This window comes from Bordetella genomosp. 10, from assembly GCF_002261225.1.
Taxonomy (GTDB): domain Bacteria; phylum Pseudomonadota; class Gammaproteobacteria; order Burkholderiales; family Burkholderiaceae_B; genus Bordetella_C.
The window spans coordinates 285,165-342,835 of record NZ_NEVM01000002.1 but is presented as its reverse complement, the minus strand read 5'-3'; the positions used below and the strand labels follow the sequence as shown (position 1 = coordinate 342,835).

The 57,671-nt window shown below is 67.8% G+C and carries 49 protein-coding genes and 1 pseudogene (1 of these 50 only partly in view); 29 read left to right on the top strand and 21 right to left on the bottom strand.

Translation table 11 applies throughout. The features are described 5' to 3' along the window. From CAL29_RS10975 to clpS, 10 genes are all read right to left on the bottom strand, one after another. Positions 1–671: the 5' portion of an ABC transporter permease gene (locus tag CAL29_RS10975; protein WP_256977372.1), read on the bottom strand. Its footprint begins 250 nt before the window's first position; only the first 671 of its 921 coding nucleotides appear in the window; the start codon lies at positions 669–671; its stop codon lies off the left edge, out of view. 14 nt (positions 672–685) lie between these two features. After that, on the bottom strand, positions 686–1,777 hold the full coding sequence (locus tag CAL29_RS10970) for an ABC transporter ATP-binding protein (protein ID WP_094853077.1): 1,092 nt from the start codon (positions 1,775–1,777) through the stop codon (positions 686–688). A 3-nt stretch (positions 1,778–1,780) separates the two neighbouring features. Continuing rightward, positions 1,781–2,629, bottom strand: a complete 849-nt coding sequence (locus CAL29_RS10965; RefSeq protein ID WP_373559731.1) for an ABC transporter permease — start codon at positions 2,627–2,629, stop codon at positions 1,781–1,783. A gap of 123 nt (positions 2,630–2,752) precedes the next feature. Further along, positions 2,753–3,487, bottom strand: coding sequence for a PqiC family protein (locus CAL29_RS10960; RefSeq protein ID WP_094853076.1), 735 nt, complete (start codon positions 3,485–3,487; stop codon positions 2,753–2,755). Positions 3,488–3,491: 4 nt separating this feature from the next. Further along, positions 3,492–5,690, bottom strand: a complete 2,199-nt coding sequence (locus tag CAL29_RS32340) for a PqiB family protein (protein WP_256977371.1) — start codon at positions 5,688–5,690, stop codon at positions 3,492–3,494. 90 nt (positions 5,691–5,780) lie between these two features. Beyond that, positions 5,781–7,100, bottom strand: a complete 1,320-nt coding sequence (locus CAL29_RS10950) for a paraquat-inducible protein A (RefSeq protein WP_094853075.1) — start codon at positions 7,098–7,100, stop codon at positions 5,781–5,783. Positions 7,101–7,127: 27 nt separating this feature from the next. Beyond that, positions 7,128–9,431: an ATP-dependent Clp protease ATP-binding subunit ClpA gene (gene clpA / locus CAL29_RS10945; protein WP_179283979.1), complete on the bottom strand. Its 2,304-nt coding sequence runs from the start codon at positions 9,429–9,431 to the stop codon at positions 7,128–7,130. 52 nt (positions 9,432–9,483) lie between these two features. After that, positions 9,484–11,730 (bottom strand): penicillin-binding protein 1C, encoded by a 2,247-nt coding sequence (pbpC, locus tag CAL29_RS10940; RefSeq protein WP_218831840.1) that lies wholly within the window; start codon positions 11,728–11,730, stop codon positions 9,484–9,486. Next, positions 11,685–16,916, bottom strand: a complete 5,232-nt coding sequence (locus tag CAL29_RS10935; protein WP_373559730.1) for an alpha-2-macroglobulin family protein — start codon at positions 16,914–16,916, stop codon at positions 11,685–11,687. The genes pbpC and CAL29_RS10935 overlap by 46 nt, the downstream gene beginning before the upstream one ends. Positions 16,917–17,047: 131 nt before the next feature. Continuing rightward, positions 17,048–17,362: an ATP-dependent Clp protease adapter ClpS gene (gene clpS / locus CAL29_RS10930; RefSeq protein ID WP_094853072.1), complete on the bottom strand. Its 315-nt coding sequence runs from the start codon at positions 17,360–17,362 to the stop codon at positions 17,048–17,050. A 222-nt stretch (positions 17,363–17,584) separates the two neighbouring features. On the opposite strand from clpS, the gene CAL29_RS10925 reads away from it, so the two are divergent. Next, positions 17,585–17,830, top strand: a complete 246-nt coding sequence (locus CAL29_RS10925) for a cold-shock protein (protein WP_003812875.1) — start codon at positions 17,585–17,587, stop codon at positions 17,828–17,830. 133 nt (positions 17,831–17,963) lie between these two features. Further along, positions 17,964–18,473: a DUF192 domain-containing protein gene (locus tag CAL29_RS10920; RefSeq protein WP_373559778.1), complete on the top strand. Its 510-nt coding sequence runs from the start codon at positions 17,964–17,966 to the stop codon at positions 18,471–18,473. A 131-nt stretch (positions 18,474–18,604) separates the two neighbouring features. On the opposite strand, the gene pcaF is transcribed toward CAL29_RS10920, so the two are convergent. From pcaF to xseA, 4 genes are all read right to left on the bottom strand, one after another. Beyond that, entirely contained in the window at positions 18,605–19,810 is a 1,206-nt protein-coding gene (gene pcaF / locus CAL29_RS10915; protein ID WP_094853070.1) for a 3-oxoadipyl-CoA thiolase, read from the bottom strand. A gap of 105 nt (positions 19,811–19,915) precedes the next feature. Further along, positions 19,916–21,301, bottom strand: coding sequence for a chloride channel protein (locus CAL29_RS10910; protein WP_094853069.1), 1,386 nt, complete (start codon positions 21,299–21,301; stop codon positions 19,916–19,918). 272 nt (positions 21,302–21,573) lie between these two features. Next, complete coding sequence (sodB, locus tag CAL29_RS10905; protein ID WP_094853068.1) at positions 21,574–22,152, bottom strand: superoxide dismutase [Fe]; 579 nt, start codon at positions 22,150–22,152, stop codon at positions 21,574–21,576. A gap of 154 nt (positions 22,153–22,306) precedes the next feature. Beyond that, positions 22,307–23,668 carry an exodeoxyribonuclease VII large subunit gene (xseA, locus tag CAL29_RS10900; RefSeq protein WP_094853067.1) on the bottom strand — a complete coding sequence of 454 codons (1,362 nt, stop codon included), beginning with the start codon at positions 23,666–23,668 and terminating at the stop codon, positions 22,307–22,309. A 423-nt stretch (positions 23,669–24,091) separates the two neighbouring features. Between xseA and CAL29_RS10895 the strand changes: the two genes are divergently transcribed. From CAL29_RS10895 to rpsT, 10 genes are all read left to right on the top strand, one after another. Beyond that, positions 24,092–24,763: a MotA/TolQ/ExbB proton channel family protein gene (locus CAL29_RS10895; RefSeq protein WP_094853066.1), complete on the top strand. Its 672-nt coding sequence runs from the start codon at positions 24,092–24,094 to the stop codon at positions 24,761–24,763. Continuing rightward, entirely contained in the window at positions 24,760–25,176 is a 417-nt protein-coding gene (locus CAL29_RS31990) for an ExbD/TolR family protein (RefSeq protein WP_256977356.1), read from the top strand. Before CAL29_RS10895 ends, CAL29_RS31990 begins: the two co-directional genes overlap by 4 nt. Further along, positions 25,173–26,237 (top strand): tetraacyldisaccharide 4'-kinase, encoded by a 1,065-nt coding sequence (gene lpxK, locus CAL29_RS10890; protein ID WP_256977355.1) that lies wholly within the window; start codon positions 25,173–25,175, stop codon positions 26,235–26,237. The genes CAL29_RS31990 and lpxK overlap by 4 nt, the downstream gene beginning before the upstream one ends. Before the next feature lie 10 nt (positions 26,238–26,247). Next, a complete protein-coding gene (locus CAL29_RS10885; RefSeq protein ID WP_094853064.1) occupies positions 26,248–26,442 on the top strand; it encodes a Trm112 family protein in 195 nt (64 codons plus the stop codon). Between the two features lie 13 nt (positions 26,443–26,455). Further along, entirely contained in the window at positions 26,456–27,220 is a 765-nt protein-coding gene (gene kdsB, locus CAL29_RS10880; protein WP_094853063.1) for a 3-deoxy-manno-octulosonate cytidylyltransferase, read from the top strand. 160 nt (positions 27,221–27,380) lie between these two features. Then, complete coding sequence (gene adk, locus CAL29_RS10875; RefSeq protein ID WP_094853062.1) at positions 27,381–28,037, top strand: adenylate kinase; 657 nt, start codon at positions 27,381–27,383, stop codon at positions 28,035–28,037. Between the two features lie 9 nt (positions 28,038–28,046). Beyond that, entirely contained in the window at positions 28,047–28,805 is a 759-nt protein-coding gene (locus CAL29_RS10870) for a 3-hydroxyacyl-CoA dehydrogenase (RefSeq protein ID WP_094853061.1), read from the top strand. Positions 28,806–28,940: 135 nt separating this feature from the next. Continuing rightward, entirely contained in the window at positions 28,941–30,506 is a 1,566-nt protein-coding gene (gene murJ / locus CAL29_RS10865; protein WP_094853060.1) for a murein biosynthesis integral membrane protein MurJ, read from the top strand. A gap of 263 nt (positions 30,507–30,769) precedes the next feature. Continuing rightward, complete coding sequence (locus tag CAL29_RS10860) at positions 30,770–31,783, top strand: FecR family protein (RefSeq protein WP_094853059.1); 1,014 nt, start codon at positions 30,770–30,772, stop codon at positions 31,781–31,783. 132 nt (positions 31,784–31,915) lie between these two features. Then, positions 31,916–32,179: a 30S ribosomal protein S20 gene (gene rpsT / locus CAL29_RS10855; protein ID WP_094853058.1), complete on the top strand. Its 264-nt coding sequence runs from the start codon at positions 31,916–31,918 to the stop codon at positions 32,177–32,179. Between the two features lie 216 nt (positions 32,180–32,395). Here the strand turns inward: rpsT and garL are convergent, their stop codons facing one another. The 4 genes from garL to CAL29_RS10835 all read right to left on the bottom strand — a co-directional run bounded on the left by garL (position 32,396) and on the right by CAL29_RS10835 (position 36,362). Continuing rightward, positions 32,396–33,160, bottom strand: coding sequence for a 2-dehydro-3-deoxyglucarate aldolase (gene garL, locus CAL29_RS10850; RefSeq protein WP_094853057.1), 765 nt, complete (start codon positions 33,158–33,160; stop codon positions 32,396–32,398). Between the two features lie 215 nt (positions 33,161–33,375). Continuing rightward, complete coding sequence (locus tag CAL29_RS10845) at positions 33,376–34,347, bottom strand: Bug family tripartite tricarboxylate transporter substrate binding protein (RefSeq protein ID WP_094853056.1); 972 nt, start codon at positions 34,345–34,347, stop codon at positions 33,376–33,378. Between the two features lie 181 nt (positions 34,348–34,528). Then, a complete protein-coding gene (locus tag CAL29_RS10840; RefSeq protein WP_256977350.1) occupies positions 34,529–35,638 on the bottom strand; it encodes an Ldh family oxidoreductase in 1,110 nt (369 codons plus the stop codon). 25 nt (positions 35,639–35,663) lie between these two features. After that, positions 35,664–36,362, bottom strand: a complete 699-nt coding sequence (locus CAL29_RS10835; RefSeq protein ID WP_256977495.1) for a FadR/GntR family transcriptional regulator — start codon at positions 36,360–36,362, stop codon at positions 35,664–35,666. A 322-nt stretch (positions 36,363–36,684) separates the two neighbouring features. Here CAL29_RS10835 and CAL29_RS10830 point away from each other — a divergent pair, with 322 nt between their 5' ends. Both CAL29_RS10830 and CAL29_RS10825 read left to right on the top strand, forming a co-directional pair. Further along, complete coding sequence (locus tag CAL29_RS10830) at positions 36,685–37,653, top strand: Bug family tripartite tricarboxylate transporter substrate binding protein (protein ID WP_256977494.1); 969 nt, start codon at positions 36,685–36,687, stop codon at positions 37,651–37,653. 76 nt (positions 37,654–37,729) lie between these two features. Then, positions 37,730–38,689 carry a 2-hydroxyacid dehydrogenase gene (locus tag CAL29_RS10825; RefSeq protein ID WP_094853052.1) on the top strand — a complete coding sequence of 320 codons (960 nt, stop codon included), beginning with the start codon at positions 37,730–37,732 and terminating at the stop codon, positions 38,687–38,689. 109 nt (positions 38,690–38,798) lie between these two features. Here CAL29_RS10825 and CAL29_RS10820 read toward each other — a convergent pair whose 3' ends face one another. Beyond that, complete coding sequence (locus CAL29_RS10820) at positions 38,799–39,143, bottom strand: DUF3579 domain-containing protein (protein ID WP_094853051.1); 345 nt, start codon at positions 39,141–39,143, stop codon at positions 38,799–38,801. Positions 39,144–39,503: 360 nt separating this feature from the next. On the opposite strand from CAL29_RS10820, the gene argF reads away from it, so the two are divergent. The 6 genes and pseudogenes from argF to CAL29_RS10790 all read left to right on the top strand — a co-directional run bounded on the left by argF (position 39,504) and on the right by CAL29_RS10790 (position 44,411). Beyond that, on the top strand, positions 39,504–40,445 hold the full coding sequence (gene argF / locus CAL29_RS10815) for an ornithine carbamoyltransferase (protein WP_094853050.1): 942 nt from the start codon (positions 39,504–39,506) through the stop codon (positions 40,443–40,445). Between the two features lie 205 nt (positions 40,446–40,650). After that, a pseudogene (locus CAL29_RS10810) lies at positions 40,651–40,782 on the top strand (integrase); the annotation flags it as partial. Positions 40,783–41,085: 303 nt separating this feature from the next. Continuing rightward, entirely contained in the window at positions 41,086–41,406 is a 321-nt protein-coding gene (locus CAL29_RS10805; protein WP_094853049.1) for a helix-turn-helix domain-containing protein, read from the top strand. 24 nt (positions 41,407–41,430) lie between these two features. Further along, positions 41,431–42,411, top strand: coding sequence for an ABC-three component system protein (locus tag CAL29_RS10800; RefSeq protein ID WP_094853048.1), 981 nt, complete (start codon positions 41,431–41,433; stop codon positions 42,409–42,411). After that, positions 42,380–42,628: an ABC-three component system middle component 8 gene (locus CAL29_RS10795; RefSeq protein WP_094853047.1), complete on the top strand. Its 249-nt coding sequence runs from the start codon at positions 42,380–42,382 to the stop codon at positions 42,626–42,628. The genes CAL29_RS10800 and CAL29_RS10795 overlap by 32 nt, the downstream gene beginning before the upstream one ends. Next, on the top strand, positions 42,615–44,411 hold the full coding sequence (locus CAL29_RS10790; protein WP_094853046.1) for a DUF2326 domain-containing protein: 1,797 nt from the start codon (positions 42,615–42,617) through the stop codon (positions 44,409–44,411). Before CAL29_RS10795 ends, CAL29_RS10790 begins: the two co-directional genes overlap by 14 nt. A 262-nt stretch (positions 44,412–44,673) precedes the next feature. Here the strand turns inward: CAL29_RS10790 and CAL29_RS10785 are convergent, their stop codons facing one another. Then, positions 44,674–45,147, bottom strand: coding sequence for a GNAT family N-acetyltransferase (locus tag CAL29_RS10785; protein WP_256977348.1), 474 nt, complete (start codon positions 45,145–45,147; stop codon positions 44,674–44,676). 255 nt (positions 45,148–45,402) lie between these two features. Here CAL29_RS10785 and CAL29_RS10780 point away from each other — a divergent pair, with 255 nt between their 5' ends. The 9 genes from CAL29_RS10780 to CAL29_RS10740 all read left to right on the top strand — a co-directional run bounded on the left by CAL29_RS10780 (position 45,403) and on the right by CAL29_RS10740 (position 56,212). After that, positions 45,403–46,422 (top strand): LysR family transcriptional regulator, encoded by a 1,020-nt coding sequence (locus tag CAL29_RS10780; protein WP_094853044.1) that lies wholly within the window; start codon positions 45,403–45,405, stop codon positions 46,420–46,422. Positions 46,423–46,433: 11 nt separating this feature from the next. Beyond that, positions 46,434–47,960: a SidA/IucD/PvdA family monooxygenase gene (locus CAL29_RS10775; protein ID WP_094853043.1), complete on the top strand. Its 1,527-nt coding sequence runs from the start codon at positions 46,434–46,436 to the stop codon at positions 47,958–47,960. Beyond that, entirely contained in the window at positions 47,957–48,928 is a 972-nt protein-coding gene (locus tag CAL29_RS10770; protein WP_094853042.1) for an ABC transporter permease, read from the top strand. The genes CAL29_RS10775 and CAL29_RS10770 overlap by 4 nt, the downstream gene beginning before the upstream one ends. Further along, positions 48,925–49,836: an ABC transporter permease gene (locus CAL29_RS10765; RefSeq protein WP_094853041.1), complete on the top strand. Its 912-nt coding sequence runs from the start codon at positions 48,925–48,927 to the stop codon at positions 49,834–49,836. Before CAL29_RS10770 ends, CAL29_RS10765 begins: the two co-directional genes overlap by 4 nt. Beyond that, complete coding sequence (locus CAL29_RS10760) at positions 49,833–50,888, top strand: ABC transporter ATP-binding protein (protein ID WP_094853040.1); 1,056 nt, start codon at positions 49,833–49,835, stop codon at positions 50,886–50,888. The genes CAL29_RS10765 and CAL29_RS10760 overlap by 4 nt, the downstream gene beginning before the upstream one ends. Next, positions 50,885–51,898, top strand: a complete 1,014-nt coding sequence (locus tag CAL29_RS10755) for an ABC transporter ATP-binding protein (RefSeq protein ID WP_094853039.1) — start codon at positions 50,885–50,887, stop codon at positions 51,896–51,898. Before CAL29_RS10760 ends, CAL29_RS10755 begins: the two co-directional genes overlap by 4 nt. A 35-nt stretch (positions 51,899–51,933) precedes the next feature. After that, entirely contained in the window at positions 51,934–53,502 is a 1,569-nt protein-coding gene (locus CAL29_RS10750) for an ABC transporter substrate-binding protein (protein WP_094853038.1), read from the top strand. A gap of 2 nt (positions 53,503–53,504) precedes the next feature. Next, entirely contained in the window at positions 53,505–54,833 is a 1,329-nt protein-coding gene (locus CAL29_RS10745) for an acyl-CoA thioesterase/BAAT N-terminal domain-containing protein (protein ID WP_094853037.1), read from the top strand. Between the two features lie 131 nt (positions 54,834–54,964). Next, positions 54,965–56,212 carry a CMD domain protein gene (locus CAL29_RS10740; RefSeq protein ID WP_094853036.1) on the top strand — a complete coding sequence of 416 codons (1,248 nt, stop codon included), beginning with the start codon at positions 54,965–54,967 and terminating at the stop codon, positions 56,210–56,212. Between the two features lie 46 nt (positions 56,213–56,258). Here CAL29_RS10740 and CAL29_RS10735 read toward each other — a convergent pair whose 3' ends face one another. Beyond that, a complete protein-coding gene (locus CAL29_RS10735) occupies positions 56,259–57,485 on the bottom strand; it encodes a GGDEF domain-containing protein (RefSeq protein WP_094853035.1) in 1,227 nt (408 codons plus the stop codon). Between the last annotated feature and the right edge of the window lie 186 nt (positions 57,486–57,671).

Genomic DNA, 57,671 nt, shown 5'->3' with positions numbered 1-57,671 from the left:
GCGATGGGCAGCACCACCCGGCGCAGCGTCGTGAAGAAATCCGCGCCCAGGTTCCGCGCCGCTTCCTCGACGGAAAAATCGATGCCCTCCAGGACGCTCTGCAAGGTCAGAATGAAGTACGGCAGGACCACGGCCGTGGTGCCGATGACCACAGCCAGTGGCGTGTAGAGCAGCTTGACGGGCTCGGCCGCCAGGCCCAGCCCCACCAGCACCGCATTGACGGCGCCGGCGTTGCCCAGGATGATCATCCACCCCGCCGCGCGCACCACGTTGCCGACCAGCAGCGGGAACACCAGCAGGATGATCAGCAGGCTCTTGTGCCGGCTCTGCGTCTTGGCCAGGAAATAGGCCACGGGGAAACCCAGCGCCAGCGCCAGCACGGTGCACAGGGCCGCCACCCATAGCGTCGTCAGGAACACGTCGCGGTAATACGGATCGCCGAAGAACTTCACGTAGTTTTCCAGGGTGAAGCCGGCCTGCGCCGTCTGCGCGGGATCGAAGTGCTCGAAACTGTAGCGGAACAGCATGAGGATGGGGACCAGCACGATGACCAGCACCACCAGCGAGGCGGGAAAGGCCATGCTGGCGCCGCGTCCGCGCGCCGCGCCGGCGGCAACGGGGGCCGCGGGACGTGAGAGCGTGGGGGATTCCGCGTGGGCCGATGTCTGCATGGGGTCGTCCCTCGTCACGCGCCGAACGCCACGCAATCGGCGGGATGGAAGCAGGCGTACACCGGCGCGCCCTGCGCCAACGCGGGCGCGGCCGCGCTTCCATGGCCAGTGGCGGCATCGGCGGCCCCGGCATGGGCGGACCCCGCATTGGCGCAGCGGCAGCTCAGCAGGTCGCCGCCGTCCAGCCGCACGCGCACGTCGATGTGCGCGCCCAGGTAGGACACCGCGTCCACCTTGCCGGCCAGGGCATTGGGCCCGTCGGCGCCGGCGCGCAGGACGACCCGCTCGGGCCGCACGCCGACGCGCGTGCTGTCCGGCGCGGCGTCGCCGACCGCCAGGCGCAGGCCGCGCGCCGTCGCGAAGACGCCGCTGTCCATGCGGCCGTCGAAGAAATTCATCTTGCCCAGGAAATCGGCGACGAAGAGATTGGCCGGCTTCTCGTACAGCGTTTCCGGCGTGCCGACCTGCTGCACGCGGCCGTCGTGCATGATGGCCATGCGATCGGCGATGGACAGGGCCTCCTCCTGGTCGTGCGTCACGAAAATCGTGGTCAGCCCCAGGCGCCGCTGCAAGGCGCGGATCTCGTCGCGCACCTCCAGCCGCAGCTTGGCGTCCAGGTTGGACAGCGGTTCGTCGAGCAGGAAGACCTTGGGCTGGATGACCAGCGCCCGCGCGATGGCCACCCGCTGCTGCTGGCCGCCGGACAACTGGCGCGGATAGCGGTCGCGCAATTCCCCCATGCGCACCATGTCCAGCGCGTCGGCGATGCGGCGCTGGCGCTCGGCCGCCGCCACCTTGCGCATTTCCAGTCCGAAGGCGACGTTCTCGGCCACCGTCATGTGGGGGAACAAGGCATAGCGCTGGAACACCATGCCGGTGTCGCGGCGATGCGCCGGCAGCGCCGTCACGTCGCTGTCGCCGATGCGTATGCTGCCCGCGGTGGGCGCGATGAAGCCGGCGATCATGCGCAGCGTGGTGGTCTTGCCGCAGCCGCTGGGGCCGAGGAAGGCGACCAGTTCGCCGTCGGCGATGTCCAGCGAGAAATCGGCCACGGCCAGCGCGCCGCCGTACTGCTTACGGAGTCCTTCGAGAGCGACATGGGCCATCTTTCACACCACCTGGCTGAGTTTGACGTAGCGGTCGGTGACCAGCATGACGATACCGAGCAAAAGGATCTGCACCGACGCCACCGCGGCGATGGTCGGATCCAGGTTGAACTCCAGGTATTGCATGATGGCGATCGGCAGCGTCGTGTGGCCGGGCCCCACGAGCGACAGCGACAATTCCAGGTTTTCGAAGGAAACGATGAAGGAGAACAGCGCGGCCGCCACGATGGCGGGCCGCAGCATGGGCAGCGTGACGCGGAAGAACGCCACCCGGCCGCTGGCGCCCAGATTGCGGGCCGCTTCCTCGATGGAGGGATCGAGCCCGCCCATGCTGGCCGAGACCAGCCGCACCGTCCAGGGGATGGTCAGGCAGACGTGCGCCAGCACCAGGCCGCCGTAGGTGCCGACGATATCCATGTCCAGCGCGTTTTCGGCGCGCAGGTAGAACAGGTAGATGGCGACGCCGGCGACGATGCCCGGCACCAGCAGGGGCGACAGCAGCAGCGTATTGACCGCCTGCGCGCCGCGGAAGCGGTGGCGGATGATGCCCAGCGCCGCCAGCACGCCCAGCGCGACGCCGCACAGGGCCGCCACCAGCGCCACCTGCAGGCTGAACAGGAAGCCGTTGGCGAAGGCCGCGTTGTCCCAGGCCTTGACGTACCAGGACAGCGTATAGCCCGACGGCGGGAAATAAAGGATGGCGTCCTTGAAGAAACTGAGCCACACCACGAACAGCAGCGGGCTCAGCATGAAGAGATAGATCAGCGCGACGAAGGCGAGATGCAGCCAGCGCAGCCAGGGCAAGGAAAGCGGCGCGCGGGCCCGGGGGGCGGACGCAACGGTAACTGCCACGACGTGATTCCCCTTGAGACGCCGGACGGCGAGCGCCGTCCGATCTGTAGTGAAACCACATCCTACGCGCCGGGTTACCTGAAGAAAATAAAGGTTAACCCGGATTTACGAAAAAGGTGCAACCTACTCCGAAATCTGGTTGCACCCCATCAGTTGCACCTGCGGCGAACCGGGTTGCGGATGGCCCGTGCCGTCCTGGATGGCGCTGGCGATGGTCAGCGCCAGGTCGCGCGTGGCGTCGCGCAGGCCGCGCACCGCCGACGGCGCGTCCGTCCCGCTGACCGACACGCGGCTGACGCTGCGGCACTGCCAGGCCTGGCCCTTCAGGTTGGCCGGCCGCACCCGCCAGGTGGCGTCCACCACGGCCTCCACGCCCGTCACGCTGTCGAAGCGCTGGACGTCGACGGTCACCCGCCACACCGGCGCGCCGGCGGGCGCGCGCATGGCCTGCACGTCCGGCGCCTGCAGCGTGCGGGTCAGCCTATCGGCAAGCGCGCCGCGCATTTCGTCGGCCAGCGGCGCCGACCAGCGCTCGGAGTACAGCGGCGTCAGGCCGCCATCCTGCTCGCGCATCATCAACTGGGGCTGATCGGCGGTCGGCGGCACGTCGACCGGCAGCACTTCCAGCATGAAGGCGGGCGCCGCCGGCGCCGGGGTGGCGCTGGGCGGCAGGGGCGCGCCGGTAAGGGTGTAGTAGTGCACGGGCGGCGAGCCCGCGCAGCCGGCCAGCAAGGCCAGGCCCAGCGCCGCCGCCGGCAGCGCCAGGGCGGCGGGACGGCGGGCGCGGCGGCCCGGGGAAGGCGCCGCTGCGTGGGCGGCGGAAAACAGCGAACGAAGCGCCGACGGACGAGAGGTCATGTTCTTATTTCCTGGTCTGGATGCGTCCGGGCACCGGATCGTCGCCACGGCCGCGCAGCAAGGCTTCCGGATTGGCCTGGAGGAAATCGGACAGCACGCGCAGCGAGCGCGCCGCGCGGGTGAGTTCCTGGATGGCCCGGTCCGAATTCGCCAGCACGCCGTTGTCCGAGGACAGCATGTTGCTGAGATCGTTGAGCGACTTGCTGGCCTGCTTGATCATGGCCTGGGCTTCCGGCGCGACCTGCTTGTCGAGCTTGTTCATCAGGCGCGACGCGCTGGCGAGCGTGTTGTTCAGCTCGTTGCCGATCTTGTCGAAGGGGATCTTCTCGATCTTGTTGACGATGTTGGTGATCTGCTGCTGCAACTGGTCCAGGTTGCCTTGCGTGGTGGGGATCTCCGCCCGCCCGATGCCGTCCCAGTGGAAGTCCACCGCCGGCTGGTTGGGGAAGACGTCCAGCGCCACGTAGAGCTGCCCGGTCAGCAGGTTGGCGGTGCGCAGTTGCGCGCGCAGGCCGTGCTTGATCATCGAGCCGAGCAGGCGTCCGCCCGGATGCGCGGGGTTCTCGCCTTCCTCGCGGATGGCGTACTCGCGCACGCGCTCATACACGGAGCCCAGGCGTTCCGGGTAGAGGTTCGCGTCGACCATCGCATAGAAGCGTTTCTTGGTGGTGTCGAAACCCATGTTGATGGCGTCGACCTGGCCCAGCACGATGCCGTTGAAATCGACCGACGCGCCCACGTTCAGGCCGCGGATGGATTGGTCGAAGCGCATGCGGATGGGGAAAGGCTCGCCGTCCGGCGTGGCCTTGGCGCCCGCCTCGCTGCCGTACAGGGTGAAGACCGAATCCGCCTTCGCGGGCCGGCTGCCGCCCTGGGGCGCGGGTTCGGAAGGCTGCGCGTTCGATCCCGGCGCCTGGATGCCTTGCGCCGTCTTCGGCGCGCCGGCGCCCGCCGGGTTCTGTCCGGGCGCATTGCCGGACGGATTTCCTGCGGTATTACCGGCCGCTGTATTACCCGCCGCCGTATTGCCGGCCGTGTTGCCTGCCTGCTTGCCGGCGCCGTCGTCCGGCTGGATGCGGGAGCCCTGCTCCCCCGTGCCGGCGGCCTGTCCCGCCCCCTGCCTGGCGCCCGCCGCGCCCTGCTGGGCGCCGCCCCGCGCATTCGGCGCCGCATTGGGCGCCGCGTTCGGCGTGGCATTCGGTGCGGCGTTCGGCGCCGCATTGCCCGCGGCGTCGCCGGAGCGGGCGGCAGCCGACGCCGCGCGCAGGGCCGCCTTGGCCGATTCCTCCGGCGACATGCCGCCCTCGCCCGGCTTGCCGGCCAGCGCCGACGGCGGCAAGCCTTGCGGCGCGTTGCTCGCGCCCGGCGCCGCGCCGCTGGCGCTGTCGGCCATGTCCTCGAAGGCGACGCCGCCCACCGCCACGGACAACAGCGATTGCGTGCGCACCTTCAGGCCGTCGGCGTTGACGGTGAAGTCCACCCCGCTGGCGTTCCAGAAATGCGTCGTCGTGGTGACGAACTTGTCGTTCGGCGCGTCGATGAACACCTGCACGTTGACGCTCTTGCCGGAGCTGTCCAACTGATAGCCGATCACCTGGCCCACGCTGATGCGGCGGTAATAGACCGGCGAGCCCACGTCCAGCGAACCGAGGGTATCGGCCTTGAGCGTGAAGCGCTTGCCGGGCCGGTCGTGCGTCACTTCGGGCGGAGTCTCCAGCCCGACGAATTCGGTTTTCTCGGCTTTCGTCACCGGCTTGCCGTCCGGGGACTTGCCGGTGGGCGCGTCCACGCCGATATAGGCGCCCGACACCAGCGTGCTCAGGCCCGAGACCCCGCTCAGGCCCAGGCGCGGCCGCACCACCCAGAAGCTGGTGCCCTCGCGGGCCAGGCTGGCGGCGTTCTTGTCGATGTCCGCCGTGACGACCACGCCGGAACGGTCCTCGTTCAGCTTGATGGTCTTGACCACGCCGACGTTGACGTCCTTGTAGCGCACCTGCGTCTTGCCGACTTCCAGGCCTTCCGCGGTCTTGAAGGTGATGGTGATGGTGGGACCGGCCTCCAGCCAGGTCTTCATCACCAGGGACAGCCCCGCCAGCGCCGCCACCACGGGCACCAGCCAGATCCAGGAAATACGCCGCTTCTTGCGCGTGACTTCCGGCACCTTGATGCGACTGGTCTCGTCGGAAGAGTTCGGGTCGGACATGCTTGCAGGTTTCCTTGTACTTGCTCGTGAGGGCGGAGGCGGCTCGCGTCGCCGGGTTCGCCCCTGCAACCTGCCCCGATCGCCCGTATTTTATTGTCCGCGGGCCTCGCCCGCGCCCGCCGGCGCATGCTCTGCCTTGGCGGGCGAGGCCGCGGAGGCAATTTGCGTGCCCGCCGCTGCCTGGTCCCAGCCGCGGCGCGGGTCGAAGCTCATCGCGGCCAGCATCGTCAATATCACCACCATGCCGAAGGCGGCGGCGCCGGGCGCCGCGCTGATTTCCATCAGGCCGTGGAAATTGGCCAGCGCCGCCAGCAGGATGACCACGAAGACGTCCAGCATCGACCATTGGCCGATGAATTCGACCATGGAATAAAGCCGGGTGCGCTGGCGCAGATTGGCGGTATTGCCGAACTGGATGAAGAGCGCCAGCGCCGCCAGCGACAACAGCTTGGTCAGGGGCACCATGACGCTGGCGACGAAAACGATGGTGGCCAGGTCCCACGACCCCATCTGCCACAACTCGATCACGCCGCCCAGGATGGTATGCGCGCTACTGCCGAACAGCGAATTGATGGACATCACCGGCAATACGTTGGCGGGAACATAGAAGAAGACCGCGGCGATCAGCAGCGCCCAGGTCCGCGCCAGGTGATCCGGCTTGCGCAGGTGCAGGACCGCGTTGCAGCGATGGCAGCGATGCAGCGCCTCCGGCTCGCCCAGCGGCACCGCCTGCACCTGGCCGCAGACGTGGCAGCCCGTCAGGATCTCGCCATGCCGCTCCTGCGGGATGAACGCCTGCACCACGCCGGTATCTTCCGCGTAGCGCCACAGGGTATGCGGCGACAGCCGGCCCAGCATGGTCAGCAGGATGGTCAGCAAGGCGAAACCGGCCAGGCCGAAGCCCGGTTGCACCGACGCCATGCCGGACAGCTTGACCACCGCCACCAGCACGCCGAGCATGAAAACGGGCACCATGCACCAGGGCCGCAACAGGCCCAGCATGCGCATGCAGAAACGGAAAGCGGGCGGCAGGCGCCCGCGCGACAAGGGATACAGCACCCACATCAGCAGGATCAGTTGCGCCATGGGCAGGGCGAAGCCCGCCGCGCCGGTCATCAGCGCGACCGCCCAATGGTCCTGCTCCCAGGTCACGGTGATCGCGTCGAGTAGCGAGGCCTGCTGCTCCATCCCCTGCACCTGCATGATCGCCACCGGATAGGCATTGGCGATCATGAAGACGATGGAGGCCGTCACCGCCAGGGCCAGCCAGGAAGCCAGCGTCAGGCCGCTGTAGCGCCACAGGGTGGTGCCGCAGCGGCCGCAACTGGCGACCTCGCCCGGATCGAGATCATGCCTGCGATAAATGCTCGCGCAGTGTTCGCAGGCAATCAAAGGCCGCAAACGGGTCATCAGTCAGGCGTCACTGGTCAGCGGTCATCAGTCGGCCAGCGCCACTTCCTGCGCGTCCGGCGTATCCGACGACGGCTTCTCGCCATAGGACAGCACGACCTTGCCCTCGGCATCCAGGTCCACCGTCACCGTCCCGCCGTCGACCAGCTTGCCGAACAGCAGTTCGTCGGCCAGCGCGCGGCGGATGGTGTCCTGGATCAGCCGCTGCATGGGACGTGCGCCCATGAGGGGATCGAAGCCTTCCTTCGCCAGATGCTCGCGCAAGGCGTCGGTGAAGACCGCCTCGACCCGGCGCTCGTGCAACTGGTCTTCCAGTTGCATGAGGAACTTGTCGACCACCCGCAGGATGATTTCGCGCGACAGCGGCGCGAACGGGATGATGGCGTCCAGGCGGTTGCGGAACTCGGGCGTGAACATGCGCTTGATTTCCGCCATCTCGTCGCCGGCCACGCGGGCATTGGCGAAGCCGATGGACGGCCGGTTCAGCGTTTCCGCGCCGGCGTTGGTCGTCATGATCAGGATGACATTGCGGAAATCGGCCTTGCGCCCGTTGTTGTCCGTCAACGTGCCGTGGTCCATCACCTGCAGCAGGATGTTGAAGACGTCCGGGTGCGCCTTTTCGATTTCATCGAGCAGCAGCACGCAATGCGGCTGCTTGTTGATGGCCTCGGTCAGCAGCCCGCCCTGGTCGAAGCCCACGTATCCCGGCGGCGCGCCGATCAGGCGCGAGACGGCATGGCGCTCCATGTACTCCGACATGTCGAAGCGCAGCAGCTCCACCCCCAGCGTGAACGCCAGTTGGCGCGCGACCTCGGTCTTGCCGACGCCGGTCGGGCCGGAGAACAGGAAGGCGCCGATGGGTTTTTCCGGCTTGCCCAGGCCCGAGCGCGCCATCTTGATGGCGGCCGCCAGGGCCTCGATGGCATTGTCCTGGCCGAACACCACCGTCTTCAGGTCGCGGTCCAGCGTCGCCAGCTTGCTGCGATCGTCGTTGGACACCGATTGCGGCGGAATGCGCGCGATCTTGGACACGATGTTCTCGATGTCCACCTTGCCGATGACCTTCTTCTGGCGCGAGCGCGGCAGCAGCCGCTGCGCGGCGCCGGCCTCGTCGATGACGTCGATGGCCTTGTCCGGCAGATGGCGGTCGTTGATGTGGCGCGCCGACAGCTCGGCCGCGGCCAGCAGGGCGGCGGACGAGTAGCGCACGTTATGGTGCTCCTCGAACCGCGTCTTCAGGCCGCGCAGGATCTGTACGGTCTGCTCCACGCTGGGCTCGCTGACGTCGATCTTCTGGAAACGGCGCGACAGCGCGTGGTCCTTCTCGAACACGCCGCGGTATTCGGTGTAGGTGGTCGCGCCGATGCACTTGAGCTGGCCCGAGGAAAGGGCCGGCTTGAGCAGGTTGGACGCGTCCAGCGTACCGCCCGACGCCGAGCCGGCGCCGATCAGGGTATGGATTTCGTCGATGAACAGGATGGCGTCGGGGTTGCCGCGCAACTGCTTCAGCACGCCCTTCAGGCGCTGTTCGAAATCGCCGCGATATTTGGTGCCCGCCAGCAAGGCGCCCATGTCCAGGGCATAGACCTGGGCCGATTGCAGGACCTCCGGCACCTCGCCGCGCGTGATGCGCCAGGCCAGGCCTTCGGCGATGGCGGTCTTGCCGACGCCGGCCTCGCCCACCAGCAAGGGATTGTTCTTGCGGCGGCGGCACAACACCTGGATCACGCGCTCGACTTCGGACTCGCGGCCGATCAGCGGATCGATGCGGCCCGCCAGCGCGGCGGCGTTCAGGTCGTTGGCGTATTGATCCAGCGGGGACTGGCGCGATTCGCCCTGTTCCTCGGGATTGGGCTGCTGTTCCTTCTGCGTCGCGGCCGATTCGACCTGCGGCTGCTTGGTGATGCCGTGCGACAGGAAATTGACCACGTCCAGGCGAGTCACGCCCTGCTGTTGCAGGTAGTAGACGGCGTGCGAATCCTTTTCACCGAAAATGGCCACCAGCACATTGGCGCCGGTGACCGGTTTCTTGCCGGTGCCGCCCGCCGAAACGTGCATGATCGCGCGCTGGATCACCCGCTGGAAACCCAGCGTGGGCTGCGTATCCACTTCCGCGCCGCTCGGGATGACGGGCGTATTTTCCGAAACGAATTGGCGCAGGTTACGGCGCAGATCGTCCAGGTTCGCCGCGCACGCGCGCAACACTTCGACAGCCGATGCGTTATCCAGCAAGGAAAGCAACAGATGTTCAACGGTAATAAATTCGTGACGAGCCGAACGGGCCTCGACAAAAGCCATATGCAGGCTGACTTCAAGCTCTTGGGAAATCACGCTTCCTCCATAACGCATCGAAGCGGACATAAACACAAGACATATTCTATGCCTATCGGGCGGTAACGCCAGCAATTTCAAAACCTACCCGATCGTAACGCCCCCGGCTGTCCATGACCGTAAGCGTATAACGACCGTCTTGCGCCAACATTACCCTGAACGGACGACCCGCCGGGCCATGCCCCAGCACGCGCCCATCGAGCATCCACCAAATATCCCCCTCGGTCCCTTGCGCATCGACGTCCACCGCCACCTGCCCGGCGCCCGGCACCGGCCGCAGCACCGAGCCGTTGGACAGGCCCGTCAAGCGCAGGGGAGCCTGCGCGCCGTCCGCATAACCGGCGAAGGTCGGCGGAACGGTATCGTTCAATGCCCAGGCCGGCCGCTGCTCGGGGCAGGTGCCGTCGAGCACGCTGCCCAGGCGCAGGCCCAGGGGCCAGCAAGTCACTACCGCCTTGACCGTATCCGGCCGCACGCGTTCCCGCTGCGGCCCGTCCGGCAAGGCCGAAACAATGTCCTGTAACAAAGGCGCGGCCACATTGGCCCCGAAATATCCGGGATTGGGCGTGCCGTCCGGCCGCCCCACCCAGACGCCTATGGTCCAGTTGTCCGTGACGCCCACCGCCCAGGCATCGCGGAATCCGAAACTGGTGCCGGTCTTCCACGCAAGCCGCTTGCCCGGCGCGCCGGACTGGGCCTGGTAGAAAGGCCGGTCGGGGTGTCCCCCGCCTTCCAGGATGTCCCGCACGATCCACGCCGCGCCGGCGCTCATCATACGGGACTCGACGCGCGGCTCGTCCGGCCGCAGGCGCGGCTTGCCGGACAAGCCGCCCCGCGCCAGCGCGCGGTAGGCGCCCACCAGTTCTTCCAAGGTGGTGCCGCCTCCGCCCAAAATCAAGCTCAGATTGGGGACGGCGCCGGCCGGCATGCGCAAACGGACGCCGCCGCCTAGCATAACCGATGCGAAATGGGCCGGCCCGACCCGGTCCAGCAGGTCCACCGCCGGCACGTTCAGGGAACGCTGCAAGGCCTGCGACACGCTGACCGGACCGGAAAACGAGGCCTGGAAATTGCCTGGCGCGTAGCCGCCGAAGGACATGGGCACGTCCATCAGCAGGCTTTCCGAGTGGATCAGGCCGTCGTCCAGCGCCAGGCCGTACAGGAAAGGCTTGAGCGTGGAGCCCGGCGAGCGGATCGCCGTCACCATGTCCACGTGGGCGTAGCGGCTATCGTCCGAAAAGTCGGCCGAACCGGCATAGGCCTTCACCGCCAGGCTGTCGTTGTCCATGACCAGCACGGCCATCGAGACCTTGGGCGGCAGGCTGTCGACGCGGTCCAGCAGCATCTGTTCGACCCGGTCCTGGATTTCGACGTCCAGGTTGCTGGCCAGCACCGGCGGGCGCTTGTCGCGGCGGCCGCCCGGCGGCCGGGCCTCGCGCAGCAGGCGCTGCGCCGCCAGGGGCGCCAGCCAGCGCGAGCGCAGCGGCGGCGCGGCCACGGTTTCTATCTTGGCGTCGGCGACCTCGGCGCGGCTCCAGCGGCCCAGTTCGACCATGCGGTCCAGCACCTTGTCGCGGGCCTGGCGGGCGGCCTCGGGATGGCGGTCCGGGCGCAGGCGGGTGGGCGCCTGCGGCAGCGCCGTCAGCAGCGCGGCCTCGGCGGCGCTGAGGTTGCGCGCCGACTTGCCCAGCCACAGGCGCGAGGCCATCTCCACGCCCTGCACGATGCCGCCCATGGGCGCCCGGCTCAGGTACATGGAAAGGATCTCGTCCTTGCTGTAGTGCATCTCCAACTGGACGGCGCGCCAGACCTGGCGCAGCTTGGCGCCGATGGAGCGCGAGGGCTTGCCGTTGAGTTGCGGGTCGATCAGGCGCGCCACCTGCATGGTCAGCGTCGAGCCGCCGGAGACGATGTGGCCGTGCACCGCCCACTGCCAGCCCGCGCGCGCCATGGCCACCGGGTTGATGCCCAGGTGCCAGCGGAACCAGCGGTCCTCGTAGGTCAGCAGGGACTGCAGATACAGCGGCGAGACCTGGTCGCGCGTGACGGGATAGCGCCAGATGCCGTCGCGGCTGGGATAGTTGCGCAGCGGCGTGCCGTCGGCCGCCACCACCACGGTGGCGCCGTCGGCATACGGCGCCGGCAAGGGAAACAGCCGGTCCAGCGCCAGCAACAGCACGCCCATCACGGCCACCGCCGCGAGCGCCGCCCTGCACAGGCGGCGCGCGCGCCGGCGCCAGGCCGGGCGCCGCCCTACTTCGCCCGCGCCGTGCGGTCGCGCACTTCTATCTTGCTCCATTGATCGCCTACGCCACGCAGTTCCGGACGGTACATGTCTTCCGCCACCGTCGACGGGACCGCGAACTTGCCGGGCGTGACCACCCGGAGCAGATAGAAGATATCCACCGCGCCGCTGCCCAGCGACACCGCGGCGACGTAGCGGTCGTCACGGAATTCGGTGTGCTTGATATTGGGATTGGACAAGGCGTCGGCCACGCGGCGGCCGCCGATGGTCCAGTCGTTCATGTCCGGGTTCTGCGTCAGGTTGAGGTTTTCCACTTCCAGGCCGGCCGGCACGCGGTCGATCACCAGGCCCTCGGGGATGCGACGGGTCGCGTCCGCGCGGATCCAGGCCACCAGCATGTCGCCCGTCTGCAGCGTGCCGCCGTCCCAGGCGGTGCCGTCGGGACGATACCAGCGGCGCTGCACGCGGATGACGTCGGCGCGCGGCGCCGGCGGGTTGACGCTGCTGCCCTGGATGTCCAGTTCGGCGAACACCGGCTGGCTGCCCGAGTTGACCAGTTGCAGGCCGCCCATGTCGCCGGCCCGCAGGGACACGGTCTGGTCGCCCGTGGCCTGCACCACCTTGCGCACCGTGCCGTTGGCCAGCGTCATTTCCCACGGCGAGTTCTGCTTGCCGCCGGCGGCGCGGGCCGCCAGCAGCAGGGCCATCTGCTCCTGCGTGGAGAAGTAGGACCGGCCGCCCAGGCGCGAAGCCAGGTCGGTCAGCAGCGTTTCGCGGCGATCGTGGCGCAGGTCGTATTGCGCCATCAGCGCGTACGACAGGGCCAGGTCGCGCACCGCGGTGCCGTAGTCGCCCATCCACTCGTCGACGTAGGCCGAGGAACCGGAGATGAAGGCCATGCCGTACTGGCGCGTCATGGCCTGGTCCAGCGCGGCCTTCATGCGGCCCTCGTCGCCCATCAGCTTGAAGGCGGCGGCCAGTTGCACCAGCGGCAGCGGCGAACGCGCGCGTTCCTGGTAGTTGTCGTAGAGCTGGCGCACGGTGGACAGCGGCGCCTTGCCGTCGCGCGCCAGGACCAGCGCGGCGGCGGCCAGGCCGGCGAAGCGGCGATGGTCTTCGCGCAGCACGTTCAACTCGTTGGAGCCGACGCGGCCGGCTTCGACGCCGCGCTTCAGGTTGGCCGACCAGGTGCCGAAGCTGCTGCCGGTCTGCTGCACCTGCTGCAACAGCCAGTTGCGCGAACGCTCGATGGTCGCGTCCGGCACGGTGAAGCCGCGGTCGCGGGCGTCCTGCATGAAGCCGGTGGCATAGGCCGTCAGCCAGATGTCGCGGCTGCCGCTGTCGCCACCCCACAGGGAGTAGGAACCGTTGGACGCACGCATGCCCGAGAGCCGCGCCAGCGCGCCGTCGACCTTCTCCTGCCGCAAGGTGGGCGAGAACCTGTCGACGTCGTAGCGCTTGGCCGTTTCGGCGTCCATCAGCAGCCACGGCAAGGTGGCGCTGACGGTCTGCTCGGTGCAGCCATACGGATACGCCAGCAGGTCATGCACCAGGCGCGCGACGTTGAACGGCGGTTCAGTCGACATCGTCAGGCTGACGGTGGTGGAGTCGGGATAGTACTTGGCCACCCAGTCGGCCTGCGTGGCCGAGGTCTCGCCCGGCATCAGGCGCAGGCGGCGCACCTGGCGCTCGGCGGCCTGGGCCGGCTGCACCTGCAGCACCGACTCGCGCACGATGTGCACGGGCTTGTCGCCGCCCTCCCCGTCCACGGTCAGGCGCATCAGGCCCAGCCCGTACGAACCGGACGTGGTGGCGGTGAAGCGGACGGTGGTGCGCTGCTTGTCCTTCAGCGTCACGGTGCGCTCGCCGTCGGCGATGGCCAGCGGATCGTTGGCCTCCAGCTTGACGGTGACCTTGCGCGTCGCGCCGCTGAGGTTGGTGACGTCCAGCGCGATGGCCGCCTCGTCGCCGGGCGTGACGAAACGCGGCGTGCTCAGCTCGGCGACGATGGGCGCGGCCACCACCATTTCGGCCTCGGCGTTGCCGTATTGCTCGTTGGTGAAGGCCACGGCCATCAGGCGCAGCGTGCCGTTGAAGTCCGGCAGGTCCAGCGGGATCTCCGCCTCGCCCTTGTCGTCCAGCGTCACCGGCCCGGAGAACAGGTCCACCAGCTTGACCTTCTTCGGCAGCGTCTTGGTGTCGCCGCGCATGGCGGCGTCGCCGCCCCACTTCAGGCGGCCCTGGGTGCCGTCCATCTTCTCGATCAGCTTGCCGTACATGTCCAGCAGGTCGGGCGCGTAGCGGTGCTTGCCGAAGAAGAAGTTGAAGGGATCGGGAGTCTGGAACTGGTCGATGTTCAGGATGCCGACGTCGACCGCCGACAGGGTGACCGTGGCCTTCTTGTTGGCCGCGCCGTCCACCTTGATCTTGACCGTCGTGCGGGTTTCCGGCTGCACCTTGGCGGGCGCCGTCAGGTGCACGTCCAGCTTGCGGCCTTCGGCCTGCAAGGGCAGATAGGCCAGGCCCACCGCGCGCGCCGGGGTGACGCGGTCGCCCGCGCTGCCCGGACGGAACACCACCGCGCCCACGTAGAGGTCGTGGCGCTTCCAGGCGGGATCGATCGGGATCTCGACTTCCGTGCCGGTGGCCTTGGCCGCCACCCAGGTCGACCACAGCATGCGGTCGCCTTCCACGGTGACCAGCGCCTGGCCGTCGTGCGGCGGGGTCAGCGTGAGCTTGACCTTGTCGCCCGGCTTGGCCGGCACGTTCTCCAGCTTCATCTGCACGCGGTCGGGGCGGTTGCCGGCGGCCTCGTCGTCCTGCGCGCCCCAGCCCGCGTAGAAGCGGTACTTCAGGGTCTGCTTGGTCTCGGGATCGTTGATCTCCAGGCGATAGCGGCCGTAGTTCACCGGCAGGCTCATCGGCAGGCGGCCTTGCAGGGCCACCACGCGCGAGTCGACCAGTTCCTCGGTGTCGGTATAGCCGCTGTTCCAGCCGCGCTGGTCGTCGTAGCGCCAGTAGTAGCGCCGCTCTTCCTTATATAGACGCACCTGGGCCTGGGCCAGCGGGGCCGGTTCGCCCTTGCCGTCGACGCGGATGACCTCGAAATTCGCCGGCGCGCCCTCGCGCGCGACGTCGTCGTCGAACAGCGGGCGCACGGCGATCAGCTTGTCGGCGGGCCAGATGCTGCGTTCGATGGAGCGCACCACGGGACGGCCGCCCGACTCCAGCAGGCTGGCCGAGACCCGGACCTTCAGCGGCGAGGACGCATCCTTGTAGTTGGAGGTGTCGACCTCGATGGCGCCGTGGCCCTTGTCGTCCAGTTGCGATTCCGGCAGTTCCTCGTAGTGCTTGATGCTGTCGTCGTTGACGTCGCCGAAGATGAAGCCCGGCCACTTCTGCGCCTGCGCAAAGCGGTCGCGCTTGACCGTGAAGCTGGACAGCAGGCGATTGCCGGCGGCCGGCGCGCCGTACAGATAATCCCCCTGCACGTCGATGTCCAGCGGATCGCCGGGACCCAGCGGGCCGTCGTCGGCCTGCAGCGACAGCTTCATGCGCTCGGGCAGGAATTCCTCGACCTTGAAGGGCCAGGTGGCGTCGGCGCGGCGCGCGGCCGGGTCCACGCGCAGCTCCAGCATCCAGGTGCCGGTCTGCGCGTCCAGCGGCAGCTCGATGGCGTGCCGCACGTAGCTGGGGCCGTCCTTGTCGGGACTCCACAGCGCGGTCTGCACGGTGCGGCCGTCGGGACGCTTGATGGTCGCGGTCAGCGGCGCGCCGGACAGCGGACGGCCGTCGGCGTCGCGCGGCAGCACGGACACGTTGAAGGTTTCGCCCGGGCGATAAAGATCGCGCCCGGCGTAGACGAACAGGTTGTTGTCGACCGAAGGCAGGCCCTGGATGTCGAATTCCGACAGGTCCAGCGCCGGATCGCCCAGCGACAGCACCGTCATTTCCTTGCCGCGCGAGGCGCGGATGACGCGCGCCTTGTCGAAGGAGCCGTCGAAACGCACGTGGCCCTGGGCATCGGCGGCGGCCTTGGCCAGCGTCTTGCCGCTGGCGTCGATCAGTTCGACGGTGTCGCCGGAAATCGCCTGGCCCTGCTTGAGCGAGACCGTATAGGCCTCGATACGGTTGGCGTAGCGGCGCGCGTGCAGGCCGATGTCGCTGACGTAGAAATAGGTGGTCTGGTATTCCTCGCGGAAATGGCCGGGCTGGCTCATGACCGCGATATAGATGCCCGGCTCCTGCAGTTCCTTGATGCCCTCGACCGGCAGGAAGGTGACATGGCTGCGGTTCGGCTTGTCGTCGGTGAGGAAGCGCCCCTGGTAGACGCTGGTGCTGAGCGACGTCAGGCGCTCCAGGTCCCAGGAACTGACCAGGCCCTTGAGCGACCGGTTGCCGTAGTAATCGTTGTAGTCGCGCTCGTCGTCGTCATCGTCGTTCGCGCTGCCGCGGTTGCCGACGACGGCGTCGAAGAACTCGGGCACGCGCTCGGGCGCGATGCGCAGGAATTGCACGTCCACTTCCGGCATGTTGACCGTGGTCACCGGCAGGCCGCCGTTCTGGCCGGCCGGCAGCACCACGCCCTTGCTGGCGAAATAGAAGGACGGCGGCATGGCCTCGGTTTCCACGTCGCAATGGGCCGGGGAACCCAGCGTCACCTTGTCGCCGGCGCCGGGCAGGTCGGCGCGCAGGCGGATGACGTAGCGGTGCTGCGGCACGACGTAGGGGAAATAGATCATGCGGGGGTTGTCTCCCACCGTCCAGGACCCCTGCACCGTCTTGCCGGAATCCGTGGCGGCGGTGGCGGCCTTGGCCTTGGACGCGCCGTCGGAAGCCGCTTGCGCGGCATCGCCGCTTTTCAGCGGTCCGGTGTCGATGACTTCGATGAAGCGGCTGAGCTCGGACTTGCGGTCGACCGGCTGGGTGAAGGTCACCGCCAGCGACAGGCTGTCCGCGTATTGGCGCGCCTTGCACGACAGGGTGCCGAAGGGATCGGCCGCGCCCACGGTGGCCGTCGACGGCAGCGCCGGCGCCGCCGGGGCCGCCGGGGCCGCCGGCGTGACGGTGCCCGAGGCCGCGGGCGCCGCCGTGGGCGCGCTGGAGGGTTGCGCGGCCGGCGCCGGAGGCTCCGGGGACCGCTTCAGGAACATCACGACCGCCACAAGCAAGACTATGACGACGGCCGCGACCGCCCCCAACACGCCCTTGTTTTTGCTCACGCTAAACCCCTCTCCCATGCCGCGAAAGCGACAGCTACCCGATAAATGTCTTGATTAATATCAACACATTTATAAAAAGATATTTTGATTTTAAAAATTACGCCGGCGCCCTATATCGCCGTCCCAACTTCAAACCGCGCGAAACCGGCTCAAACCGGTTCCATCACGCATTGCAATGGATGCTGTTTGGCGCGCGCATACTGGCCCACCTGGGCGATGCGCGTCGCCGCGACGTCACGGGGATAAACCCCGCATACGCCCCTGCCTTCGTGATGAACTTGCAACATGATCCGGGTCGCTTCTTCTTGATTCTTGCCGAAAAATTTCTGCAGCACCTTCACCACGAACTCCATGGGGGTGTAGTCGTCATTGAGCAGCACAACCTGGTACATCGGGGGCGGCGCGGTGCGCGCGGCCTCCTTTTCAACGACCAGATCGTGTTGGGTATCCATGCTTGTGCTCATAGCGGCGGTATTTTATTTAAACCGTGAATAGGTGGCACACAAATGGGCCACTTTTACATGTAGAAATGCGTAGTTTCCATACTTGACGCACGAAAGAAAACAAGCGCATTATTCGCGCAATTCTTGCCGTTTTCAGGCCACTGTTAGCGGCGAGGACCAAAAGGGGGGGACGGCCCGGCCGGGGAGCCCTTCAGTCAACATACGATTCATGAGGCAGTCCGCATGTCTGATACGACCGCAACCGCTGTCCAGGGGGACAATCCAAAAGCAACCGGAACCGTTAAATGGTTCAACGACGCGAAGGGCTTCGGCTTCATCACGCCGGACGACGGCGGTGAAGACCTCTTCGCCCACTTCTCGTCTATCCAGATGAATGGTTTCAAGACCTTAAAAGAAGGCCAAAAGGTGTCTTTCGAGATCATCCAGGGCCCCAAAGGCAAGCAGGCACTGAATATTACCTCCGCCTGAGCGATCGGGCCGGGTTTTCTCGGCGTCTTCGGGTACCATACGACGAAGGCGGGGCGGCGAACGCCCTGCCTTTTTGTCTTTGCGCCTGCCGCGCGGCCGGTCCTCCCCGCCCACCCTCACTCAAGTTGTCATGATGCATACCAGCGCTGCCCCGTCGCCCACCCGATCCAGTTTCAAGCGAGGGCGCGGCGCCGCGATGGCCGCCCTGCTCTTCGCCTTTGCCGCCACCTTCACCGCCGGCGCGGGCGCCGCCCGGGCCGAGGAAATCACGGCCGCGCAGCCCACGCTGCGCACCGTGCAACTGGCGGCGGGCATCCACGTGATCCATGCCGAGATCGCCAACACCGAAGACAGCCGGCGGCGCGGCCTGATGTTCCGCAAATCGCTGGAAGCCAACGACGGCATGCTGTTCGTGTTCGACGATCCCGACCTGCAATGCTTCTGGATGCACAACACGCCGCTGCCCTTGTCCATCGCCTTCATCGCCGACGACGGCACCATCGTCAACGTCGCCGACATGGCGCCCGAGACCGACGACACCCATTGCTCGAAGAAGCCGGTGCGCTATGCGCTGGAAATGGCGCAGGGCTGGTTCAACGACCACGGCATCGGCGCCGGCAAGAAAATCGACGGCCTGCCCTGAAGGCGCCGGCACATTTGGTTAAGAAATGTAAAAACGGAATGTAAAAACCCCCAGGCAGCGCCTGGGGGTTTTTGCTTCGGACGGATGCCGCGGCTTTCAAGGCGGCTTGCGCCGCAACTTTTCCCGCGTGCCTACACGCGTTCCAGGATCACGGCGATGCCCTGGCCGACGCCGATGCACATGGTGCACAGCGCGTAGCGCCCGCCGCTGCGTTCCAGTTGGTTGACGGCGGTCGTGGCCAGGCGCGCGCCGCTGGCGCCCAGGGGATGGCCCAGGGCGATGGCGCCGCCGTTGGGATTCACGCGCGGATCGTTGTCGGCGATGCCGAGGTCGCGCAGGACGGCGAGGCCCTGGGCGGCAAAGGCTTCGTTCAACTCGATGACGTCCATCTGTTCCAGCGTCAGGCCGGTCAGGGCCAGCACCTTGCGCGTGGCCGGCGCCGGGCCCATGCCCATGATGCGCGGCGGCACGCCGGCGGTGGCCATGCCGACCACGCGGGCGCGCGGCTTCAGACCGTGGCGCGACAAGGCGCTTTCGCTCGCCAGCAGCAAGGCGGCGGCGCCGTCATTGACGCCGGAGGCGTTGCCCGCCGTCACCGAACCGCCTTCGCGCACCACGCCCTTCAGGCGGGCCAGCGCTTCCAGGCTGGTCGAACGCGGATGCTCGTCCTTGTCGACCAGCACCGGATCGCCCTTCTTCTGCGGCACCGACACCGGCGTCAATTCCGTGTCGAAGAAGCCGGACTGCTGGGCCTTGACGGCCTTTTCCTGGCTGGCCAGCGCAAAAATGTCCTGGTCTTCGCGGCTGATCTTGAAATCGTCGGCGACGTTTTCCGCCGTTTCCGGCATGGCGTCCACGCCGTATTGCGCCTTCATCAGCTTGTTGACGAAACGCCAGCCGATGGTGGTGTCGTAGATCGCCGCATTGCGCGAAAACGCCGTTTCCGCCTTGCCCATCACGAAGGGCGCGCGGCTCATGCTTTCGACGCCTCCGGCCAGCATCAGCCTGGTTTCGCCGGCGCGGATGGCGCGCGCCGCCGTGCCCAGGGCGTCCAGCCCCGAACCGCACAGGCGGTTGATGGTGGAGCCCGGCACGCCGACCGGCAAGCCGGCCAGCAGCGAGGCCATGCGCGCCACGTTGCGGTTGTCTTCGCCGGCCTGGTTGGCGCAGCCGAAGATGATGTCGTCCAGTTCGTCCCACTGCACTCCGGTGTTGCGGGCCATCAACGCCTTGATGGGCACGGCCCCCAGGTCATCGGCGCGCACCGCGGAGAGTGCGCCGCCGTAACGGCCGAAAGGGGTTCGGATGGCATCGCAAATAAAGGCTTGCTCGGTCATGGCAGGCTCTCAGTAGATAGGAGCCGAGATGGTAGCGCAGCCGGCCTTGCGCCATCGCGGCGCAAGGCGGCAACGTCCATCGAATGGACGTCTATGCCATGGACGTCAGGCGGCGACGGCCGATTTCTGCGCGCGTCCGGTGTCGACCAGGATCTGCCGTCGGAAGCGGCCGGCCGCCATGTGATAGAAGGCATGCGGGCTGAACTGGCGCGACACCACCGAGGAGACGAGCGCGGCGGCGATCAGCCAGAACAGCATGGGCTGGCTGCCCGTCATTTCCATCACGACCACGGCGGCCGTCAGGGGCGCCTGCGTGGCGGCGGCGAGAAAGCCCGCCATGGAGACCAGGACCAGGACGCGCTGGTCGACCAGCCCGCCGGTCCAGGCCCAGATCTCCTGGCCGATGCCGGCGCCGGTGGTGAGCGCCGGCGTGAAGATGCCGCCGGGGATGCCGGCCCAGTAGGACAGCAGCGTGGCCAGCCACTTCAGCAGGCCGAAGCCGTCGTGGCCGAAAGGCTGGCCCGACAGCAGCGCCGCGGCGGCGCCGTAACCGGTGCCGTAGACGACGCCGTGCGTCGCGAAGCCGATGGCCGCCAGCACCAGGCCGATGACGGCGGCGGTCAGCACCGGATGGGCGCGCATCCAGCCCCGCCACTGCAGCGGCGCCACCACCGTGACGCCCTTGCCCAGCAGGCGCGCGAACGCACCGCCCAGCGCGCCGTTGATGACGCCGCACAGCAGCACCCACCCCAGCATGCTGTGCAGCGGGGCGCCGCCGAAGGTGCCGAAATAGGGATTGTTGCCGCTGACGGCCACCACCATGAAGCCGCAGGCCAGCACGCCGATCAGCACCAGCCGCTGCCAGCGCAGCGCCGTCCCGCGCCCGAGTTCCTCGATGGCGAAGATGACGCCGGCCAGCGGCGCGTTGAACGCGGCCGCCAGGCCGCCCGCCGCGCCGGCGGCGATGAGTTCGTTGTTGTGGAAGCCCTGCAGCGGTAACTGGCGGCGCTTCCAGAAGCGCCCCCACGCCAGCATGACGGCCGCGCCGACCTGCACCGACGGTCCCTCGCGGCCGATCGACGCGCCGACCAGCATGCCGGCGAAGGTCAGCGGGATCTTCCAGAGCGCGTGCGCCAGGGTCACCAGGCCGCCCTGCGCCGTCGGCCGTCCCTGCAAGGTCAAGGCGCCGATCACTTGCGGGATGCCGCTGCCGGCCGCGTAGCTGGCGTAGCGCAGCGTCAGCCAGCGTATGGCCGCCAGGCCCAAAGGCATCACGATGAAGGCGGCCCAGCCGGCGCGCGCCACCCACAGGGCGTTCCATTCCAGGGCGATGTCGGCCAGCCTGGCGAAGGCCAGCGACGCCAGCGCCACCAGGGCGGCGCCTCCCAGGACGAGGCCAAGTTGCACGGACTTGCGGGAGAGCCGGCGCGCATGGCGCAGTTGCCGGCGTAGCTTCAGTCGCAGCCGGCGCGTCGAGGAGGCGGGTGGCATGGTCGGAGTGGCGCCCGGGAGGGGCGAAGCAATGAAACCGGGAACGATAACACCGGTTACATCAAGGAGACCTGAATGGCGCGGCCGGGCGCATCACGGGCACACGCTGTCCGCCGCGCCGGCGGTGGCGGAGGGTCATGGCCGTCGAAACGGCTGCCGGACCTCCATGCAAAAAAACGAAAGCCGGCCCCCTTGCGGGGAGCCGGCCCTGGGGCCTTTCCAACTATCCGGAACAAACCCGGGAGAAACGCACCCGGGCGGAATGAACCCGATCAGCCCAGGTTCTGCGTCGCGAATTCCCAGTTCACCAGCGCCCAGAAATTCTCCAGGTACTTGGGACGGGCGTTGCGATAGTCGATGTAGTAGGCGTGTTCCCACACATCACAGGTCAGCAGGGGCTTGTCGGCGGTGGTCAGCGGGGTGGCGGCGTTGCTGGTGTTGACGATGTCCAGCGAACCGTCGGCCTTCTTGACCAGCCAGGTCCAGCCCGAACCGAAGTTGCCGGCGGCCGACTTGTTGAAGGCTTCCTTGAAGGCGTCGACGCTGCCCCACTTGGCCTTGATGGCGTCCGCCAGCTTGCCGGAGGGCTCGCCACCGCCCTTGGGGGACAGCGAATTCCAGTAGAAGGTGTGGTTCCAGACCTGGGCCGCGTTGTTGAACACGCCGCCGGACGACTTCTTGACGATGTCTTCCAGGGAGGCGTTTTCGAACTCGGTGCCGCCGATCAGGTTGTTCAGGTTGGTGACGTAGGTTTGATGGTGCTTGCCGTAGTGGTACTCCAGCGTTTCCTTGGAAATGTGGGGAGCCAGGGCATCCAGGGGATAAGGCAGGGGGGGAAGCGTGTGCGCCATAGTGGATTCCTTCTTGGTTGAGAGCACGATCACAGCCGTTCATTGTATCGGCTGTTTTGAGGGACACCGTCTTATCCCTGCGCGAACGCGGGATAAAAAATCGGCCGGACGGAGGGCCAAACGGGTGACGGACGAAACGGGTCGGCGCCCGCCGTCAATCCTGCTTGTCGACGACGTCGACCACGTCGACGCGCGCGCCGCCGCGGGCGAACTCCAGCGCCAGCCGCTGTCCCGGCGCCAGCGCCGCGGCGTCGCGGACCAGCCGGCCCTCCTCGTCGCGCGCCAGGGCATAGCCGCGGGCGAGCACCTGTCCGGGATCGAAGGCCCGCAACTGCGCCGACAAGGACTGCAGCCGGTTGCGCCGCAGCTCGAGCAGGCGCCGTTGCGCCTGGAGCAACTGACGTGCCTGTCGGCCCACGCCGTCGCGGGCGCGCGCCACGTCCGGCCCGCGATGGCGCAGGCGCGCGACCAGCAGCTCCAGGCGCGCCTGCCGCCGTCCCTGCGGACCCGGCCAGGCATTGACCAGGCGGTGCCGCAAGGCGGCCAGGCGGTCGGCCTGGTGCGCCAGCCGCTGCTGCGGCGACTCCAGTTGCGCGGCCGCTCGGTCCAGCCGCTGCGCGGCCCGGTCGAGCAGGCGTTGCTGGACCCGCTGCAATTCGCGCGCCATGACGCGCACGCGCTGGTATAGCTCCTGGCGCGGCAGGCAGGCCAGTTCCGCCGCCGCGGTGGGCGTGGGCGCGCGCACGTCGGCGACGAAGTCGGCGATGGTGAAATCGGTCTCGTGGCCGACGCCGCAGATCACCGGGATGGCGCTGGCCGCCACCTGGCGCGCCAGGGCCTCGTCGTTGAAACTCCACAGGTCCTCGATGCTGCCGCCGCCGCGCACCAGCAGCAGCGTGTCGACCTCGGCGCGCCGGTTGGCGGCGGCGATGGCGGCCGCCAGCCGCGGCGCCGAGTCGGCGCCCTGCACCGGCGCGGGGTAGACGATGACGGGCACCTGCGGCGCGCGCCGGGCCAGGGCCGTCAGGACGTCGCGCAGCGCGGCCGCGTGCAGCGAGGTCACCACGCCGATGGCGCGCGGCAGGAAGACGGGCGGCCGCTTGCGCGCTTCGTCGAACAGCCCTTCGGCCTCCAGTTTCTGCTTCAGCCGCAGAAAGGCCTCGAACAGGTCGCCCAGGCCGGCCCGCCGCATGGCGTCGACCTGCAACTGGTAGTCCCCGCGCGGCTCGTACAGCGTCACGCGGGCGCGCACCTCCACCTTGTCGCCGGCGCGCGGCTGGAAGCCGACGGCGGCCGCGCGGCTGCGGAACATGACGCCGCGCACCGCGGCCTGGTTGTCCTTCAGGGTGAAGTACCAGTGGCCCGACGCCGCCGCGGTGAAATTGGAAATCTCGCCGCGGACCCACAGGGCCGGGACGTTGCGTTCCAGGACCCGCCCCACGGCTTGGTTCAACTGGGCAACCGTGAGGATATCCCGCGTAAATACGTCGTCTTTGACCGTAAATTCAATTGTCATGGGGTTTTCCGGGCCGAACCTTTCCACAGGCCAAAGAAACACGGGCGCAATGATACCTCGACCCGGAATCCTTACGCAGCGTGCACCTTTACTTTAATAAGTATCCACAACCCTTTGATTTTATTCAAATAACCGCACAAACCCGATTTTTCCCCCTGGACCCGTGCCGACGCGCAGCCCGCATGAATGCGGGTTCCGGCCGATTTCTGCACAGAATTATCCACAGATTCTGTGGATAGTTTCGGCCGCTCGCGCCGCCGGCCTGCGGATGGCGTACGGCTACCGTGCGGATGGGCGGCGCCCCCTGTCCCGCTATTGCCAGGGCGGTGTCCCGCCCGTTACAGTTCGCCTTGAGTTCGCCGTGGCGCCGCCGGTTTTCCCGTGCCCGCAGCCCCGCGGCGGCGCCCTTCCTGGAGTTCCCTTTTGCTGTCCATTCTCCGCGACGCCGGCTGGCCGATCTGGTTCTTGCTCGCCACCTCGGTCCTGTGCCTGGCCCTGATTTTCGAGCGCCTGCTCTCGCTGCGCCGCAGCCTGGTGGCGCCGCCCGGCCTGCTCGCCCAGGTGCTCGACATGGTGCGCAACCGGCAGGACAGCCCCGAAGCCGTCAACCGGCTGGAGCGCAATTCCCCGCTGGGCCGCGTGCTGGCCGAGGTGCTGCGCAACCGCCACGCGCCGCGCGACGAAATGCGCAGCGCGGTGGAGGACGTCGGCCGCGCCGTCGCCCACGACCTGAACCGCTACGTATCGGCGCTGGGCACCATCGCCGTGGTGGCCCCCCTGCTGGGCCTGTTCGGCACGGTGGTGGGCATGATCGACATCTTCGGCTCCTATTCGCCGGTGGGCGGCGACCCGGCCCAACTGGCCCACGGCATCTCGGTCGCGCTCTACAACACGGGTTTCGGCATCCTCATCGCCATCCCGGCCATGATCTTCCACCGCTACCTGCGCGGACGCGTCGACGGCTATCTGCACCAGATGGAACAGGCGGCCGGCCGCGCCGCCCGCATCCTGGGCGGCGGCGCCCGCGCCCGCGGCGCCGGCCCGGAAGATGACGGCGGCCTGCGCGAACCGGTCTTCCAGGACGCGCTGTCATGAATTTCGGCGGTTCGCGATCGCGCCGCGGCGACGAGCTGGAGATCAACCTGATCCCGCTCATCGACGTGCTGCTGGTCATCCTGATTTTCCTGGCCGCCACCACCTCCTTCGCCCGTTTCAGCCAGCTCAAGGTCACCCTGCCGCAGGCCGCCGCCGAGCAGCAGGCGGTCGCGCCCATCGAAGTGGCGATCAGCCAGGACGGCCACTATGCGCTGGACGGCAAGCTGCTGGACGCCGCCACCGCCTCCGATATCGCCGCGGCGCTGCGCGCCGCCGTGGCCAACCGCAAGGATCCCGTCCTGGTCATCAATGCCGACGCCCTGGCCACCCACCAGACGGTGGTCAACGTCATGGAGGCTGCCCGCCAGGCCGGCATCGCCCGCGTCAACTTCGCCACGCAGACCGCCCGGTGAGCACGTTCGCGACCCGGCTGATCCAGCGGCAATGGCAGCGCGCCGGCTGGCTGTCCCATCTGCTGCTGCCGCTCTCCGGCCTGGTCTGGCTGGCCGTCGCAGCGAAGCGCGCGGCGTACCGGCGCGGCTGGCTGCGGGCCTACCGGCCGCCGGTGCCGGTCATCGTCGTCGGCAACATCTACGTCGGCGGCACCGGCAAGACGCCCGTGGTGGTGGCGCTGGTGAAGGCGCTGCGCGAGCGCGGCCATACCCCCGGCGTGGTCAGCCGCGGCTACGGCGTCAAGGTTGGCAAGCACGCCCACGTCGGCCGCGGCGAACTGTCGGCGGAACGCTTCGGCGACGAACCCGCCCTCATCGCCCGCGCCAGCGGCGCCCCCATCTCGGTGCACCCCGACCGGCCGCGCGCGGCGCGCACCCTGCTCAGCGCCCATCCGGAAGTCGACGTCATCGTTTCGGACGACGGCCTGCAGCACCTGGCGCTGGCGCGCGACATCGAAATCGTGGTGCAGGACGACCGCGGCGTCGGCAACGGCCGCCTGCTGCCGGCCGGTCCGCTGCGCGAGCCGGCCAGCCGGCTGGCCGACGTCGACGTCATCATCGACAACGTGGCCGACGCCGAAACGCCGGCGCCGGCGGCCGACGGCCGGCCGCGCCGCGTGAACATGTGGATGGAACTGACCGAGGCCTGGCGCCTGCGCGACGGCCAGCGCCGCACGCTGTGGGAATTGCGCGACGACTACGCGCACGACCGCATCGCCGCCGCCGCCGGCATCGGCAACCCGCAGCGCTTCTTTTCCTCGCTGCGCGCCAGCGGCATGCCGCTGGCGGCCACCGTGCCGCTGCCGGACCACTACAGCTACAGCCATTCGCCCTTCCGCACCGTGGCCGCCGACCTGATCCTCGTCACGACCAAGGACGCGGTCAAGTGCCTGGGCCTGGGCGACCATCGCCTGTGGGTGGTGCCGGCCACGCCGCGCTTTTCCGATCCGCGCTTCTTCGACTGGCTGGCCGAGGCGCTGCGTTCGTCCGCGCGCGCGGCGCGGCCCGCCAATCTGCACTAGAATTCCGCCCATGGAATCCCGACTGCTCGACATCCTCGTCTGCCCCATCTGCAAGGGCCGCCTGAAATACGACCGCCAGCAGGCCGAACTCACCTGCGCGGCGGACCGCCTGGCGTTCCCCGTGCGCGACGGCATCCCGGTCATGCTGGAGTCCGAGGCGCGCCCGCTGGACGGCGAGCGCAACGGCGCCGCCCAAGCGCAATGACCCGCCTGCCGCAATGAGCTTCACCGCGATCATTCCGGCCCGCGCGGCGTCCACCCGCCTGCCCGACAAGCCGCTGGCCGACATCGCCGGCAAGCCCATGGTGGTGCGCACCGCCGAGCGCGCGGCCGCCTCCGGCGCCGCCCGCGTGCTGGTCGCCACGGACGACGAGCGGGTGGCGCGCGCCGCCCGCGAGCACGGCATCGAAGCCCTGATGACGCGCGCCGACCATCCCACCGGCACGGACCGCCTGTCCGAAGCCGTACAGGCGCTGCAACTGGCCGACGACGCCGTCGTCGTCAACGTCCAGGGCGACGAACCGCTCATCGAACCCGGCCTGATCGACGCCGTGGCCAGCCTGCTGGCCGAGCGTCCGGACGCCGCCATCGCCACCTGCGCCTGCCCCATCGCGGACGCGGCGGCGCTGTTCAACCCCAACGTGGTCAAGGCCGTCTGCGCCGCCGATGGCCGCGCGCTCTATTTTTCGCGCGCGCCCATCCCCTGGGCGCGCGACGCGCTGGCCGGCGGCGACCGCATCCTGGCGCCCGGCCTGCCGGCCTGGCACCACATCGGCCTCTATGCCTACCGCGCCGGCTTCCTGCGCCGCTTCCCCACGCTGCCGCAAGGCGCGCTGGAACGCTGGGAAGCGCTGGAACAGTTGCGCGCCCTCGAACATGGCCACGCCATCGTGGTGCACCAGGTCAACCAGGCGCCCGCCGCGGGCGTGGACACGCCGGAAGACCTGGAACGCGTACGCCGCGTCTATGCAAATCGGTTATAAGGGCCTATCCCCGGCGCCGAGATCCCGGAAGTTCGCCGCCGTGCGCGTCTTCGCGGGACGCGGCGCCCACGGGCCCGTCCGTCCGCAGCAGGGCAGGCCCGCCCGCATTGCGGCATAATCGGCCCGATCACAAAAATACACACCCATCCCAGGAGCTTTCATGCGTCTCATCCTGCTCGGCCCCCCTGGCGCCGGTAAAGGCACCCAGGCCGCCTTCATCACCCAGCACTTCGGTATTCCGCAGATTTCCACCGGCGACATGTTGCGCGCGGCGGTCAAGGCGGCCACGCCGCTGGGCCTGGAAGCCAAGAAGATCATGGCCTCGGGCGGCCTGGTCTCCGACGACCTCATCATCGGCCTGGTGCGCGACCGCCTGACCCAGCCGGATTGCGGCAAGGGCTATCTGTTCGACGGATTCCCGCGCACCATCCCGCAGGCCGACGCGCTGAAGGATGCCGGCGTCAAGCTGGACTACGTGGTCGAGATCGAAGTCCCCGAGGACGACATCATCGAACGCATGAGCGGCCGCCGCGTGCACCCCGCCAGCGGCCGCAGCTATCACGTGCGCTTCAATCCGCCCAAGGCCGAGGGCAAGGACGACGTCACCGGCGAACCGCTGGTGCAACGCGACGACGACCGCGAGGAAACCGTGCGCAACCGCCTGGAGGTCTACCGCAACCAGACCCGTCCGTTGGTGGACTACTACTCCAACTGGGCCAGGAGCGATGCGCAGCATGCGCCGCGCTACCGCAAGATTTCCGGCGTCGGCGCGGTCGACGAGATCAAGGCGCGCGTGTTCGCCGCCCTGCAAGGCTGAGGTCCCCACATGGAAATCGCCAACAAGGTATTCATCGTCACCGGCGGCGCCTCGGGCCTGGGCGCGGGCACCGTGCGCATGCTGGTGGCCAACGGCGCCAAGGTCGTGATCGCCGACCTGCAGGACGAAGCCGGCGACAAGCTGGCGCAGGAACTGGGCCAGCGCTACGTGCACTGCGACGTGACGCAGGAAGCCGACGCCAAGGCGGCGGTCGCCGCCGCCGTCGCCATCGGCCCGCTGTTCGGCCTGGTCAATTGCGCGGGCGTGGCGCCCGCCGCCCGTATCGTCGGCAAGAACGGGCCGCACCCGCTGGACCTGTTCCAGAAGGTCGTCTCGATCAACCTGATCGGCAGCTTCAACATGATGCGCCTGTGCGCGGAGGCCATGGGCGCCAATACGCCCGAGCCCACCGGCGAGCGCGGCGTGTTGATCAATACGGCCTCCGTGGCGGCCTATGACGGCCAGATCGGCCAGGCCGCCTATGCCGCCTCCAAGGCCGGCGTGGTCGGCATGACCCTGCCGATCGCGCGCGACCTGGCCAAGGTCGGCATCCGCTGCATGACCATCGCTCCCGGCATCTTCGGCACGCCCATGATCTTCGGCATGCCGCAGGAAGTGCAGGACTCGCTGGCCGCCAGCATCCCCTTCCCCGCCCGCCTGGGCCGTCCGGAAGACTACGCCAAGCTGGTGCAGAGCATCGTCACCAATGACATGCTGAACGGCGAAACCATCCGCCTGGATGGCGCCATCCGCATGCCGCCGAAGTAAGGCCCGAAGTCCGCGCGGACGCCGCGGCCGCGCCGGTCCGGGAGCCGTCTCCCGGGCCTGCCTCGCCCGGGCCCGCCGGCCCGGGTTTTCTTCATCCCCGGTTTTCTTCATCCTTTCCCTGCGTTTCCCGCCGCCATGAGCCTGTTGCGCTCCGCCTCCACGGTCAGCAGCTTCACCTTGCTGTCGCGCATCGCGGGCCTGGTCCGCGACATCCTGGTGGCGCGCGCGTTCGGCGCCGCCCCGCTCACCGACGCGTTCTGGGTGGCCTTCCGCATTCCCAACCTGCTGCGGCGGCTGTTCGCCGAAGGCGCGTTCGCGCAGGCCTTCGTGCCCATCCTGGGCGCGGCCCGCGCCAGGCATGGCGACGAAGGCGTGCGCCCCCTGCTGGACAAGGTCGCGCTGCTGCTCACCGTCGCGCTGATGATCGTCACCGTCATCGGCATGGCGGCCGCGCCCTGGGTGGTGACCGTCATGGCCAGCGGCCTGCGCAAGGGCGCCGGCGCCGCCGGCTTCGACGGCGCGGTGTGGATGACGCGCGTGATGTTCCCCTACATCCTGTGCATGTCCCTGGTGGCGTTCGCCTCCGGCGTGCTCAATACCTGGCGCCATTTCGCCGTGCCGGCCTTCACCCCGGTGCTGCTGAACGTGGCCATGATCTCGGCCTGCATCTGGCTGGCGCCGCATTACGACCCGCCCATCTACGCGCTGGCGGTCGGCGTGCTGGCCGGCGGCCTGCTGCAACTGGCCATCCAGTGGGCGGCGCTGGTCCGCCTGGGCATGGCGCCCCGCTTTACGCCGGGGTTGCGCGAGGCCTGGGCCGATCCGACCGTGCAGCGCATCCTCAAGCAGATGCTGCCGGCGACGCTGGGCGTTTCGGTGGCGCAGATTTCGCTGCTGATCAACACCAATATCGCCACCTGGCTACCGGCCGGCAGCGTCACCTGGCTGTCCTATGCCGACCGCCTGATGGAATTCCCCACCGCCATGCTGGGCGTGGCGCTGGGCACGGTGCTGCTGCCCAGCCTGTCGGCGGCCAACGCCCGCGCGGATACCCGGGCCTACAGCGCCCTGCTCGACTGGGGCCTGCGCCTGACCCTGCTGGTGGGCCTGCCCGGCGCGGTGGGCCTGGCGCTGCTGTCCGACGGGCTGGTCGCCACCCTGTTCCACTACGGCGCCTTTTCCGCCCACGACGTGGCGCAGACGCGCCTCGCCGTCATGGCCTACGGCGTCGGCCTGATCGGCCTGCTGTCGGTGAAGATCCTGGCGCCCGGCTTCTATGCGCGGCAGGACATCCGCACGCCGGTCAAGGTGGCCGTGCTGGTGCTGGTCCTGACGCAGTGCCTGAACCTGGCGCTGGTGCCGCGCCTGGCGCATGCCGGCCTGGCCCTGGCCATCGGCCTGGGCGCCTGCCTGAACGCCCTGCTGCTGCTGGCGCTGCTGCTGCGCCGCGGCGCCTATCGCCCGGGTCCCGGCTGGGGCGTCTTCGCGCTGCGCCTGGCGCCGGCGCTGCTGGCCATGGCCGCGGTGCTGGTCTACGCCGGCCGCCACCTGGACTGGATCGCCCTCCAGGCCCATCCCGGCCAACGCGCCTGCTGGCTGGCCGCGGTGCTGCTGGGCAGCGCCGCCACCTACGGCGCCGTGCTCCTTCTTTGCGGCGTCCGGCCGCGCGATTTCACCCGCCGCGCCGTCGACGTCCACTGAGGACGGTGGCCCCGGCATTTCGTGCCGGCCTGTCCCCGGAATCCAGCATATTTCTGAAAATTTCCGTATATTTCTGCCCCCAGCTCATCCATAAGGCTGACCTCGGGTGAATTCCCTTTAAATTCATTGAGGAAAACGCCCGATAGCTTAGAAAACGCTTTAATATTTACAATCCGATTTACAATGCAATATCCCCACATACCGACAAAGCCCGCCCTGGAACGCCATTGAGACAGGACGCAATACCGGAACCCGCTTCGCCCGTGGCAGACCAGGTCGTGAACTGGCTGCTGCTGTTGCGTTCCGGCCGCGCGTCGCCTGCCGATTACGCGGACTTCATGGCCTGGCGCGCCTCGGATCCCCTGCACGAAAAAGCCTGGAACCAGTTGACCTCGGCGCTCGGTTCCTCCTTTGGCCGCCTGAGCGACTACTATCCGGCGGGCTACACGCCCCCGGGCCAGGCCCAGGCGGCGATGGGCGTGCGGCGCTCCGCCACCGTGGCGGCGCAGTTGGCCGCGCAGACGCCCCTGGTTCCGCCCAAGCTGGCCCGCGGCGCGCTGCGGCGGCGCCTGCTGACCGGCGGCGGCGCATTGGCGGCCGGCATCATCGGGCTGGGCGTGGTCAACGAGCTGTATCCGCTGAAGAACCTGATGGCCGACGCCGCCACGGCAACGGGCGAGCGGCGCCAGTACCTGCTGTCGGACGGCAGCCAGATCCTGCTCGACGCGCGCACCCGCGTCGAACTGGATTTCGCCGGCCCCACGCGCAACGTGCGCCTGCTGGAAGGCGCCGTCACCGCGTCCGTGGCCCGCGATCCCGGCCGGCCCTTCTACATCCACACCGAACAGGGCTCGGTGCGGTCCCTGGGCACGCGCTACATGGTGCGCCAGCAGATCCGCCGGTCGCTGGTGGTGGTGCACGAACACGAAGTCGAGATCGTCACCAACCGCCAGGCCCGCGCCACCGTGGCGGCCGGCGCCGGCGCGCGCTTCGACGACATGCAGATCGATACGCCGCGCGCCGAGCTGATGGCCGACGCGGCCTGGGAGACGGGCTGGATCGCCGTCCGCAACCGCCCGCTGGCCGACATCGTGGCGGCCCTGCGGCCCTATCGCAGCGGCCTGCTGCGCGTCTCGATGGCCGCCGGCGGCCTGCTCGTCACCGGCCAGTTCCCGCTGGACGACTCCGACGCCACGCTCGACACCCTGGCGCGCACCGTACCCATTACAATCCGGCGCCTGCCCTGGCTCGTCAGCATCGACGTGCTGCAGACCTGAGCCCGCCGTCGCGAGCCCGCGCGTTATGGCGCGGGCATACGTCACGGGGCGCGCGGATGTTGAAGTTTCTTGCGTTAAGCTCAATTACTGTTATACTCTTGAGCTTTGCCGAATTCTTAACTCATTAGCAATATGGCCAACACTGCCCAAGCCCGCAAGCGTGCCCGTCAATCCGTCGAGCGCAACAAGCACAACTCGAGCCTGCGCTCGATGCTGCGTACCGCCATCAAGCGCGTGCGCCAAGCCATTGAAGCGGGCGACAAGGCTGCCGCCACCGCCGTGCTGCAAAAGTCGACCAGCGTGATCGATCGCGTGGCCGACAAGAACATCATCCACAAGAACAAGGCCGCTCGCCACAAGAGCCGCCTGGCTGCCGCCGTCAAGGCCCTGGCCTGATAGTTCTTCGTCCGGGTCTTCCGACCCGGACCTGCCCTGCGTCATCGCGCCGGCGCCGTTTGTCGCGCCTGATGCCGATGCGTTGGGGCAATCGCGCGTCCGCGGCATCCAGGCCTCGTTTGGAATGCCCCTTGCGCGCATGGCAGGCGAGATAGGCAAATCAAGGGCCGAGTCCTCGTGGATTCGGCCCTTTGACTTATGCTGCCCTGCCCTCTCTCAGCGGAAGGTCTCGCGCAAGGCGAACGTGGCCTGCTTGAACACGCCCAGATCGGTCCCCACCGCGACGAAGTGCATGCCCATGTCGATGTAGCGGCGGGCGTCTTCCACCACGGGCGCCAGGATGCCGACGGCCTTGCCGTGCGCGGTCGCGCGCTCGTACAGGTGGCGTATGGTCCCCTGCACCTCCGGGTGGTTGGGATTGCCGAGATGCCCCAAGGCCGCCGCCAGGTCCGAAGGCCCGATGAAGATGCCGTCCACGCCGGGCACCGCGGCGATCTCGTCGACCGCGTCGACGCCGGCCTGGCTTTCGATCTGCAGCAGCACGCAGATGTTGTCGTTGATCGTCTTCAGGTAGTCCGGCACGGTGCCGTAGCGGTTGCTGCGCTGCATGCCCGCCACGCCGCGGATGCCCTCGGGCGGATAGCGCGTCGCGGCCACCGCGCGGCGCGCCTCTTCGGCCGATTCGACGAAGGGGATCAGGAAGTTGTAGAAGCCGATGTCCAGGAAGCGCTTGATCTCCACCGGGTCGTTCTGCGTCGGCCGTCCCACGGGCGCCGCGTCGCTGCCCTGCAGGGCCTGCAACTGCTGGAGGAACATCGGGATCTCGTTGGGCGAATGCTCGCCGTCCAGCAGCAGCCAGTCGTAGCCGGCCAGGCCGGCCAGTTCGGCGGTGATGTGGCTGGACATGCACATCCAGAAACCGATAACCTGCTCGCGCGCGAGAATGCGCTGGCGGAAACGATTGGGGAGGGGTGAAGTCATGATGCTTCCTGCTTCCTGTGTAGACGCGCGCGCACGCCGGCGCGCCGCTTGATTCGGGCGGGCGCCTCGAACGACGCCCGCCCACCGAAAATGTCCTGGCGCCCCGGGCTGCGCCAAACACGGCGTTCCCGGGACGTTCCTGCCTGGGGCGCAAACCCAGCGCCGGGGAGCGACCCGGCGCCGCGGACCCTATCCTCAATCCATATCAATCCATCTCAATCCATGTGCGCGCCGGACTCCTTGGCCGCCTTGCCCCACTTCTGGATCTCGGCGGCGACGAAGGCGGAGAATTCGCGCGGGCTGTCGCCGACGACGACGAAGCCCACCTTCTCCAGCTTCTGCCTCAGCTCCGGGTTGGCCATGGCCTTGACCGTGGCCTGATGCAAGCGCTCGATCACCTGCGGCGGCGTGCGCGCCGGGGCGGACAGGCCGAACCACGATTCCGCGGCGAATCCCGGATAGCCGGACTCGGCGATGGTCGGCGTATCCGGATAGGCCGGATTGCGTTTCTCGCTGGCCACCGCCAGCGCCCGCAGCTTGCCCGCCTGGACCTGCGGCAGCACGTTGTCCTGGTTGAGGAACAGCACCGACACGCGGCCGCCGATGGTGTCGGTGATGGCCGCGGCGCCGCCCTTGTAGGGAATGTGGACCAGGTCGATGCCGGCCGCCTGCTTGAGCATTTCCATCGCCAGATGCCCCGACGAGCCGCTGCCCGAACTGGCATGCGTGTACTTGCCGGGATTGGCCTTGGCCAGCGCGATGAATTCCTTGAAGGTCTTGGCCGGGAATTCGGGATTGGCGACCAGCACGTTGGGCCCCGTCGCCAGCAGCGAAATGTGGGCGAAATCGCTGTTCTTGTAAGGCATGGACTGGTACAGCGCGTAGTTGATGGCGTTCGAGCCCACGCCCGAGAGCAGCAGGGTGTAGCCGTCCGGCTCGGCCTTGGCGACGTAGTCCGAGCCGATGTTGCCGTTGGCGCCGCCCTTGTTCTCGACGATCACCGTCTGCTTCAAGTCCTTGGCCAGCTCGGCGGCGACCAGGCGGCCCACCGCGTCGGTGCTGCCGCCCGGCGGGAAAGGCACGATCAGCCGCAGCGGCTTGTCGGGCCAGTCCGCGGCCTGCGCGGCCGGCGCCAGGAGGGTGGCGCCAAGACCGGCCACGGCCACGGTCAGTGCCAGGGCCGCCATGGCGCGGCGCCGTGGCCCGGCTTGCGCCGTGGTCTGCCTACTGGGAAGGCCCTCTTCCCTTGCAGCGGCCCCGGGGCCGCAAAAGCGCTTCGATGCCATGTTGTCTCCTGTCCTTATCGACGTTGTTATGGTTGGGTGTGGCACTACCTTGCGTGTGGAACTGACTACGGCATACAGCGAGCTACGACGCGAGCAGGTACGGCGCGCCGCAACGTTCGCAGATGGCGCGCAGGCGCTGGTCCAGCGCCGGCGGAATGGGCACGCCTTCGACTTCGCGGCGGGCGCGGTGCGCGGCTTCCGGCTCGCCGGCCACCATCACCGGCACGGCGGGGTCGGCGCGCGGCATGTCGTGCACGGCGTCTATCATCTGGTCCAGGTCGGCCTCGAACGCGCCCGCGTCGCGGAACGCCGCGGGGTTCAGGGCCAGGAAGAAGTGGCCGATGTTGTCGGGCTGGCCGGCCTGGCGGCGCTGCGCATAGGTCAGGGCGAATTCGCTGCCCGTCAGCGTCGAGCCCAGGATCTGCGCCATCATCGCCAGGCCGTAGCCCTTGTGGCTGCTCATGGCCGACGTGCCGCCCAGCGGCGTCAGCCCGCCATCGGGACGGTCGAAGATGTAGGCCATGGCCTCGGCCGAATCGGTCACCGGCTGGCCCTGCCCGTCGACGGCCCAGCCCGACGGCAGCTCCTTGCGGTGGAAGTCGTAGACCTTGACCTTGTTGGCCGCCACGGTGGTGGTGGCCATGTCCAGCACGAAAGGCTCGTGCTTGCCGGCCGGCGCCGCGAAGGACAGCGGGTTGGTGCCCAGCATGGGACGCGCCGCCCCGGTGGGCACCATGATCACGCCGTTGGCGCTGCTGGTCACCAGGCCGACGACGCCCCGGCGCACGGCGATGCGCGCGTACACGCCGGCCGCGCCGAAGTGATGCGAGTTGCGCACCGCCACCGCCCCCACGCCCTGCGCCAGCGCCTTGTCCACCGCCAGATTCATGGCCTGCGCGGCGGCCGGATAGCCCAGGCCGCCTTCGGCGTCGAGCAAGGCGCTGGCGGGGCTGTCGCGCACCACGCGCGCCCGCGCGGCGATGTTCAGCGTGCCGGCGCGCACCTTGTCCTCGTAGCTGGGCAGCATCGAGATGCCATGCGAATCGACGCCCAGGGCGTCGGTCTCGCTCATCAGCGCGGCGGTGGTTTGCGCCAGGTCGTCCGGCATGCCCCAGGCCTGCAATACGCGCAGGATCTGTTCGCGCACCTTGTCGAGGGGCGCCTTGAAAATCTCACTGTCCTTGACTGCCACTTCCTGTCTCCATGTGGATGTACGTCTAGTCCCGCTCCCTGTCGACCAACCGGTGCCGCGCCTGTCCCAGGTGGAACTGCATGGCCACGCGCGCGCGCTCGCCGTCCTGCTCGCGTATCGCGGCCAGGATGGCGGCATGCTCGTCCACCACCCGCTCGGCGCGCTGGCGCGAGCCGGTGCGCGTCAGGTTCAGCGACAGGCGCATGAACCCCTGGATGGATTCGTGGATGGTCTCCAGCACGGCCAGGTAGAAATCGTTGCCGCTGGCCTCGGCGATGCTGGCATGGAATGCGAGATCCGCTTCCGCCGAGACCCGGCCATGGGCCAGGCCGTCGGCGAAGGCGCGATCCGCATCGACGATCTTCTTCAGTTGTTCGTCCGTGCGGCGCAGGGCCGCCAGGCGCGCGGCATCCCCTTCCAGGGCCATGCGCACTTCCTGCGCGCGCAGGTAGGCGCTGACGTTGCGCACGTCGCCCAGGGTCTTCAGGCGCGGCGCGGGCTGGTGGCTGACGAAAGTGCCCAGGCCCTGGTAGGCGCTGACCAGGCCGTCGGCGCGCAGGCGCAGCAAGGCCTCTCGCACCACGGGCCGCGAGACCCCGAATTGTTCGCAGATTTCATGTTCGGACGGCAGCTTGTCGCCGACGTTCAGGTGGCCCGAGGCGATCCGGTCGAAGATCTGGCCATAGAGCTGGTCGCCCAGCCGCACCCGCTGGCCCCGGTCCAGGGCCGGCGCCCTCGCCTCCTGCGCGGGCGCGCCGGCACGGCCCGCGGGGGCGGCGCCGGCGGTGGTCAGGCTGCGGGCTTTGGGCAATGGTTTCTCCTGTCCCCCGGAAGTGGCGCCAGTATACTTGGTTGACATATCGACGGCCGAACCCCTGGATTGTTTAACAAGCTAGACATCGGACAACCGATGACATAAGCTGCCTGCCCGGGGCCTCGCGCGCCGCCATCGGACCCGCCCGGGGCCAGCCGGCGGCGGGACGCGAACCGCGCCGGGCCGGGACGCCATGTCCCTCACAAGAAAACCAGGAGACAACATGAAATCCATGATCCGCACCCTCGCCACGGCAGCCGCGGGGCTGCTGCTCGGCGCCGCCGGCGGCGCCCAGGCCGCATCCTATCCCGACAAGCCCGTTACCGTCATCGTCCCCTTCGTGCCGGGCGGTTCCTCCGACATCACCGCGCGCGCCGTCACGCCGGGCCTGTCGCAGCAGCTCAAGCAGAATTTCGTGGTGGAGAACAAGCCCGGCGCCAACGGCGCCATCGGCGCGCAAGCCCTGGCCCGCTCCGCCGCCGACGGCTACACCATGATGGTCGGCTCCATCGGCACTTTCGCCATCAACCAGGCCTTGTACCAGAACTTATCGTACAACCCCAGCAAGGATTTCACCTACCTGACCCAGGCGGTGCGCAACCCCAACGTGCTGGTCGCCGCGCCCCGCTTCCCGGCCAACAACGTCGCCGAACTGATCGCCTACGCCAAGGCCAATCCCGGCGCCGTGTCCTATGCGTCGTCCGGCACCGGTTCGTCCGATCACCTGTCGGCGGTGCTGTTCCGCCAGAAGACCGGCACCACCGGCGTGGACGTACCCTATCGCGGCGGCGCGGCCGCCATCAGCGACCTGATGGGCAACCAGGTCAACGTGTCCTTCCAGAACCTGGGCGCGGTGCTGACCCACATCAAGGCGGGCAAGCTGAAGGCGCTGGCGACCACGGGCGACGCCCGCATCCCCGAGCTGCCCGACGTGCCGACCATGGCGCAGGCGGGCCTGCAGGACATGGTGGTCTATTCCTGGCAGGGCTTCGCCGTGCCGGCCGGGACGCCCAAGCCGGTGGTCGAGCAACTCTCCGATGCGCTGCGCAAGACCCTGCGCGACGCGCGCGTGCGGGAAACCCTGCATGGCCTGGGCTTCGAAGTGGTCGCCAACAGCCCCGCCGACTTCACCGCTTTCCAGCAGGGCGAAGTCAAGCGCTGGCAGGACGTGATCGCCAAGAGCGGCATCAAGATGGAGTAGCATTCGTGGACCCCGGCGCGCCGCGCGCCGGGGCGCCGTCCTTCCCCCTTTTTTCACTCTGCCACCGATACCTATCATGACCGCCAAGACCCGCATCATTCAGGTCGGCTCGTATGCCGGCTCGCCCACCGCCAACGATCGCCTGGCGCGCGCCTACGACGTCGTCGAACTCTGGAAGTATCCGGATCGCAAGGCGGCGCTGGCCGAGCACGGCAAGGGCGTCACCGCGCTGGTGACCTCGGCCAACTACGGCTGCTCGGCCGACATCATCAACGCCCTGCCCGACCTGAAGGCCATCTGCAGTTGGGGCGTGGGCTACGAGACCCTGGACATCAAGGCGGCGCACGCGCGCGGCATCCAGGTCAGCAACACGCCCGACGTGCTGACCGACTGCGTGGCCGACCTGGCCTGGGGCCTGATGATCGCGGGCGCCCGCCGCATCGCCCAGGGCGACCGCTTCGTGCGCGCCGGCCAGTGGGGCCAGGTGCACGGCAGCATCCCGCTGGGCACGCGCGTCAGCGGCAAGAAGCTGGGCATCGTCGGCCTGGGCCGCATCGGCGAGGCCATCGCCAAGCGGGGCGCCGGCTTCGACATGGACGTGCGCTACCACAGCCGCCGCCAGCGCAACGACGTTTCCTATGGCTACGAGGCGTCGCTGGTCGAGTTGGCCAAGTGGGCGGACTTCCTGGTGGTCGCCACCGTGGGCGGGCCGGGGACCTTCCACCTGGTCAACAAGGAAGTGCTGGAGGCGCTGGGCCCGACGGGCACCGTCATCAACATCGCGCGCGGCCCCGTGATCGACGAGGCGGCGCTGGTGGAATGCCTGGCCTCGGGCAAGCTGGGCAACGCGGCGCTGGACGTGTTCGAACACGAGCCCAAGGTGCCGGACGCGCTGAAGGCCAACGAGAACGTGGTGCTATTGCCGCACATCGGCAGCGCGACGCTGGAAACCCGCAAGGCGATGGAGGACCTGATGGTGGAGAACCTGGAGTCCTTCCTCAAGACCGGCAAGGTGGTCACCCCGGTCGAAGGCTGATCCCGGCCCGGGCTGGCCGCTCCGGCGGCCGGCCGCCGTGCCCGCGCAAGACGGGGCGGATGCTGGATGGCGTAGGCATGCCTGTCGGGACGAACCCGCTGGACAGCCCTTACGCGGGCGCGTCCGAGGCCGGGTTGTCGGTGTCGTGCTCTTTCGTCTGCAGCCGGTTGTCGCGGGCGAAATCCACCACGAATTTCCAGGCCAGGGGTTCGAGTTCGCGCAAGCGCTCGTCGACGACGACGCTGCGATTGCCGTCGACGATGACGGGCAATACGTAGGGCGAGTAGGTGATATGGCTGGGCGCCATGCCGGGAGGTCGGAATTGCGCCATGACGCCGGCCAGCCGCTCCGCCCAGTCGCTGGGACGAAAACGATGGCCATCTTCCGTGACACCAAGGATAAAAAGTTGTCGCACGCGGAATACCGTTGATTTGCTACCGGGGACGGGATGCATGAAGCGCCCGGGTGGGACGCCCTCGATCATCCGAGCCGCGCTGCGGATTGTATATGATAGGCCCCTGCCGATCATTTCAGCGCCGTCCGCGGGCAGGCTTGCCCCGGGGCCCGCAAGGTGCGAGAAAAACTCGCCGGAGCGCGCGCCAAGACGGCAAGTTCGCGCAAGAAGCGCGGTTTTCGCGGAAAAAAAGGCCCCCACGCCGCGCGGCTAACGCCGCTTGCTGCCCCCCACGGGGGCGTTTTTGCCTTGGGGCGGCCCGGCGGCAAAAAGCCCCGTGCTAGGGCATTTTCATGCGAACAAGGCATAATGAGCACCCCACCGCGAGGTGGCGCGGCCTCAAACGACCTGCAAAACATCATGACGACAGCCAGCACCCAAAACGGCCCTTTGCGGCATTTCCTCCAAGTGCGTGACTTCTCGGCCTCCGAGCTCAATTACGTGTTCGACCGCGCGCGCCTGATCAAGGACAAGTTCAAGCGCTACGAACCGCACATGACGTTGCACGATCGCACCCTGGCGATGGTGTTCGAGAAGGCCAGCACGCGCACCCGGGTCTCCTTCGAGGCCGGGATGTACCAGATGGGCGGTTCGGTCATCAACCTGACCTCCAACGATTCGCAACTGGGCCGTTCCGAGCCCATCGAGGACACCGCGCGCGTCATCTCGCGCATGGTCGATATCGTGATGATCCGCACGTTCGAGCAGACCCGCATCGAACGCTTTGCCTCGCATTCCCGCGTGCCGGTCATCAACGGCCTGACCAACGAATACCACCCCTGCCAGATCCTGGCCGACATCTTCACCTACATCGAGCATCGCGGCCCCATCGCCGGCAAGACCGTGGCCTGGGTCGGCGACGCCAACAACATGGCCTATGCCTGGCTGCAGGCGGCCGAGCTGCTGGGCTTCACGCTGCACGTGTCCACGCCTTCCGGCTATGAGCTGGAGCCGGCGCGCATCGGCACGCCGCCGGCGTCGGTGCTGCGCCAGTTCAAGGACCCGATGGAGGCCTGCAAAGGCGCCCACCTGGTCACCACCGACGTCTGGACCAGCATGGGCTACGAGGCGGAGAACGAACAGCGCCGCGCCGACTTCGCCGACTGGTGCGTGGACACCGAAATGATGCAGGCCGCCGCGTCCGACGCGGTCTTCATGCACTGCCTGCCGGCCCACCGCGGCGAGGAAGTCACCGGCGAAGTCATCGACGGCCCGCAAAGCGTGGTCTGGGACGAGGCGGAAAACCGCCTGCACGTGCAGAAGGCCCTGATGGAATTCCTGCTGCTCGGCCGACTGGACTGACCCTCCCGCACCGCCCCCACAGAAAACGCCCCGCGCCTTGCGCGGGGCGTTTGTTTTTTATTTCACGATGACTCTGGCACTGAATTGCCTTGGACTACACCAAAGCTCGATACAGCAGGTTTATCAATAACACCTAGATTTGACCCGACCTCCCCTCTACTGGCCCTTATCAGGCACCTGGGAACCGGGTCTTTCCAAGGAGTCCATGGCAAAGCTCAAGCTCACAAAGTCTGCTGTCGATGCAGCACAGCCCCAGATGCGGGCCGTCGAACTGCGTGACACTATCGTCTCTGGCTTCGTGTGCCAGATCACCCCGGCTGGCCGCAAGATGCTCATGCCGCCAGCAGTGCAACCCGCACTGTCTGGCCACATCGGGGCGGCACCAAAAGCGCATAGAGAGCGGTCAGTTGCCACAGGATCGTGGCGTCTGTTGCCTTCTATATCCGAACAGATATACTTCATGCATGAAAGAAGTAAGCCGCTCCGAGCGGCCTACACCGTGCGCATCGCCGATGCCGTGCTGCATGCGTTTCAGAAAAAGCCCCAAGTCCGATGTCGCCACGCCGCAACCGGACGTGGAGTTGATCGAGAAGCGGTTGAAGGTAGTGCTCGCCCAGTATGGTGCGAGAGGGAGATCATGATGATGCGCAAAGACCATCCTAAAGGCACCGACAGCGTGCTAGCTAACCTCGTATTCCCCGATGCGGAAGCGCTTTCGGCGAAAGCCGTCTTGGCGGTCAAGTTGAACGAGTTGATCGACAAGCGCAGCCTTAGCCAAGTCGAAGCGGCGCACATCACCGGCATGACACAACCCAAGGTGTCTCAGGTGCGACGCTACAAGCTGCAGAATATTTCGCTTGAGCGCCTGATGCAGGCGCTAGTATCGCTAGACCAGCATGTCCAGATCGTCGTTCAGCCCGCACGGCGGGCGCATGCCCCTGGTATTACGGTCGCAGCTTAACGAGCCGAGCGAGCCAGAGTCGCAATGAAATTCGCCTACGAAGACTTGAGCGATGGTCAGTTTGAGACCCTGATTGTTCTCCTGTGTCAACGGCTGCTTGGGGCTTCCGTGCAGCGTTTCGCAAAAGGGCCTGATGGTGGACGCGATGCCAAGTTCATGGGGACGGCGGAACTACACCCGAGCAAGACGGCGCCGTGGGTCGGTACAACCATCGTCCAAGCCAAGCACACCAACGGCTATAACCGCAATTTCTCCGAATCCGATTTCTTCAGCGCGACAGCCACGAACACCGTGCTGGGCAAAGAAATCCCCCGCGTCAAAAAACTGCGCGAGGCAAAGCAGCTCGATCACTATATGCTGTTTGCTAACCGTCGTCTGGCGGGCAATGCCGAAACTGAGATACGCGATTACATCGCGTATCAGTGCAATATTCCCGCATCGTCAATCTACCTCTGCGGGCTGGAACAACTGGAAATCTGGCTGAAACGCTTCCCCGAGGTTGCGAGGGAAGCAGACCTCGATCCAGTCGATTCGCCGTTGATCGTTAGCCCGGATGACTTGGCCGAAGTAGTGCAAGCACTAGCCCGACAGAAAGATGGTGTGGTCGCACTGCTTGATGATCCGCCGACTGCGCGCGTGACCTATGAGCAGAAAAACGCACTCAACAACATGAGTGCCGACTACGCCAAGGCACAGCGGAGGAAGTACCTGAAGGAGACCTCTCAAATTCGGGCTTTTCTGTCGGCACCGGAAAATCTCGACCTGCTACGCATGTACGAGTCGGTGGTCGATGAATTCCAACTCAAGATCATCGCCAAGCGCAAGGATTACCAAACCTTCGACGAGGTTATGGAGTATCTGGTGGATCTGTTGTTCAATCGTGATCCTGTCTTGCGGCAGCATGCCCACAAGCGCTTGACGCGCGCCATGCTGTTCTACATGTACTGGAACTGCGATATCGGGGAGGTAGGCGATGTTGCGGCCGACCAAGCACTCTCATCCTGATCGCACGGTCATCAACGTCTCGTTGTTGCTACTAGCTCGCCTGAAAGCCCGGCGCGTGGATGAGTACGACGTGCTACGCAAGTTTGCAAAAAAAAGTGTCGTCGGGGGGGACGTGCTGTTCTTACCGGCGCTGAATTTCCTGTATCTCATGGGCCTGATCGAATATCGCCCCAAGACCGATGCCGTTGAGTACATGGGGCCAAATGAAGCTGTCTAGACTTTATTCCAGCAAGCCGGACTTGTTTGAGCCCGTGGAGTTCGTCCCGGGCCTGAACGTCGTCATGGCTGAAATTCGCCTTCCGGAAAATCGAAACAAGGACACTCACAACCTCGGCAAGACAACGCTTGGACGCTTGCTCGACTTCGGCTTCCTTGCCAAGCGCGATCCCAAGTTCTTTCTTTTTAAGCACGCCGAATTGTTCCAAGACTTCATCTTCTTCCTGGAGATCGAACTCGAAGATGCTTCGTTCGTGACGATCCGGCGTGACGTGGAAGAAGCCACCAAGGTCAGCTTCAAGCGACACGAGGCTGGACATCAGGACTTGTCGGGGTTACCGCTAACGGAGTGGGATCACCAGGACATGCCCTTCGAGCGGGCGCGCGATCTGTTGGATGGACTGCTTGACTGGCGCGCACTCAAACCTTGGACGTTCCGAAAAGGCTTGGGCTACCTGCTGCGCTCTCAGGACGATTTCCGCGACGTTTTTCATCTGCGCAAGTTCGCGGCTGCACATTCGGATTGGAAGCCATTTCTGGCTCACGTTCTTGGTTTTGACGCTCAGCTTGTGGCGCAGCACTATGAGAAGGAAGATCAGCTCGCGGAGAAGCAGTCCACCGCGCAGGCCATCAAGAACGAGCTAGGCGGGTCCATTGAGAACATCAGCAAGATCGAGGGCATTCTGCTACTCAAGCAGAAAGAGGCGGAGAAAAAGCAGAAACTGCTCGACGCCTTCGATTTCCGTGCTCAGGACAAAGACAGCACCAAGCAGTTAGTCGATGACATTGACGAACGCATCGCTTCTCTCAATGCTGAACGCTATTCTCTCAACCAGAACAAGAAGAAGATCATCACCTCGCTGGAAGAGGATCAGATCCTCTTCAACCCTGATGAGGCGCAGCGTCTGTTCGAGGAAGTCGGCGTCCTGTTCAAAGGGCAAATCAAGAAGGATTTCCAACAGCTAATTGCCTTCAATCGGGCGATTACCGATGAGCGCCGTGGTTATCTGCAGGAAGAACGAACAGAGGTCGAAGCTGAGCTTAAACGCATCAATGCAGAACTGAATGCTTTGGGCAAAAAGCGCTCAGAGATGCTTTCATTCCTGAGCGGAACCGATATCTTTGCCAAGTACAAGCAGGTCTCGGACGAGATGGTGACACTGCGCGCTGACATCACTTCACTGGAGCGCCAGCGCGGCTTCCTGCATCGTCTACAGGAATTGCGAACCGAGATCAGAGCATTGACCGAAGAGCGTGGGCATCTACAGACCCAGATCGAGGCTGATGTCGAGAAGCAAAACTCTGATCAAAACAGTTTGTTCTCGGCAATCCGCGTGTTCTTCAGCGAGATAGTCGAAGATGTGATCGACCGCAAGGCGCTGCTGAGCGTATCTCCGAACCAACTGGGGCATCTTGAGTTCAGGGCAGAAATTCTCGACGAATCAGGCAACGCAACCAGCGCCGACCTTGGTCACACGTACAGGAAATTGCTGTGCATCGCTTTTGATTTAGCTATCCTGCGAGCGCACTTGGACGACAAATTCCCGCGCTTTGTTTACCACGACGGCGTGTTTGAGTCCCTGGATAATCGCAAAAAGGAGAATCTGCTCACGGTCATTCGCAGGCATGCCGATTTAGGCCTTCAGCCCATCATCACGCTGATCGACTCGGACCTGCCTTTGCGGCCCGACGATGACGAAGCTGTATTTAATGCCGACGAGATTGTCTTGACTCTGCACGATGAGAGTGAACAGGGGCGACTTTTCAAAATGCGTGCTTGGTAACCTGCGTGTTGCGCAGTGGGCGCTGCTGGTAGGCAGGCGGTTACATTTCACGATACATTCGACGTGCTCCGGCTCCTGCCGGAAATCCGAAACAGCGTTTCGGAATGCCACTTTGCCCGAGTTGGTGCGGGTCTCGTCGAGCAATGGCTACTAGCCCACGAGCCCGCACCTCCGCAAAGTGGCCTGAAAAAACTACCCTACTGGTCCATATGTGGTTTCAAGCCATGCGTGATTAGCACGAAATACTTGACCTCGACTTTTTTTACCACCGCGCGCCCGTCGGCAGAGAATAGAGGCTGAGCTCGTCGCGCTTGGCCGCGCCTATGCCGGCCCAGAAGTCCTGCCCCTCGCGGTTCCCGGTGAAGACCAGCAGATGGCACTTGTCGATCCCCGCCCGCGCCAAACCGTCCAGGCTGGCAGCGACGAGCGCGCGTCCGAGACCGCGCCGCCGCATCGCCGGCGCGACCACCAGATGGTGAATCAGGCCGCGCCTGCCGTCATGCCCGCACAGTATCGTCCCGGCCAGATCATTCCCCTGCCAGGCAGTGAAGCTCAGCCCCGGGCTGCGCGCCAGGAACATGGCGATCGCTTCATATCGATCTGCCGCGCTCAGGCCCACGCCAGGCGTGCGCTCCCATAGCGCCAGTGCCGCGGCATGGTCGGCGGGGAGGAAGGCGCGGAGGGCGACATCCGCGTCGGGTGCCGGCGAGGAACCGGCCGCATTGCTGCGATTCATGCTTGTCTCCACCGGAGAGGCGTTCACTGATGGGCAAGTGGCGAGCATATCCGATTCGTTCCGGCGCGTTGCGGCGGCCGGGGACGAAGGCTCGCGCCGTACACCGCATCCTGACGGTAGCCTGACCGATCGACATTCTGATTCGGGTAGTGCTTCCCTGTGCGGGTATTTGCTCATATCGAGTAAGTATTTGGTTTGCGCATACTACGGGCTCATGATTTCTGTTTACGCATTCTTTCTGAATCGAACCCGCCCGTGGAACTACGTCAACTGGAAGCCTTCGCCGCGACGATGTCGGCCGGCAGCGTCAGCGGCGCCGCGCGCCTGCTGGGCCGGTCGCAGCCCGTCATCAGCCGTCTCATCCAGGAGCTGGAGGCCGAGATCGGCTATGCGCTGTTCGTGCGCAGCGGTCCCCGCGTCACGCCCACGGAGCAGGGTTTCCTGCTGCTGGACGAGGTCCAGCGCGGGCTCAACGGGCTGCGCGCCGTGCGCGAGCGGGCCGCGGAAATCGGCCAGGGACGGCCGCGGCCGCTGCGGCTGATCACCACCAACGCGCTGGCCGTCGGCCTGCTGCCCATGGCCCTGGCGCGCCTGGGCGAGCGCCACCCGGCGTCGGCCCAGGCCAGCATCTCCATCCGCAGCGCGGTGTCCGAAGCCGTGGTGCACGCGGTGCTCGGCGGCACCGCGCACTGGGGCGCCAGCAGCCTGCCGCTGGAGCACAAGGGCCTGAACGTGCACTGGATAGGCCAGGCGCCCTGCGTGCTCGCGCTGCCCGCCGACGACCCGCTGGCCCGGCTGTCCGTCGTGCCGCTGGCGAAGCTGGCGGGACGCCGCATCATCACCATGGCCAACCGCTATCGCCTGCGCCACCGGCTCGACCGCGGCTGGGGCGAGGCCGGGCTGGGCGAACGGGCGCCGCTGATCGAAACCAATTCCTCGATGAACGCCCAGGCCGCCGTGCGCGCCGGCCTGGGCGTGGCACTGCTGGAGCCCGCCACCTTGCTGGGCGCGCCGCTGCAAGGCGTGACGACGCGGCCCGTCGACATCGACGTGCCGTTTTTCTTCGGCGTGATCACGCCGCAATTCCAGCCCGTCGATCCCGTTTTCCTGGCGCTCAACGACGCCCTGGCCGAGGTCGCCCGCGAACGGCTGCCCGGCTTCGTCCTGCACGACCCCGCCCATCACGACCACCTGCTGCGGCAGATGTACGACAGCGGCGACGCCGACGACCAGCCGGACCGCGCCCACGACCGCGATCCATCCCTCGCTTCCTAGCCTTCCTTCCCATGTCCTCCAACGCAGACTCTCCCCCTCCTCTACTCCCGCCGGCCGGCCTGGCGGCGCTGGAAGCGCGCCTGGCGCAAGACCTGTCGTGGCTGGCGCTGCCGGGCAAGTCCTGGGTGCCGCCGCGCCTGCACGAAGGGCAGCCCGTGCAGGACGTCGTCATCATCGGCGGCGGCATGGCCGGCCTCGCCTTGCAGGCCGCGCTGAAGTTCCTGGGCGTGCGGGCCCCCATCCTCGACCGCGCCGCGCCCGGCTACGAGGGCCCGTGGGCCACCACCGCGCGCATGGAAACCCTGCGCTCGCCCAAGGAACTGGCCGGTCCGGCGCTGGGCCTGCCGGCCCTGACCTACCGCGCCTGGTACGAGGCGCAGTACGGCGTGGAAGCCTGGCAGGCGGTGGACAAGATCAGCCGTCTCGACTGGATGGCCTACCTGCGCTGGTACCGCAAGGCGCTCGACCTGGACATGCGCAATCATCAACGGGTGCGCGACATCCGTCCCGGCGCGGGCGCGCCGGAAGACGGCCTGGTGGCCCTGGACGTGACCGACGAACAGAGCGGCCGCGACTATGTCGTGCACGCGCGCCGCGTCGTGCTGGCCACCGGCCTCGACGGCCTCGGCGGTCCCTGGGTGCCCGCCTGGGCGTCGCGGCTGCCGCGCCAACGATGGTCCCATTCCTCGGATCTCTACGACGCCGCCGCGCTGCGCGGCAAGCGCGTCGCCGTCATCGGCGGCGGCGCGTCGGCGATGGACAGCGCCGCCACGGTGCTGGAGGCCGGCGCCGCGCGCGCCGACCTGCTGGTGCGCCGCCCCACCCTGCCGCGCATCAACAAGAGCAAGGGCGCCGGCAGTCCCGGCATGCTGCATGGCTACTGGCAGCTTCCCGACGAGGCCAAATGGCGCCAGCGGTACTACATCAACGAACAGCAGATTCCGCCGCCGCGCGGCAGCACGCTGCGCGTCTCGCGCCATGCCAACGCCTATTTCCATTTCGGCGTCGACATCCTGGACGCCGGCGTGCGCGCCGACGGCGCCTTGCGCCTGGATACCGCGAAGGGACCGCTGGCGGCCGACCACGTGATCTTCTGCACGGGCTTCAGCGTCGACTGGGAACAGCGTCCCGAGTTCGCCCGTTTCGCGTCCGCGGTGCTGCGCTGGGCCGACCGCTACACGCCGCCGCCGGGGCTGGAAGACGACGGGCTGGGCGCCTCGCCCTACCTGGGGCGCCACTACGAATTCCTGCCGCGCGCGCCCGGGCTGTGCCCCGGCCTGGAGCGCATCCACGCCTTCTGCCATCCCGCCGCCCTGTCGCAGGGCGCGGGCGCCGGCGACATCCCGCAGATCAGCGTCGGCGCGCAGCGCCTGGCGCAAGGCCTGGCCGCCCTGCTGCTGGCCGAGGATGCCGACCAGCACTACCAGCGCCTGCTGGCCTACGAGGACCCGGAACTGCTGGGCGACGAATGGCAGCCGTCGGCCTGGCCCGCCTACGAGCCGGAGGCCGGCGAAGCCCGCGCGGGAGCACGTCCATGACGGCCTGGCTGCTGCGCCGCGTCGGCCAGGCCGCCCTGGTCCTGCTGCTGATGTCCATCATCGTCTTCGTCGGCCTGCACCTGATCGGCAACCCGGTGGACATCCTGCTTTCGGAAGACATGACGCAGCAGGAACGGCTGGACGCCATCCATCGGCTGGGCCTGGACCTGCCCTTGTGGCGCCAGTACCTGGCCTTCCTGCACGCCGCGCTGCAAGGCGACCTGGGCCGCAGCTTCGTCTACAACATCGGCGCGGTCACGCTGATCGCGCAGCGCCTGCCCGCCACGCTGGAACTGGCCGTCGCCGCCATGCTGATGGCCATCGTCGTCGGCGTGCCGCTGGGCGTCTACGCCGGCATGCGGCCGCAACAGCCGCTGGCGCGGCTGCTGATGGCCGGCAGCATCGTCGGCTTCTCGCTGCCGACCTTCTGGGTCGGCCTGATGCTGATCATGCTGTTCGCCGTGCACCTGGGCTGGATGCCCGCCAGCGGACGCGGCGCGACCGCCAGCCTGCTGGGCGTGCAATGGTCCTGGCTGACGCTGGACGGCCTGCACCATCTCCTGCTGCCGGCGCTGAACCTGGCGCTGTTCAAGGTGTCGCTGGTCATGCGCCTGACGCGCGCCAGCGTGCGCGAGATCCTGCCGCAGGACTACGTGAAGTTCGCGCGCGCCAAGGGACTGGCGCCGCTGCGCGTGGTCGTCGTGCACGTCCTGCGCAACACCCTGATCCCCCTGGTCACCGTGCTGGGCCTGGAACTGGGTTCGACCATCGCCTACGCGACCGTCACCGAAAGCATCTTCGCCTGGCCCGGCGCCGGCAAGCTCATCCTGGACAGCATCTACAGCCTGGACCGCCCCGTCATCGTGGCCTATCTCATGGTCATCGTGCTGCTGTTCGTCACCGTCAACCTGGTGGTCGACGTGCTTTACCGTATTCTCGATCCGCGCGCGCGGCCCAGCGCATCATGAGCACATCCTCTCCCTCCCTTCCCCTGCCGCGCGACGCGGCGCCCTGGCGCCGCCTGTGGCGCGAGTACCGCCGCTCGCGCCTGGCGCTGGCCGCGCTGGTGCTGTTGCTGCTGATCCTGGCGGCGGCCGTGTTCGCGCCCTGGATCACGCCGCAGAATCCCTACGACCTGATGCAACTGGACGTGCTGGACGCCCGCCTGCCGCCGGGCAGCGCCAGCGGATCGGGCGCCTACACCTACTGGCTGGGCACCGACGGCCAGGGCCGCGACCTGTATTCCGGCATCCTCTATGGCCTGCGCATCAGCCTGCTGGTGGGCGTGGGCTCGGCCTTGATCGCCGGCATCGCCGGCACGCTGATCGGCCTGCTGTCGGCCTACGCCGGCGGCGCGGTCGACGCCCTGCTGATGCGCCTGGTCGACCTGCTGCTGTCCTTCCCAAGCATCCTGATGGCGTTGATGATCCTGGCCTACCTGGGCAAGGGCGTCGGCAACGTCGTGCTGACCCTGGTGGTGCTGGAATGGGCCTATTACGCGCGCACCGTGCGCGGCCAGGCCCTGGTCGAGGCGCGCAAGGAATACGTCGACGCCGCGCGCGGCCAGGCCATATCGCCCTACTGGATCGCGCTGCGCCACCTGCTGCCCAACTGCCTGCCGCCGGTCATCGTGGTCGGCACCCTGCAGGTGGCGCGCGCGATCACGCTGGAAGCCACCCTGTCCTTCCTGGGCCTGGGCGTGCCGATCACCTCGCCCTCGCTGGGCCTGCTGATCGCCAACGGTTTCCAGTACATGCTGGCCAACGAATACTGGATCAGCCTGTTCCCCGGCCTGGCCCTGCTGGTGACCATCGTCGCCATCAACCTGGTCGGCGACCAGTTGCGCGAGATCCTCAATCCGAGGCTGCAACGATGAGCGGCGCGCCCTTGCTCGACGTGCGCGGCCTGCACACCGTCTTCGATACGCGCGACGGCGCCGTGCCGGCGGTCAGCGACCTGTCGTTCACGCTGGGACGCGGCCGCGTGCTGGGCCTGGTCGGGGAATCCGGCTCGGGCAAGTCCGTGACGGGGTTCTCCATCATGGGCCTGCTCGACGCGCCGGGCCGCATCGCCGGCGGCCAGGTGCTGTTCGACGGGCAGGACCTGGTCGGCCTGCCGCCCGCGCGCCTGCGGCAACTGCACGGCCGGCGCATCGCCATGATCTTCCAGGATCCGATGATGACGCTGAACCCGGTGCTGCGCGTGGAAACGCAGATGATCGAGGCCGTGCGCGCGCACCGGCGCTGCAGCCGGGCGGCGGCGCGCGAACAGGCGCGCGATGCGCTGGCGCGGGTGGGCATACCCAGCCCGGAAGACCGGCTGCGCGCCTATCCGCATCAACTGTCCGGCGGCATGCGGCAGCGCGTGGCCATCGCCATCGCCATGCTGCACCGGCCCGACCTCATCATCGCCGACGAACCGACCACGGCGCTGGACGTCACCATCCAGGCCCAGATCCTCAACCAGATGCAGCGCCTGGTGCGCGAGCAGGGCACGGCGCTGATCTGGATCAGCCACGACCTGTCGGTGGTGGCGGGCCTGGCCGACGACATCGCCGTGATGTACGCCGGCCGACTGGTGGAGCACGGCGACGTCGACACCGTCATCGACCGGCCCGCGCATCCCTATACCCGCGGCCTGCTCGACAGCCTGCCCGCCAACACGCCGCGCGGCCAGCGCCTGAGCCAGATCGCCGGCATCGCGCCGGACCTGGCGCGCCTGCCGCCGGGCTGTGCGTTCGCGCCGCGCTGCGCGCGCGCGGACGCGGCCTGTGCCGCGCAGCCGCCCTTCACGCCGTTGCCGTGGGACGTCCCGTCCGACGCCGATGCCGATGCCGGCACGGGGCGCGCCGCGGACATCGCCGCGCCCCGGCGCGTGCGCTGCTTCCACCCCATCGCCGCCGGCCAACCCGTCCACGCCACGCCATGAATTCGACCTCCCCGACTCCCTTGCTGGAACTGGCCGGCGTCAGCAAGACCTTCGGCGCGGCGCGCCACGGCCGCGCCGCCCGCGCCTTGCAGGCGCTGCGCCTGACGCGTCCGCCCCGGCCCGCGCGCGCGGTCGACGGTGTCAGCCTGGCCGTGCATCGCTCCGAGGTCGTGGGGCTGGTGGGCGAATCCGGTTGCGGCAAGTCGACCCTGGGCCGCATCGCCGCCGACCTACTGGCGCCCACCGACGGCGTCGTGCGCATCGGCGGCGAGCCGCGCGCCACGCTGACGGCCGCGGCGCGCAAGGCCTCGCGGCTGGACATCCAGATGGTGTTCCAGGATGCCTACGCCAGCCTCAATCCGCGCCTGCGCGTGGACCGCATCGTCGGCGAAGGCGCGCTGCGCAACGGCCTGGTGCAGGCCTCCGACTACGACGACTATGTTTCCCGGCAACTGCAACGCGCGGGGCTGGACCCGTCGGCGCGCTGGCGCTACCCGCACCAGTTCAGCGGCGGCCAGCGGCAACGCATCAACATCGCCCGCGCCCTGGCCGTCCGTCCGCGCCTGCTGATCTGCGACGAAGCCATCGCCGCGCTGGACGTCTCGATACAGGCGCAGATCCTGAACCTGTTCATGGACCTGCGCGCCTCGCTCGACCTGGCCTACCTGTTCATCAGCCACGACCTGGGCGTGGTGCGCCACGTCAGCGACCGGGTGGTCGTCATGTACCTGGGCCGCGTGGTCGAAAGCGCGCCCACCGACGAGTTGTTCAGCCGTCCCAACCACCCTTACACCCGCGCCCTGCTCGACCAGATTCCCCGCCTGGACGCGCGCCGCACGCCGTTCCGCGCCATCGAAGGGGAAATCCCCAGTCCGCTGGCGCCGCCCCCGGGCTGCCATTTCCATCCCCGCTGTCCGCACGCCATGCCGCGCTGCCGCAGCGAGGTCCCGCGTTTGCGCGGCATCGCCGTGCGCCATGAAAGCGCCTGTCACCTGAACGACGCCACCTGAACCTTTCCTCGACCGCAAGCAAGAAGGAACGCATCATGAAAACCCATGCCCGCACGCTACTGCTGGCCGCCCTGCTGGCGGCCAGCGCAGCCGCCTCCGCGCAGACCTTGCGCATCGGTTTCGCCGACCCCGTTTCCTCGGCCGACCCGCAATTGAACAACCATGCCGGCGACCGCTCGCTGGCCCTGCAGATCTACGACAGCATCGTCGACCGGCGCGACAGCGGCGACTATCCCATGCTGGCGCAAAGCTGGAAGCGCCTGGACGACAAGACCTGGGAATTCGCGCTCAACCCGAACATCAAGTGGCAGGACGGCCAGCCCTTCACCGCCGACGACCTGGTGTTCTCCTTCGAGCGCGCGCGCAAGGTGCCCGGCTCGGTGGCCTCCTACGCCGGCCGCCTGCGCACCGTGGAGCAGGTCATCGCCAAGGATCCCCACACGCTGATCATCAAGACCAACGTGCCGGCGCCCGGCCTGCTGACGGACATCGGCGCCATCTACGTGGTCAGCCGCCACGCCGGCGCCAACGCCACGACGGAGGACTACAACTCCGCCAAGGCCGCCATCGGCACGGGCCCCTACAAGCTGGTGTCCTACCAGCCGGGCGACCGTTCGGAACTGGTGCGCAACGACCTGTACTGGGGCGCCAAGCCGGCGTGGGAGAAGGTCGACTACCGCTACATCAATAACGGCGCCGCCCGCACCGCCGCCCTGCTGGCCGGCGACGTCGACGTGATCGACAAGGTCTCGCCCTCGGACCTGGCCAAGCTCAAGCAATCGCCCAACGTGGCGATCTACGCCTACCCCGGCCTGCGCAACCTGCTCATCCAGCCCAGCTTCCGCCCGGGTCCCAACGAGTTCATCACCGACAACGACGGCAAGCCGCTGCCGCAGAACCCGCTGACCGACGTGCGCGTGCGCCGCGCCCTGTCGCTGGCCATCAACCGCAAGGCCATCGTGGACCGCATCATGCAGGGCACGGTGACCGGGTCCAACCAGGACATGCCGCCCAAGACCATAGGCTACAACCCCGACATCAAGGACATTCCCTACGATCCGGAAGGCGCGCGCAAGCTGCTGGCCGAAGCGGGTTTCCCCCAGGGATTCAAGCTGACCGTGCACGTGCCCAACGACCGCTATCCGCTGGCGCCGGAAACCATGCAGGCCGTGGCCCAGTTCTGGACGCGCATCGGCGTCAAGACCAACGTCGAGGCGGTGCCCTGGTCCATCTATTCCGGCCGCGCCAACAAGAACGACTATGCGGTGAGCGTGCTGGCCTGGGGCAACGGCACCGGCGAACTGGGCTATGCGCTGGTCAACGTCTTCGCAACCGTGAACCCGGCCAAGGGCCTCGGCAACTCGAACTGGGGGCACTACAGCAACCCCGAACTCGACAAGGCCATGGTGGCTTCGGGCGAGGAATTCGACGACGCGAAGCGCGCCGAGATCCTGCGCCATGCCGCGCGGATATTGTCGGATGACGTCGGCGTGATCCCGCTTTACCACTACCAGAACATCTGGGCCGCGCGCAAAGGCCTGAAGGTCGAACCCTACGTCAGCGACCGCACCTCGGCGCAGATGGTCACCCGGGTACAGCCCTGATCATGGCGCCCGCACCCACCAGCACGCTGACGCTGGAAGTCAGCCCCGCCGACGCGCTGATCGACGTGGCGCGCCGCATCACGGTGCGCGGCGCCGCGCCGGGCGCGCGCGTCACGCTGCGGACGCGGACCCTGCGCGGACAGGGCGCGGCCTGGCGCAGCGAAGCGCATTTCACCGCCGACGCACAAGGCGTCGTGGACCTGGAGCGGCAGGCGCCCGAGACGGGCAGCTATGCGGGCGCTGACGCGATGGGCCTGCTGTGGTCGCAAGTCCCGGACGCGGAGGGCCAGCGCGACGTCTTCCCCGACGACGTGCTGCATCCCCTCGTCACCGAACTGGAAGCCGAGGCCGGCGCGGCGCGCGCCCGCGCCACGCTGACGCAGCGGCTGGCCGCGCCCGGCGTGGTCCGCCGGGAGGTGCGCGAGGACGGCCTGGTCGGCACCCTGTTCACGCCGGCGACGCCGGGGCCGCACCCGGCCATCGTCGTGCTGAACGGTTCGGGCGGCGGCATCAACGAGCCGCGCGCCGCGCTCTATGCCTCGCATGGCTATGCGGCGCTGGCCTTGGGGTATTTCAAGGCGCCGGGGCTGTCCGACTACATTTCCAACACGCCGCTGGAGTATTTCAAGCGCGGGCTGGACTGGGTGCGCCGCGAAGTGCGGCCCTGGCGCGGCTTCGTGGCGCTCAGCGGCCAGTCGCGCGGCGGCGAGCTGGTGCTGCTGCTCGCCACGCTGTTTCCGCGCGACGTGTCGGCGGTGGTCGCCTATGTCCCCAGCGCGCTGGTGCATGGCGGGCAGAACGCCGCCGACCCGGCCGTGGGACGCGACGGGCCGGCCTGGCTGTACGAAGGCAAGCCCTTGCCGCACCTGTGGGAAAACAACCGGACCGCCACGTGGGAACCCTACGACAACGGGCCGCAGCCGCGCCGCAACGAGCTCGCCATGCGCACCGCCTTGCAGGACGCGGAGGCCGTGGCGCGGGTCCGCATCCCCGTCGAGCGCATCCAGGGGCCGGTGATGCTGCTGTCGGCCACGGACGATGGGTCCTGGCCGTCCAGCCTGTTCACCCAATGGATACAGGACAGCCTGGCCGCGGCCGGGCATCCGCACGACGTGCAGCGACGCGATTATGAAGGCGGCGGCCACAGCATCCTGCTGCCGCACGTGCCCACCACCCAGTTGGTCTTCCGGCATCCGGTATCGGGGCGCAGCAGCACCACGGGGGGCAGCCCGGCCGTCAATGCATTCGCCGACGCCGACTCCTGGCCGGCCGTGCGGGCCTTCCTGCAGAAAGCGGTGCGGGCGCACGAGGGCGCGGGCGGCGGGGGCTGAGGCCGTCTGCCGTTGCGCCGGCTTTCGTTCCGTCCTTGCCTCCGACTCCGCTTCCGTCTTCGCTTTCGCTTCCGACCTCGTATTCGTCCTCGTATTCGTCCTCGTTCGACTCACCTTATCTCCAGACCGCCATGACTTCTACCGCTATCGATACCCCGGATCTCATCGACCGGCTGGCCGGCGTCGCCGCCGGCAGCACGCTGCACGCCTTGCGGCGCACGCGCGACAAGGTCGCCGATTCCACCCAGGGCGCGTTCGACGCCGTTTTCGATCCCGCCCTGCCCGGCCTGACGCTGCCGGAACGGCTGGCCGTCGCGACGCTGGCCGCGCAACTGACGCCCTCCCCCGCCTGGGCAGCCTATTACGCCGACCGCCTGCGCCAGCAGGACGCGGCGCTGGCCGACGCGCTGCAAGGCGACGCCGCGCCGGACCCGGCCGGCAAGCCCGCCTTGTCCAAGCGCCTGCGCGCCATCCTCACCTTCACCCAGGCCCTCATCGTCAAGCCGGTGGAGGCCGGCAAGCCGGCGCTGGAGACCTTGCGCGCGGCCGGGCTGGACACGCCGTCCGTCGTCACGCTGGCGCAGTTGATCGCCTTCCTGTCGTACCAGTTGCGCGTGGCCGCCACGGTCGCGGCGCTGGGCGCCGCCGGCGCGCCGGCGGCCGGAGATGGCGCCGCATCCACGGGCGACTCTGCGACCACCGGCGCCGCATCGACAGCGGGCGCGGCGTCGGCCGCAAGCGGATCCGCCGCCTCGGCTGCCGCCGCGGCGGCGCCGCGTCCGGCCGACGGCCCGGCGCTGCATATCAACGGTTATACGGACCGCGCCCTGACCTGGCACGCCTGGCTCGACGTGGTGGCGCTGGAAGAGGCCAGCGAGGAACAGCTCGCCGTGCTCAAGGAGGCCCATCCCAAGGCCCTGACGTCCGATTACTACCTGCTGCTGGTCCACCAGCCGGCGGTGCTGCGCCAGCGCCAGATCGCCTTCAACGCCATCATGTATGCGCCGGGCGGCCTCAACCGCGGCGAGCGTGAATTGGCCGCCACCGCCGTTTCGCGCGTCAACGGCTGCGTCTATTGCGCGTCCGTGCATGCCGAACGCTTCGAACAACTGGCCAAGCGCAGCGACGTCATCGTCGACCTGTTCACCGACGCCGCCGCGCCCAAGGCTACCGGCCGCGACCGCGCCATCGTCGACTATGCGACCAAGCTGACGCTGCGGCCGGCGGACGTGGGCGCCGGCGACATCCAGGCCTTGCGCGCGGCCGGCTTCGACGAACTGGGCATACTGGACCTGAGCCACGTGATCGCCGTGTTCGCCTGGGCCAACCGCCTGATGCTCAACCTCGGCGCGCCGGACCCGGTCGAGCCGTCCGCCTGAGTCCTCGCGGGCGCCGGCGACCCGCGCCTGCCGGGCGCGGCCGCGCCTAGGCGGCCTTGTTGCGGCCGCCCGTGCCGGCAGTCTCCACGATCCCGCCTTCCGCGATCCCGGCTTCCATGGCCTCGTCCACGTCGGCGAGGCCCGCCGCGCTGGCGACGGTGCAATTGCGGCCTCGCCGTTTCGCGGCGTACAGGAGTTCGTCCGCGCGCTGCATGGCCGCCGGGTAGGCTTCTCCCTTCTGCACCAGGGTCACCCCCATGCTGGCCGTAAAGCGCGCCTCGCGGTCCGGCGCCCAGCGCTGCACCATGAAAGCCAGGCGGATGGCCTCGGCCACGACGACGGCGTCGCGCAGCCGCGAATCGGGAAGAAGGATCACGAATTCCTCGCCGCCCAGGCGGGCGACGCAGGCCCGCGCGCCCGCATGCGTGCGCAGCAGCGCGCCGAACTTGCCCAGGACGAGATCGCCGAAGGGATGGCCGAAGCGGTCGTTGATGCGCTTGAAGTTATCGATGTCGACCAGGATCAGCGCGCTTGCCGCGCCTGTGAAGCGCCGGCCCGCGGCGGACGCCAGCAAGGCCTCCAGGCCGCGCCGGTTGAGCAGGCCGGTCAAGGTGTCCGTATTCGCGTGCCGGCGATATTTGTCGGTGGCGTCGTAGCTGGTCGCGATCATCACGGCGAAGGTCACGACGATGCTGCCGAGCAGGCCGGTATATTGGACCAGGCTGCCCCAGACCGAGGTGCGCCATGCGCCCGTCTCATGGCTGATGTCGGGCGCGCCGAGGTATACGAAACACAGGCAGGTCAGGACCAGGGCGAGGAACAGGAATGTCGCCATGAGCACCTTGTCCGAGGTCGACTCCACGAACGGCAGGAAACGCAGCGCGGCGCGCCAGAGCATGAGGGCGCAGCAGGCCTGCACGAAGAAGGTCTCCAGCCTCGCGCTGCCGAAGCAGGCCACCGCGATGACCACCAGCGCCGTCGACGCCAGCAAGACCGCCACGTCGAAATAAAGCGCCAGGGAATTGGCCTTGCGCTTGTGCAGCGCCCGGCAGGCCAATATGACGCCTTCCAGGATGAAGCCGTCCTCGACGATCTGCTTGTACGGCGAGAGGGCATCGTTCTGGACCAGCATGGCCGCGTAGCCTATCCCCACGCAGCAGAGCGAGCCTCCCCACGGCAAGGTCTTGAATTGCAGGAAACTCGCGCCGATGAATCCCAGGCCGCACAGCAGGATGGCGGCTGGAACGGACCATTCGAGCAGAGCGACAGGCATCGGGTAGCTAGACCTTGCAAGGGATTCATCGTCCACGTCCTGGCCGCGCGGGACGCGACCCGGACGATGAAACCCGGCGCCGGCCCCGAGGCCGACGGCAATTATATTTCCCTACCGATGAGCATGCCGGCCCCCGCCGTCCGGATATCGAAATCGATATCGGACGGGCGATGGGGCCGGATCCTG

Bases quoted from the DNA above. Each gene is read 5' to 3' on its own strand.
- CAL29_RS10785 (WP_256977348.1), bottom strand. From the start codon at position 45,147: ATGAATCGCAGCAATGCGGCCGGTTCCTCGCCGGCACCCGACGCGGAT.
- CAL29_RS10755 (WP_094853039.1), top strand. From the start codon at position 50,885: ATGAATTCGACCTCCCCGACTCCCTTGCTGGAACTGGCCGGCGTCAGC.
- CAL29_RS10735 (WP_094853035.1), bottom strand. From the start codon at position 57,485: ATGCCTGTCGCTCTGCTCGAATGGTCCGTTCCAGCCGCCATCCTGCTG.
- CAL29_RS10920 (WP_373559778.1), top strand. From the start codon at position 17,964: ATGCATACCAGCGCTGCCCCGTCGCCCACCCGATCCAGTTTCAAGCGA.
- CAL29_RS10870 (WP_094853061.1), top strand. From the start codon at position 28,047: ATGGAAATCGCCAACAAGGTATTCATCGTCACCGGCGGCGCCTCGGGC.
- rpsT (WP_094853058.1), top strand. From the start codon at position 31,916: ATGGCCAACACTGCCCAAGCCCGCAAGCGTGCCCGTCAATCCGTCGAG.
- CAL29_RS32340 (WP_256977371.1), bottom strand. From the start codon at position 5,690: ATGTCCGACCCGAACTCTTCCGACGAGACCAGTCGCATCAAGGTGCCG.
- CAL29_RS10970 (WP_094853077.1), bottom strand. From the start codon at position 1,777: ATGGCCCATGTCGCTCTCGAAGGACTCCGTAAGCAGTACGGCGGCGCG.
- kdsB (WP_094853063.1), top strand. From the start codon at position 26,456: ATGAGCTTCACCGCGATCATTCCGGCCCGCGCGGCGTCCACCCGCCTG.
- CAL29_RS10750 (WP_094853038.1), top strand. From the start codon at position 51,934: ATGAAAACCCATGCCCGCACGCTACTGCTGGCCGCCCTGCTGGCGGCC.
- pcaF (WP_094853070.1), bottom strand. From the start codon at position 19,810: ATGACCGAGCAAGCCTTTATTTGCGATGCCATCCGAACCCCTTTCGGC.
- CAL29_RS10825 (WP_094853052.1), top strand. From the start codon at position 37,730: ATGACCGCCAAGACCCGCATCATTCAGGTCGGCTCGTATGCCGGCTCG.
- CAL29_RS10775 (WP_094853043.1), top strand. From the start codon at position 46,434: ATGTCCTCCAACGCAGACTCTCCCCCTCCTCTACTCCCGCCGGCCGGC.
- murJ (WP_094853060.1), top strand. From the start codon at position 28,941: ATGAGCCTGTTGCGCTCCGCCTCCACGGTCAGCAGCTTCACCTTGCTG.
- CAL29_RS10800 (WP_094853048.1), top strand. From the start codon at position 41,431: ATGAAATTCGCCTACGAAGACTTGAGCGATGGTCAGTTTGAGACCCTG.
- CAL29_RS10960 (WP_094853076.1), bottom strand. From the start codon at position 3,487: ATGACCTCTCGTCCGTCGGCGCTTCGTTCGCTGTTTTCCGCCGCCCAC.
- CAL29_RS10925 (WP_003812875.1), top strand. From the start codon at position 17,585: ATGTCTGATACGACCGCAACCGCTGTCCAGGGGGACAATCCAAAAGCA.
- argF (WP_094853050.1), top strand. From the start codon at position 39,504: ATGACGACAGCCAGCACCCAAAACGGCCCTTTGCGGCATTTCCTCCAA.
- CAL29_RS10770 (WP_094853042.1), top strand. From the start codon at position 47,957: ATGACGGCCTGGCTGCTGCGCCGCGTCGGCCAGGCCGCCCTGGTCCTG.
- CAL29_RS10910 (WP_094853069.1), bottom strand. From the start codon at position 21,301: ATGCCACCCGCCTCCTCGACGCGCCGGCTGCGACTGAAGCTACGCCGG.
- CAL29_RS10765 (WP_094853041.1), top strand. From the start codon at position 48,925: ATGAGCACATCCTCTCCCTCCCTTCCCCTGCCGCGCGACGCGGCGCCC.
- CAL29_RS10805 (WP_094853049.1), top strand. From the start codon at position 41,086: ATGATGCGCAAAGACCATCCTAAAGGCACCGACAGCGTGCTAGCTAAC.
- adk (WP_094853062.1), top strand. From the start codon at position 27,381: ATGCGTCTCATCCTGCTCGGCCCCCCTGGCGCCGGTAAAGGCACCCAG.
- CAL29_RS10760 (WP_094853040.1), top strand. From the start codon at position 49,833: ATGAGCGGCGCGCCCTTGCTCGACGTGCGCGGCCTGCACACCGTCTTC.
- CAL29_RS10950 (WP_094853075.1), bottom strand. From the start codon at position 7,100: ATGACCCGTTTGCGGCCTTTGATTGCCTGCGAACACTGCGCGAGCATT.
- garL (WP_094853057.1), bottom strand. From the start codon at position 33,160: ATGACTTCACCCCTCCCCAATCGTTTCCGCCAGCGCATTCTCGCGCGC.
- CAL29_RS10795 (WP_094853047.1), top strand. From the start codon at position 42,380: ATGTTGCGGCCGACCAAGCACTCTCATCCTGATCGCACGGTCATCAAC.
- pbpC (WP_218831840.1), bottom strand. From the start codon at position 11,730: ATGGAGCAAGATAGAAGTGCGCGACCGCACGGCGCGGGCGAAGTAGGG.
- CAL29_RS10845 (WP_094853056.1), bottom strand. From the start codon at position 34,347: ATGGCGGCCCTGGCACTGACCGTGGCCGTGGCCGGTCTTGGCGCCACC.
- CAL29_RS10885 (WP_094853064.1), top strand. From the start codon at position 26,248: ATGGAATCCCGACTGCTCGACATCCTCGTCTGCCCCATCTGCAAGGGC.
- CAL29_RS31990 (WP_256977356.1), top strand. From the start codon at position 24,760: ATGAATTTCGGCGGTTCGCGATCGCGCCGCGGCGACGAGCTGGAGATC.
- CAL29_RS10820 (WP_094853051.1), bottom strand. From the start codon at position 39,143: ATGCATCCCGTCCCCGGTAGCAAATCAACGGTATTCCGCGTGCGACAA.
- CAL29_RS10935 (WP_373559730.1), bottom strand. From the start codon at position 16,916: ATGGGAGAGGGGTTTAGCGTGAGCAAAAACAAGGGCGTGTTGGGGGCG.
- sodB (WP_094853068.1), bottom strand. From the start codon at position 22,152: ATGGCGCACACGCTTCCCCCCCTGCCTTATCCCCTGGATGCCCTGGCT.
- clpS (WP_094853072.1), bottom strand. From the start codon at position 17,362: ATGAGCACAAGCATGGATACCCAACACGATCTGGTCGTTGAAAAGGAG.
- CAL29_RS10830 (WP_256977494.1), top strand. From the start codon at position 36,685: ATGATCCGCACCCTCGCCACGGCAGCCGCGGGGCTGCTGCTCGGCGCC.
- CAL29_RS10790 (WP_094853046.1), top strand. From the start codon at position 42,615: ATGAAGCTGTCTAGACTTTATTCCAGCAAGCCGGACTTGTTTGAGCCC.
- CAL29_RS10745 (WP_094853037.1), top strand. From the start codon at position 53,505: ATGGCGCCCGCACCCACCAGCACGCTGACGCTGGAAGTCAGCCCCGCC.
- CAL29_RS10740 (WP_094853036.1), top strand. From the start codon at position 54,965: ATGACTTCTACCGCTATCGATACCCCGGATCTCATCGACCGGCTGGCC.
- xseA (WP_094853067.1), bottom strand. From the start codon at position 23,668: ATGACAATTGAATTTACGGTCAAAGACGACGTATTTACGCGGGATATC.